The sequence below is a fragment of the Desulfuromonadaceae bacterium genome, from assembly GCA_019429445.1.
Lineage (GTDB): Bacteria > Desulfobacterota > Desulfuromonadia > Desulfuromonadales > JAHYIW01 > JAHYIW01.
Window position 1 is genome coordinate 1 of record JAHYIW010000023.1, and the last position, 45,653, is coordinate 45,653.

The 45,653-nt window shown below is 55.3% G+C and carries 50 protein-coding genes and 1 tRNA gene; 34 read left to right on the forward strand and 17 right to left on the reverse strand.

The window, feature by feature from the left end; genetic code table 11:
* Positions 1-148: 148 nt before the first annotated feature.
* From K0A93_10170 to K0A93_10225, 12 genes are all read left to right on the forward strand, one after another.
* Complete coding sequence (locus tag K0A93_10170) at positions 149-454, forward strand: hypothetical protein (GenBank protein MBW6512458.1); 306 nt, start codon at positions 149-151, stop codon at positions 452-454.
* Between the two features lie 61 nt (positions 455-515).
* Positions 516-1,166: an SDR family oxidoreductase gene (locus tag K0A93_10175; protein ID MBW6512459.1), complete on the forward strand. Its 651-nt coding sequence runs from the start codon at positions 516-518 to the stop codon at positions 1,164-1,166.
* Complete coding sequence (locus K0A93_10180) at positions 1,160-1,867, forward strand: MBL fold metallo-hydrolase (GenBank protein ID MBW6512460.1); 708 nt, start codon at positions 1,160-1,162, stop codon at positions 1,865-1,867. The genes K0A93_10175 and K0A93_10180 overlap by 7 nt, the downstream gene beginning before the upstream one ends.
* Before the next feature lie 30 nt (positions 1,868-1,897).
* A complete protein-coding gene (locus K0A93_10185; GenBank protein MBW6512461.1) occupies positions 1,898-2,905 on the forward strand; it encodes a ketoacyl-ACP synthase III in 1,008 nt (335 codons plus the stop codon).
* A 16-nt stretch (positions 2,906-2,921) separates the two neighbouring features.
* Positions 2,922-4,286: a long-chain fatty acid--CoA ligase gene (locus tag K0A93_10190; protein MBW6512462.1), complete on the forward strand. Its 1,365-nt coding sequence runs from the start codon at positions 2,922-2,924 to the stop codon at positions 4,284-4,286.
* A 74-nt stretch (positions 4,287-4,360) separates the two neighbouring features.
* Positions 4,361-4,930: a GNAT family N-acetyltransferase gene (locus K0A93_10195; protein MBW6512463.1), complete on the forward strand. Its 570-nt coding sequence runs from the start codon at positions 4,361-4,363 to the stop codon at positions 4,928-4,930.
* 28 nt (positions 4,931-4,958) lie between these two features.
* Complete coding sequence (locus K0A93_10200) at positions 4,959-5,372, forward strand: FdtA/QdtA family cupin domain-containing protein (protein ID MBW6512464.1); 414 nt, start codon at positions 4,959-4,961, stop codon at positions 5,370-5,372.
* Positions 5,369-6,466 (forward strand): DegT/DnrJ/EryC1/StrS family aminotransferase, encoded by a 1,098-nt coding sequence (locus K0A93_10205; protein MBW6512465.1) that lies wholly within the window; start codon positions 5,369-5,371, stop codon positions 6,464-6,466. Before K0A93_10200 ends, K0A93_10205 begins: the two co-directional genes overlap by 4 nt.
* A gap of 8 nt (positions 6,467-6,474) precedes the next feature.
* Positions 6,475-7,908, forward strand: coding sequence for an oligosaccharide flippase family protein (locus tag K0A93_10210; GenBank protein MBW6512466.1), 1,434 nt, complete (start codon positions 6,475-6,477; stop codon positions 7,906-7,908).
* Positions 7,901-8,827, forward strand: coding sequence for a glycosyltransferase (locus K0A93_10215; GenBank protein ID MBW6512467.1), 927 nt, complete (start codon positions 7,901-7,903; stop codon positions 8,825-8,827). The genes K0A93_10210 and K0A93_10215 overlap by 8 nt, the downstream gene beginning before the upstream one ends.
* 515 nt (positions 8,828-9,342) lie before the next feature.
* Positions 9,343-9,864, forward strand: coding sequence for an ORF6N domain-containing protein (locus K0A93_10220; protein ID MBW6512468.1), 522 nt, complete (start codon positions 9,343-9,345; stop codon positions 9,862-9,864).
* 11 nt (positions 9,865-9,875) lie between these two features.
* A complete protein-coding gene (locus K0A93_10225; protein ID MBW6512469.1) occupies positions 9,876-10,076 on the forward strand; it encodes a type II toxin-antitoxin system VapB family antitoxin in 201 nt (66 codons plus the stop codon).
* A gap of 75 nt (positions 10,077-10,151) precedes the next feature.
* Here the strand turns inward: K0A93_10225 and K0A93_10230 are convergent, their stop codons facing one another.
* Entirely contained in the window at positions 10,152-10,424 is a 273-nt protein-coding gene (locus K0A93_10230; protein MBW6512470.1) for a type II toxin-antitoxin system RelE/ParE family toxin, read from the reverse strand.
* Complete coding sequence (locus tag K0A93_10235; protein ID MBW6512471.1) at positions 10,408-10,632, reverse strand: TraY domain-containing protein; 225 nt, start codon at positions 10,630-10,632, stop codon at positions 10,408-10,410. Before K0A93_10235 ends, K0A93_10230 begins: the two co-directional genes overlap by 17 nt.
* A 332-nt stretch (positions 10,633-10,964) precedes the next feature.
* On the opposite strand from K0A93_10235, the gene K0A93_10240 reads away from it, so the two are divergent.
* On the forward strand, positions 10,965-12,437 hold the full coding sequence (locus K0A93_10240) for a hypothetical protein (GenBank protein MBW6512472.1): 1,473 nt from the start codon (positions 10,965-10,967) through the stop codon (positions 12,435-12,437).
* A 33-nt stretch (positions 12,438-12,470) separates the two neighbouring features.
* Here the strand turns inward: K0A93_10240 and K0A93_10245 are convergent, their stop codons facing one another.
* Together K0A93_10245 and K0A93_10250 are read right to left on the reverse strand one after the other, a co-directional pair.
* A complete protein-coding gene (locus K0A93_10245) occupies positions 12,471-12,896 on the reverse strand; it encodes a HEPN domain-containing protein (protein MBW6512473.1) in 426 nt (141 codons plus the stop codon).
* Positions 12,883-13,167 (reverse strand): nucleotidyltransferase domain-containing protein, encoded by a 285-nt coding sequence (locus tag K0A93_10250; protein MBW6512474.1) that lies wholly within the window; start codon positions 13,165-13,167, stop codon positions 12,883-12,885. Before K0A93_10250 ends, K0A93_10245 begins: the two co-directional genes overlap by 14 nt.
* Positions 13,168-13,176: 9 nt before the next feature.
* On the opposite strand from K0A93_10250, the gene K0A93_10255 reads away from it, so the two are divergent.
* Complete coding sequence (locus tag K0A93_10255) at positions 13,177-13,374, forward strand: hypothetical protein (protein ID MBW6512475.1); 198 nt, start codon at positions 13,177-13,179, stop codon at positions 13,372-13,374.
* A gap of 77 nt (positions 13,375-13,451) precedes the next feature.
* On the opposite strand, the gene K0A93_10260 is transcribed toward K0A93_10255, so the two are convergent.
* Positions 13,452-13,958: a DUF721 domain-containing protein gene (locus tag K0A93_10260; protein MBW6512476.1), complete on the reverse strand. Its 507-nt coding sequence runs from the start codon at positions 13,956-13,958 to the stop codon at positions 13,452-13,454.
* Positions 13,955-14,185 carry a hypothetical protein gene (locus K0A93_10265; GenBank protein ID MBW6512477.1) on the reverse strand — a complete coding sequence of 77 codons (231 nt, stop codon included), beginning with the start codon at positions 14,183-14,185 and terminating at the stop codon, positions 13,955-13,957. The genes K0A93_10260 and K0A93_10265 overlap by 4 nt, the downstream gene beginning before the upstream one ends.
* A 161-nt stretch (positions 14,186-14,346) precedes the next feature.
* Here K0A93_10265 and K0A93_10270 point away from each other — a divergent pair, with 161 nt between their 5' ends.
* From K0A93_10270 to rplS, 8 genes are all read left to right on the forward strand, one after another.
* Entirely contained in the window at positions 14,347-14,607 is a 261-nt protein-coding gene (locus tag K0A93_10270) for a DUF3343 domain-containing protein (protein ID MBW6512478.1), read from the forward strand.
* Positions 14,608-14,696: 89 nt separating this feature from the next.
* Positions 14,697-16,049, forward strand: a complete 1,353-nt coding sequence (ffh, locus tag K0A93_10275) for a signal recognition particle protein (GenBank protein ID MBW6512479.1) — start codon at positions 14,697-14,699, stop codon at positions 16,047-16,049.
* Between the two features lie 149 nt (positions 16,050-16,198).
* Positions 16,199-16,465, forward strand: coding sequence for a 30S ribosomal protein S16 (gene rpsP, locus K0A93_10280; protein ID MBW6512480.1), 267 nt, complete (start codon positions 16,199-16,201; stop codon positions 16,463-16,465).
* Positions 16,466-16,506: 41 nt separating this feature from the next.
* Positions 16,507-16,740 (forward strand): KH domain-containing protein, encoded by a 234-nt coding sequence (locus tag K0A93_10285; protein MBW6512481.1) that lies wholly within the window; start codon positions 16,507-16,509, stop codon positions 16,738-16,740.
* Positions 16,737-17,276, forward strand: a complete 540-nt coding sequence (rimM, locus tag K0A93_10290; protein MBW6512482.1) for a ribosome maturation factor RimM — start codon at positions 16,737-16,739, stop codon at positions 17,274-17,276. Before K0A93_10285 ends, rimM begins: the two co-directional genes overlap by 4 nt.
* Positions 17,266-18,003, forward strand: coding sequence for a tRNA (guanosine(37)-N1)-methyltransferase TrmD (gene trmD, locus K0A93_10295; protein MBW6512483.1), 738 nt, complete (start codon positions 17,266-17,268; stop codon positions 18,001-18,003). The genes rimM and trmD overlap by 11 nt, the downstream gene beginning before the upstream one ends.
* Positions 18,003-18,572: an RNA methyltransferase gene (locus K0A93_10300; protein ID MBW6512484.1), complete on the forward strand. Its 570-nt coding sequence runs from the start codon at positions 18,003-18,005 to the stop codon at positions 18,570-18,572. Before trmD ends, K0A93_10300 begins: the two co-directional genes overlap by 1 nt.
* A 55-nt stretch (positions 18,573-18,627) precedes the next feature.
* On the forward strand, positions 18,628-18,975 hold the full coding sequence (rplS, locus tag K0A93_10305; protein MBW6512485.1) for a 50S ribosomal protein L19: 348 nt from the start codon (positions 18,628-18,630) through the stop codon (positions 18,973-18,975).
* A gap of 344 nt (positions 18,976-19,319) precedes the next feature.
* On the opposite strand, the gene K0A93_10310 is transcribed toward rplS, so the two are convergent.
* Positions 19,320-19,520 carry a hypothetical protein gene (locus tag K0A93_10310; GenBank protein ID MBW6512486.1) on the reverse strand — a complete coding sequence of 67 codons (201 nt, stop codon included), beginning with the start codon at positions 19,518-19,520 and terminating at the stop codon, positions 19,320-19,322.
* Between the two features lie 97 nt (positions 19,521-19,617).
* On the opposite strand from K0A93_10310, the gene K0A93_10315 reads away from it, so the two are divergent.
* The 4 genes from K0A93_10315 to rsmI all read left to right on the forward strand — a co-directional run bounded on the left by K0A93_10315 (position 19,618) and on the right by rsmI (position 23,479).
* Positions 19,618-20,259 carry a ribonuclease HII gene (locus tag K0A93_10315; protein ID MBW6512487.1) on the forward strand — a complete coding sequence of 214 codons (642 nt, stop codon included), beginning with the start codon at positions 19,618-19,620 and terminating at the stop codon, positions 20,257-20,259.
* Entirely contained in the window at positions 20,256-20,618 is a 363-nt protein-coding gene (locus K0A93_10320; GenBank protein ID MBW6512488.1) for a YraN family protein, read from the forward strand. Before K0A93_10315 ends, K0A93_10320 begins: the two co-directional genes overlap by 4 nt.
* Positions 20,619-20,696: 78 nt before the next feature.
* On the forward strand, positions 20,697-22,646 hold the full coding sequence (locus tag K0A93_10325; GenBank protein MBW6512489.1) for an NAD(+) synthase: 1,950 nt from the start codon (positions 20,697-20,699) through the stop codon (positions 22,644-22,646).
* Positions 22,643-23,479, forward strand: a complete 837-nt coding sequence (gene rsmI / locus K0A93_10330) for a 16S rRNA (cytidine(1402)-2'-O)-methyltransferase (GenBank protein ID MBW6512490.1) — start codon at positions 22,643-22,645, stop codon at positions 23,477-23,479. Before K0A93_10325 ends, rsmI begins: the two co-directional genes overlap by 4 nt.
* 58 nt (positions 23,480-23,537) lie before the next feature.
* On the opposite strand, the gene K0A93_10335 is transcribed toward rsmI, so the two are convergent.
* Together K0A93_10335 and K0A93_10340 are read right to left on the reverse strand one after the other, a co-directional pair.
* On the reverse strand, positions 23,538-24,803 hold the full coding sequence (locus K0A93_10335) for a ParA family protein (protein ID MBW6512491.1): 1,266 nt from the start codon (positions 24,801-24,803) through the stop codon (positions 23,538-23,540).
* Between the two features lie 29 nt (positions 24,804-24,832).
* Positions 24,833-26,764, reverse strand: coding sequence for an ATP-binding cassette domain-containing protein (locus tag K0A93_10340; protein MBW6512492.1), 1,932 nt, complete (start codon positions 26,762-26,764; stop codon positions 24,833-24,835).
* 276 nt (positions 26,765-27,040) lie between these two features.
* On the opposite strand from K0A93_10340, the gene K0A93_10345 reads away from it, so the two are divergent.
* The 7 genes from K0A93_10345 (at position 27,041) to K0A93_10375 (ending at position 32,615) form a co-directional block, all read left to right on the forward strand.
* Positions 27,041-27,349, forward strand: coding sequence for a helix-hairpin-helix domain-containing protein (locus K0A93_10345; GenBank protein ID MBW6512493.1), 309 nt, complete (start codon positions 27,041-27,043; stop codon positions 27,347-27,349).
* Positions 27,350-27,414: 65 nt separating this feature from the next.
* On the forward strand, positions 27,415-27,735 hold the full coding sequence (locus K0A93_10350; GenBank protein MBW6512494.1) for a septum formation initiator family protein: 321 nt from the start codon (positions 27,415-27,417) through the stop codon (positions 27,733-27,735).
* A 202-nt stretch (positions 27,736-27,937) separates the two neighbouring features.
* On the forward strand, positions 27,938-29,602 hold the full coding sequence (argS, locus tag K0A93_10355; protein MBW6512495.1) for an arginine--tRNA ligase: 1,665 nt from the start codon (positions 27,938-27,940) through the stop codon (positions 29,600-29,602).
* An 8-nt stretch (positions 29,603-29,610) separates the two neighbouring features.
* Positions 29,611-30,276, forward strand: a complete 666-nt coding sequence (locus tag K0A93_10360) for an SPOR domain-containing protein (GenBank protein ID MBW6512496.1) — start codon at positions 29,611-29,613, stop codon at positions 30,274-30,276.
* Entirely contained in the window at positions 30,273-31,295 is a 1,023-nt protein-coding gene (locus K0A93_10365; GenBank protein MBW6512497.1) for a GDP-mannose 4,6-dehydratase, read from the forward strand. Before K0A93_10360 ends, K0A93_10365 begins: the two co-directional genes overlap by 4 nt.
* A gap of 35 nt (positions 31,296-31,330) precedes the next feature.
* On the forward strand, positions 31,331-32,473 hold the full coding sequence (locus K0A93_10370) for a general secretion pathway protein GspE (protein MBW6512498.1): 1,143 nt from the start codon (positions 31,331-31,333) through the stop codon (positions 32,471-32,473).
* A gap of 65 nt (positions 32,474-32,538) precedes the next feature.
* Positions 32,539-32,615: transfer RNA gene (locus K0A93_10375), tRNA-Met, on the forward strand.
* Positions 32,616-32,868: 253 nt separating this feature from the next.
* On the opposite strand, the gene K0A93_10380 is transcribed toward K0A93_10375, so the two are convergent.
* From K0A93_10380 to K0A93_10415, 8 genes are all read right to left on the reverse strand, one after another.
* Positions 32,869-33,990 (reverse strand): ABC transporter permease, encoded by a 1,122-nt coding sequence (locus K0A93_10380; protein MBW6512499.1) that lies wholly within the window; start codon positions 33,988-33,990, stop codon positions 32,869-32,871.
* A 2-nt stretch (positions 33,991-33,992) separates the two neighbouring features.
* Entirely contained in the window at positions 33,993-36,806 is a 2,814-nt protein-coding gene (gene rbbA / locus K0A93_10385; protein MBW6512500.1) for a ribosome-associated ATPase/putative transporter RbbA, read from the reverse strand.
* The gene (locus K0A93_10390) at positions 36,806-37,849 is read right to left on the reverse strand and encodes an HlyD family efflux transporter periplasmic adaptor subunit (protein ID MBW6512501.1); all 1,044 of its coding nucleotides are present in this window, start codon (positions 37,847-37,849) and stop codon (positions 36,806-36,808) included. Before K0A93_10390 ends, rbbA begins: the two co-directional genes overlap by 1 nt.
* A gap of 80 nt (positions 37,850-37,929) precedes the next feature.
* Positions 37,930-38,214 (reverse strand): MarR family transcriptional regulator, encoded by a 285-nt coding sequence (locus K0A93_10395; GenBank protein MBW6512502.1) that lies wholly within the window; start codon positions 38,212-38,214, stop codon positions 37,930-37,932.
* Between the two features lie 25 nt (positions 38,215-38,239).
* Positions 38,240-38,848 (reverse strand): TetR/AcrR family transcriptional regulator, encoded by a 609-nt coding sequence (locus tag K0A93_10400; protein ID MBW6512503.1) that lies wholly within the window; start codon positions 38,846-38,848, stop codon positions 38,240-38,242.
* Positions 38,849-38,927: 79 nt separating this feature from the next.
* Positions 38,928-40,379: an efflux transporter outer membrane subunit gene (locus K0A93_10405; GenBank protein ID MBW6512504.1), complete on the reverse strand. Its 1,452-nt coding sequence runs from the start codon at positions 40,377-40,379 to the stop codon at positions 38,928-38,930.
* Positions 40,376-43,552, reverse strand: coding sequence for an efflux RND transporter permease subunit (locus tag K0A93_10410; GenBank protein MBW6512505.1), 3,177 nt, complete (start codon positions 43,550-43,552; stop codon positions 40,376-40,378). The genes K0A93_10405 and K0A93_10410 overlap by 4 nt, the downstream gene beginning before the upstream one ends.
* A 2-nt stretch (positions 43,553-43,554) precedes the next feature.
* Entirely contained in the window at positions 43,555-44,847 is a 1,293-nt protein-coding gene (locus tag K0A93_10415; protein ID MBW6512506.1) for an efflux RND transporter periplasmic adaptor subunit, read from the reverse strand.
* A gap of 101 nt (positions 44,848-44,948) precedes the next feature.
* Between K0A93_10415 and K0A93_10420 the strand changes: the two genes are divergently transcribed.
* Positions 44,949-45,113 carry a hypothetical protein gene (locus tag K0A93_10420; protein ID MBW6512507.1) on the forward strand — a complete coding sequence of 55 codons (165 nt, stop codon included), beginning with the start codon at positions 44,949-44,951 and terminating at the stop codon, positions 45,111-45,113.
* The last annotated feature ends 540 nt before the right edge of the window (positions 45,114-45,653 follow it).

Genomic DNA, 45,653 nt, shown 5'->3' on the forward strand with positions numbered 1-45,653 from the left:
GACTGGATGACGAGTACATGTGCAAGCTGGGATAACTGACGCATTTGATGCTTTAAATCAAGAGGCGGCTGTCAATATACAGATACCTACCGTACTTTTTTGAACGAAAGCGTACGAGATAAACTAAATTCAATTAAAGGATGGATTTATGACCTACGGAAATACCTACGAGCTGATTAGTGACTCTTTGAAAAGTTTGCAACGTTCTGGTGTTATCCCTGATTCAATGGATCTTGTTGCCGAAGCCGTTATTTTGGGGATGGGATCCGAGCTTGATTCTCTCGGTTTCGTTAGTTTTATTTCAGAGTTGGAGGAACGTTTGTCGGCTGCGATCGGCAAAGAAATATATCTCATTCTCGATGATATTCATTCGTTTAACGAAGATAAATCGTTTCTTAATGTCGAAACTTTGGCTAGGTTCATTGTTACATTGACGCAAGAAACGGAACAATAAGGTGCAAACAGAGCGTCCAGTTATGGTAATAACGGGCACACGTAAAGGTATTGGTCATGGAATGGCCAAGTACTTTCTTGCGCACGGCTTTAATGTGGCCGGTTGCAGTCGTGGTAACGCTACGATTGAGGATGAAAATTATTTTCATTCCCTTGTTGACATTGGTGAAGAAGGACAGACGCGGAGTTGGGTCAGGGCTGTAAAAAATAGATTTAAGCGAGTTGATGTGTTGGTGTGTAACGCTGGCCATGCACCGGCAAATCTTTTAATGACGATGACTTCTGGTACGGTTCTTATGGATTTGTTGAAGGTTAATCTTGCTGGTAGCTACTATGTTTGTCGTGAAGTATCAAAAGTCATGTTGCTTCAGCGCTCAGGTAGAATTATTACGACATCTTCTATGGCTGTTGGCCTCCATGAAGAAGGTACTTCTGCCTATTCTGCATCAAAATCAGCAATAGTAGAGATGACAAAAATTATGGCAAAAGAGTTGGCACCTGCTGGAATTACATGCAATGTTATAGCGCCATCTATTTTAATGACTGATGCGGTTGATGCACTCGGCGATGAAATAGTCCAGAGGGTCTTAAATAAGTTGACTATTAGGCGCGCTGTAACAGTTGAAGAAGTATGCAATATTGTATCTTTTTTCTCTGCACCTGAGAGTCGTTGCATAACCGGACAGGTTATTCATATGGGATTGGTATGCTAATCGTTCCACCATTTTTCGTAGAACATGAATATGGCGGCTGTCGTATTTCCTGTCTTGTCACCGGAGAGCATTGGAAACAGAACGCCTATATCGTCACCGATAAAGCATCGACCAACACGATAGTTATCGATCCGGGCGATAGGGCTGATCTTATTATCGAGCACATTTCAGCCGTTAATGGGACATTGACGCATATTCTGTTGACTCACCCTCATCATGATCATGTTGGTGCGGTGTCGCAACTTTCGGATCACTATGGTCTGGCATGTGAGCTGCACAAACAGGACATTCGACTTTTAATGCAGGCCCCTATGTATGCAATGTCTTTTGCAAAGAAAAAAATGGGGGCTATCTCTCGTTTTCAGGCGTTTGAAGAGCTTATCATAAGCCATAAAGGTTTAAATCTACGGTCACTTCACACCCCTGGTCACACAAAAGGGAGTACCTGTTATTTTTTTGAGGAATCTGGTTTTGTTTTTACAGGTGACACAATAATTTATCAATATATTGGGCGGACTGATTTGCCGGGCAGCAGTTTGCCAGCGCTAAATGACTCCATTAATAGTCTGTTTGCTGAACTCCCTGACAAGACAGTAATTTTCCCTGGTCACGGTAAGCCATGGAGAGTGAAGGACGCTAAAGAATGGTGGAATCAAGTGTTCATATCTCCCCCTCAGCATAACCAGTTTATCCATATGTAACGCCGAAAAACAGAAGGAGTTGTTTCAGTGATGAATGTAAAAATTCTTGACATTGAATATGTACTGCCAGAAAACGTTGTTACGAATAACGATCTACATAATGAAAATCCAAATTGGGATATGCGGAATGTAGAAATAAAGTCAGGTGTGTTACAGAGGCATATTGCAAAAGAGGGTGAAACTTCTTTTGACCTAGCTGCACGGGCCTGTAACAAACTATTTCAGGATGGACGTCATGACAAAACGGAGATAGATGCAATCATATTTTGTACCCAAACTCCCGATTATGTCATGCCGTCCAATGCCTTTCTGTTGCATGAATACTTGAATCTGAATGAAAATGTGTTGGCATTCGATTACAACTTAGCATGTTCCGGTTACGTTTATGGATTGGCAATAGCACGGGCGCTTATTTTGGCAGGAACCGCCACAAAGGTCTTGCTGGCCACAGGGGACACCTATTCGCGTTATATCAATTCTGGAGATCGTTCAGCACGGGTGCTCTTTGGCGACGGGGCTGCTGTCTCACTCATTACTGCCAGCGATGCAGAAGATGGAATTGTCGATGTAATGCTAGCGACCTCTGGCAAGAACCACCGCAAGTTTTATATCCCCGCGGGAGGGTGCCGACTTTCGAAGGTCGTTAATCCAGCTGTTGAAATCGATGGAAGCGGCAACATCCGCACTGCCAACGATATTCACATGGACGGCATGGCGGTTTGGAGTTTCATTCAGTCCACGGTGCCTAAGCAAATTCGGAGTTTGATGGAAAAGCATGGTCTCTCTGCTGAGGATATTGATCAATTTGTTTTCCATCAGGCGAGCAAAATGACCCTTGAGGCTTTAACCAAATCCTTGCGGTTGAATGAAAGCAAAGTGTATATGAACCTTTCCCAAACCGGAAATCTCGTTTCTGCGTCATTACCGGTCGCACTCAAGAACGCAATGGCCGAGGGGCGAATTCAACCAGGGAATTTGATTCTTATGTCCGGTTTTGGTGTTGGGCTCTCTTGGGGATCGCTGTTGATGAAGGTTTAACTTCTGGGGATGATGCATGGCTGCAATTGAAACAATAATCAACCGGATGAGCGCTAAGGTTGCTTCCCCTGCTCTTCATTGGCAAGGACGAGAATACACTTATCACGAATTTTCGGCGATGATCGAAATGTGGGATACCCGGCTTCGCGAGTATGGTGTGTCAGCTGGTGTTGTCTGCGGGTTTCTTGGAGAGTATTCTCCGCAGGTGTGTGCCCTTATTTTTTCACTTATGAAGGCTAAAGCCATCCTTGTGCCTTTTACATCTGCTATTGAACATGAATTGCCTGAGTTTATTAAACTTGCTGGAGTCACGTGTTTATTCCGGTTCGGAACGGATGACACCTGGACGTTTGAGACCTGCCCTAACCCTGCTCAGAATAATCTGGTAAAAACTTTTAGTGAGAGGGAAGTGCCCGGTTTGATCGTATTCACCTCAGGTTCCACCGGCAAACCTAAAGGTATATTGCAGGATTGCGAACGGGTCATGCACAAGTTTGTTGACGAACGACGTGGATGGCGAACCCTGCTCTTCTTGATGATGGATCATTTCGGCGGATTCAATACTCTGCTCTCCACCTTTGCCTACAGCGGAACCGGTATCTGTTTGCCGGATCGAAATCCGGAAACGGTCTGCCGCGTTATTGAACAATCTCGTGCCACCCTCCTCCCTGTGACCCCTACTTTTATCAATCTCTTGATCGCCTCGCGCTGTTACAGGCAATACGACCTGTCTTCGATCAAGCTGATTACCTACGGTACTGAAGTTATGCCGGCAACCACGCTTAATCTGGCGAAAGAGATCTTCCCTAACGCTCAGATCAAACAGACCTACGGATTGTCGGAACTCGGTGTGTTGCGATCAAAATCTGAAGGGGATGACTCTGTCTGGGTGCAAATCGGCGGCACCGGGTTTGAAACGAAGATTGTGGACGATATCCTCTGGATCAGATCTGAAGCCAATATGGTCGGTTATCTGAACGCGCCAACCCCCTTCGATGCTGATGGATGGATGTGTACCGGAGATCACGTCGAGGTGCGTGGTGATTACATGCGCATTCTTGGCCGTAAATCGGAGATGATCAATGTTGGAGGGCAAAAGGTCTTCCCCTCCGAGATAGAGAATGTCCTGCTACAGGCTGACAATATTCAAGATGTCACGGTTTTTGGTGTTCCTCATCCGGTTATGGGGTATGTCGTTAAAGCCAGGATCTCCCTGTATGAACCCGAGGAACAATTTTCATTGGTCGAGCGGCTGCGTAAGTTTTGTATGGAAAGAATGGCAAGGTACAAAGTCCCGGTTAAATATGAAATAGTGAATGATTCTGAGCACCGCAATCAAAGATTCAAGAAAATACGTAAAGAGACATTACAACAAGAATAACAGGCGATTAGGCGATGGTTGGCAGAGATCAGACCCCGCACATTTTTTGAGTCACTATATCTGAGGACACTATTATGATACTCAAGGGGAAACTAGTAACTCTTCGGCCAATAACTGAAAATGATGCCAATATGACTTTCGCCTGGAGGCACAGTGATCGTGCGAAATTACTGCAGCGGGGCTCAAATACTATTGATGAACAGCGAGCATGGATTAATGCAAAGCTTAAAACCGATGAGCTTAACTTCATAATAGAATATAAAGATAAACCTGTCGGTATGATTGCTTTGCTCGACATAAATGATACCCATAAGTCTGTCCAGATGGGGAGACTGCTCATTGGCGATGAAGGGTGGGTCGCGAATGCACCTGTCGCTTTTGAGGCGGATCTTCTCCTTTGTGATTATGCTTTTGATATTTTGAAAATGCATAAAATATATGGCGATGTCATGGAAGAGAATGATGGCATGTTAAGAACTCGTTACTATCTTGGTTATAAAAAAGATGGTTTGTTACGTGACCATTATAATTATGACGGCGTCTACAAAAATACAGTTGCAGTGTCGTTGCTCGAAGATGAATACAGGAAAACATGCCGACCAAGGCTTATGCAGTTAATATCAGTATTCTCAAAATATTGTTAGTTAATGAGAGAACGATTAGGAGCTAGTTGTGGGTATAGAAAAATGCAAAGCTATAGAGCTTCCGAAAATTACCGATCCACGCGGCAACCTGACCTTCATTGAGGCCGGTCGACATGTCCCCTTTGCCATTCAGCGGGTTTACTATCTTTATGACGTCCCCGGCGGTGCCGAACGCGGCGGTCATGCCCATAAAGATCTACATCAACTCATCATCGCCATGTCAGGGAGCTTTGATGTGGTACTGGATGACGGGAACAATAAAAAACGTTTTCACCTGAACCGCTCCTACTATGGACTCTATGTCTGCCCGATGATCTGGCGCGAACTCGATAACTTCTCTTCTGGCTCCGTCAGCATGGTCCTGGCCTCAAATTATTACGAAGAGTCCGACTATTTACGGGATTATCAGGAATTTCTGACAGCTGTCGAGGTGAAACGATGAACGTCCCCTTCCTCGACTTGAAGGGCACCTACGCGGAACTGCAGACAGAACTCGATGCCGCGCACCAACGGGTGATGGAGTCGGGCTGGTATGTTCTTGGCCAGGAAGTCGAGGCTTTTGAGGACGAATTTGCTGCCTACTGCGGCACGAAATTCTGCATCGGGGTCGGTAATGGCCTCGATGCACTGCATCTGATCTTGCGCGGGTACGATATCGGTCGTGGTGATGAGGTGATCGTTCCGACCAATACCTACATTGCAACTTGGCTGGCTGTGAGTTACGCGGGGGCCACTCCGGTACCGGTAGAACCAGACCTTACGACTTGCAATCTTGATCCGCGTTTCCTGGAAGCAGCAATTACCCCTCAGACCAAGGCGATCATCGCAGTACACCTATATGGTCAGCCAGCAGCGATGGATGCAATCAATGCGATTGCGTCCCATCATCGTCTCAAAGTGATTGAGGATGCGGCCCAGGCCCATGGTGCACGGTATAATGGCTGTCGCACCGGCAACCTCGGCGACGCGGCGGGGTTCAGCTTCTATCCTGGTAAGAACCTCGGGGCGTTCGGCGATGGAGGGGCAATCACCACCAATGATGACACGCTGGCTGAACGGGTTCGCACCCTACGCAATTACGGCTCGAAAGTGAAGTACTATAACGAAATCAAGGGTTACAATTCGCGACTTGATGAGCTACAGGCAGCATTCCTCCGGGTGAAGTTGAACCACCTTGACGAATGGAATCAACGGCGAGGTGAAATCGCGAGGCGCTATTTGACAGAGCTGGAAGGGCTCCCAGGCCTGTCCCTTCCGCATGTTACGACTGCGACCAAGCCTGTTTGGCATCTCTTTGTTGTGCAGAGTTGCAAGCGGGATGCTCTTCAAAAATACCTTAACTCTAATGGCATCCAGACGATGATCCATTATCCGATCCCACCACACTTGAGTGAAGCTTATGCTAAAGAGTTTCGCCCCGATCAATTCCCTGTGGCGGAACAATTGGCTGCCACAGTCCTGAGTTTGCCAATGGGCCCCCACCTCTCACTTGCCGTTGCCGACCGAGTCATCGAAGTGGTCAAAGCGGGCGCCTGATGAGTAGAATGCTGAAGTCGATCGGTAAATCCAGCGTCGGTATGGTGGCGAATCTGATCTTCGGAGCCGTGGCCATGAAGATCATTGCCGTCATGCTGGGCCCATCTGGAGTCGGCTTGTTCTCTTTACTGAGGCAGGCGCAAAAGACAGCTACGACCTTGGTCAGTTTCGGGGGAGAGACGGCGCTGATCCAGGGGTTGGCCAGCCGGAATGAGGAGGAGCGGGGGCTTTATGCCTTTAACGCGCTGATCTTCTTTATCGTGGGCGCGGTGGCGGTCTCCGCGATCTTTGTCTGCTTTGCCCCGCAACTGGCAGTCCTGATCATCGGTACCCAGGAACAACAGACGGTCACGATGGTGCGCTGGCTGGCTGTTCCGGCAGTTATTGGTGGAGCGGTCGTCTTTTTGAAGGGGATCCTTAACGGTTTTCGGGCCATCGGCAGGTTGGCCGTCGTTGATGTGACCATTGTCGCAGTAACGCTGGCGTTGGTATTTCCGGCAGCCAGGTTGGTGGCTGCTGGCCACGGAGTCGCATTTGTTGCCTTGTTGAGCGCAGGGTTGGCTGCTGGTGCCGTGTACGCACTTTTGATGGTCTGGCACGGGCGTTGGCTGCACCTGTTCGGCGGTGAATCCTGCCGCTACGATCCTGCTTCAAAACGCCATTTCTTCCGGATCGGCAGCGTGACCCTGATCACGGGACTGGCCGGAGCTGGATCAATCTTGGCCGTGCGTGCGGTAATCGTCCATCATGTCGGCCTGTCCGGCGCTGGGATATTCGATGTCGCATGGACAATCAGCACGATGTACTTGATGGTCATACTTACCTCTTTCAACGCCTATTATCTCCCAAACCTGAGCGCTTTGTCCGATACGGGCGGTCGGAATGACCTGATCCGGAAAATGATGCTGGTATCGATCGGCTTGTCGGTGCCGCTGATTGTCTCCGTGGTCGCGCTCAGACCGTTTATAGTTTCCCTGCTCTATACGAATGAATTTTCCCCTGCTCTGAAGATGTTGCGGTGGATGCTAATCGGTGATTATTTTAAGGTGACAAGCTGGGTGCTGTCGACTTCGATGGTGGCTTACGCCGATATGAAGACTTTCTTCCTGTCGGAGGTTGTGTGGAGCCTGCTCTTTTTTGTGCTGTCTTTCGTCATAGTTCTTCATTTCAGTGAGATAGAACTGCTTGGGCTAATTTTTTCGGTGCTTTATTTTGCTTATTTTATATTCAATATTTATTACGTCAGGATCAGATTTGATGTGGTCTTGTCGCCAAGCATTTATGTTACTTTGTCGCTCGGTTTGCTGCTGGTTCTGATCGCTTCCGTTGTTTGCTGGGATGACACAACCGTCGATTTGACAAAAACCGCGATGCTGATAACGGTTTCCACGGCTCCGGTGTTGTGGACGCTTATCAGGAGAATGCGAGGTGCTCATGTCTGATAAAGTGGGAAGGCGGATTGTGACGTGCCCACTGGTTTCGATCCTGATTGTCACATACAATCAGGCAGAGTACATTGGCGAAACCTTGGAAAGTGCGATTGCCCAAGATGATGGCAATCTTGAAATCGTCGTAGCCGACGATGCCTCGCGCGACGGTACGGCGCAAATCATTCACGACTATGCACAGAAATATCCTGAACTGATCGTACCGGTTCTCGGAGGCGTCAACTTGGGGATAACTGGGAATTGCAACTGCGGACTGGCCGTTTGCCAAGGAAAGTATATCGCTTTTCTCGGCGGCGATGATCTTGTCCTTCCTGGAAAAATCACGAAGCAGGTCGAGTGGCTGGAAGAGAACGATAGGCGGGTTTTATGTTACCACGACACAGAAGTGTTTGATGTTTTTTCCGGGGTATTGTACAAGACCTCCGATCGGTATCGTTTCCATGCTGGCACTGCGGAGCTTATACTGCGGTACGGGTGCTTTTTCGACGCTGTTTCTGTAATGATTCGCCGACCGTCTCTACCTGTAGTTTTTGACGGAAGAATCCCGCTGGCTTCAGACTGGCTCTATTGGTTTGAGATCGTAGAAAATCAAAATGGTATTATTGGCCATATCGATGGTGTGTTCGGCCGTCACCGCATGACTAGAAGCAATATAACTAAAGACCGTCAAAGAATGCTGAAAGACAAGATCATGACTTTGAACATAATTGCAGAAACCTATAGCAATTTCAGGCATCTTGCTCTCGACAAAATTGCTGAAGTTTATTTTTCGGAATCATATCGAGCACTCAGTCATTATGAGATATTAAATGGATTGCGTTTTCTGGGGGAGGGTGTTCGTCGCGTGATACACGGGAACTGGAAAATTCCAATGCAATCGATTGCTAGGCGCCTTCTGGGGCTGAAATACTGAGTGAGTAGGTGGTGTGGTCACGGGCTGTTGCTCAAACTACATATGGACAATTACGAAATCAATTTATTTGCCGTCAGCCGCGTTAGTACGAGAGCCCCCTCCAGTTTTGCCGGGGGTCTCTTAAATCTTTTTTGGCACGCATCGTGCCAAAACTCACCGCCTGCGCCTTGAAAAAGATGGTGACTGTGACGCTATTGATGCACGAAACAGCACCGCGCTTGTCACCCGAAATGATTTGTCTCCACTGCTTCAGCTGAAGAGGGTTTTGCCGCTATGACTGAGCTGGCTAATGGGGAACAGGGGCGCGACTGGTGCTGGTCCCCAACGTGTAAGAGGCGCTGAATTTGCCAATGGGGCGGCATCTGGATAATGATCAGTTTCAGGCGATTCCTGGCGCGAGTGTAAAAGGCGAGTCGCCCGACAGTTTGTCCTGCTGAAAACTGAACAGCTATTTTAAAACCCAATCGGAGGGAGATGAAATGTCACATTTTATCAAGTCTGAAGAAGTCGAGAGTATGGTTCTTGAAATCCGTGGGCAACGAGTTCTTCTGGACTGCGATCTTGCAAAAATCTACGGAGTCGAGACCAAGAGAGTGAACGAAGCTGTTAAAAATAACCCCGAAAAGTTTCAGCCCGGCTACCTGTTTGAATTGAGTGAGAAGGAGTTTGAGGATTTGCGGTCGAAACTTTCGACCGCAAATTTCGCCAAAACCAGAACGATTCCCAAGGCCTTCACCGAAAAGGGGCTCTACATGCTGGCCACCGTTCTCAAGGGGCCGGTGGCAACGCAGGCAACCGTCGCCATTATTGAAACTTATGCAAAGCTTCGCGAACTTTCGCGCAATATCAAACAACTCTCGGAGTCTCCGGCAAAAAACAGGCAGCAATCGTTGATGCAAAGAAGCGGTGAACTGATTGCCGAGATTCTCGACGATGACCTGCAGAGCAATGAAGCCGAAACTTCGATAGAACTGAACTTCGCGGTTCTGAAATTCAAGCACACGGTCAAGAAAAAGCGTGGGAAAGGCGCGTCGTAATCAGCTCGCTGCTGACCGCCATCGACCTCATCGATGACAAATTGATTGAACGAGCCTGGCAGATCGGGCGGCACAAGACTAAAAAAGCGGTGGTAACGGAGGCCCTGGAGGAATATATTCTGCGTCGCCAGCAGCTGGACATGGTCGGGCTGTTTCATCGGGTCGAGTTTGACCCCGATTACGACTATAAAGAGCAGCGTCGGCGCTCATGATGGTTCTGGTTGACACCGGTGTGTGGTCGGTTGCTTTGCGCAGACAGTGTAGAGTAGCGGATGTTTCCGCTTGGCTTATGCTTTACCATAAGCCTTGCTACGGTGTCCAACCATCAGAACCAGAACGAGAATGTTTTTGTCTTGAATCTCGCAGATCAGGCGATAGGCACCGACGCGATACTTCCAGCGGCCTGTCAGTTCTTTCCTTAGGGGCGCACCATAACGGCGCGGATCGTCCTCGGTGCTGATTCTCTCTCGCAAGTAGCGGACAATTTCTGTCTGGATTTGATGGTCAAGCTTGGTTAACTGCTTTTTGGCAGTATTGGTAATTTCAATCCGCCAAACCAAGCTCTCGCTCCAGGTCTTCAAGGGTGTGGGTTCGTTCCTTCCCCGATTCGACGCGTTTCAGGATCTCGTCGGAGAGGTAGGCTGCTTCCAGATCATCCAGATGTTCAAGAATGGCTTCGCGGGCATAAAATGATTTTGAGCGGCCTGATCGTTTTGCCAGTGCTTCCAGACGACGTTCGATATCTTCAGGTAATCGAAGGGCAAGCATGAGAGCCTCCTTTGCTATACATGTAAATCAACATCATACTAGCTCAATACTTGTTGTCTGACAACGTGTATTTAATTTTGTGTATTTAATTTGTTGAAATGCGGGACACTGCTCAGATAGATCAAATGCTTTAACAAAACGCTGGTTTTCATGATTTGCGCTGATTAAGGCAGGAACACAGGAGCATAAAAAATTGTCAGGGGTGCTCAGACACCTGATGCGTTTTTTCAGTGTTTATCCGCATCCTGTAAAATATGCGTAATTTGAATTGACAATTCTTTACTACGAAAAGAATACGCACTCACAGGAAGTGCTGAGGATTTATCGAATGAATGAAGCGGTTGCCGGGGTGCCGGGAGCAGAAGGGGGCGGTCATGGATGACGGGAGGCGCGGGAAAAAATTTCTGAGCTGGTGCGCACGGCATTCAATCCTGAGCGCCGCGGTGCTGTTGCTGCTGGGCGGTTTTGTTTTGTATGCCCGCTCTTTTGGTCACCAGTGGACCTATGACGATATCGTGGTGCTGGTGCAGAACCCCGATATTCGCTCGTGGCCGGAGTTTTTCACAGACAGCTATCCTGGTCGGCCGCTACGCGAGTTGAGCTTTATGCTCGACTATCAGTTTTTTGGACTGAACCCGGCGGGGTATCATGTGCAGAGTATCTTCTGGCATGGTCTGAACGCCGTGCTGCTTTTTATCCTGACCTTGCGCCTGGGGGGCAACCGCTTTGCCGCCTGGTGTGCGGCCCTGCTTTTTCTGGCGCATCCGCTGGCGGTGGAGGTGGTGGCCAATATTTCGCATCGCAAGGACAGCCTGGCGCTGGCTTGTGCCTTGCTGGCGCTGCTCGCCTACGTTGAGGTCTTTCGGGATCGGGATCGGTGGCGGCGCTGGGGATGGTTTGGCTGTGCGGTGGCGTTGGCCGTCACGGCGTATTACGGCAAACAGAACACGGTGATGATCTGGCCGTTGTTCCTCGCCTACGAGGCGCTTTTTGTCCCGCGGGAGGCCCGTTTGCTGTTACGTTTTCCGCGCTTGCTGGGTGTGGCGACGGTGACGGCGATCGCTGTTGCGGGGGTGCTGCGCTGGCCGCTGATCGAGCGTTTGCTGCAGCAGCGCCAGTGGGAGATCCGGGGTATCTTGGCTAAGTTGGGGTACCTTGGGGATGGGGGGGAGCCGGTTTATCTGGCGACAATTTTCAAGGCGCTGCTGTTGATGCTGCAAAAAATGGTGATTCCGACCGGGCTGGCGGTGGAGTATGATCTTGCTGTGCCTGACGGGTGGACCGTTGGGCTGATTGGCGCGGCGCTGGTCTTTTTTGCCGGGTATGCCACCGCCCTGTGGTGGACTTTTCGCCATCTGCGCGGTGCATGTTTCGGGTTGCTGTGGTTCGGGCTGCTGTGGTTGCCCACCTCGGGGTTGTGGCCGCTGAGTTATCTGCTGGCGGATCGTTATCTGTATGCGCCACTGGCCGGGGTGTTCATCGTGGTCGGGATCTCCGTGGGGATGCTGTGGAAGCGGTGGTCGCGTCCGTTGACGATACTGCTGTCGGCAGTTGTCCTGCTTCTGGCAACGCTGACCTGGCAGCAGAATATGGTCTGGCGTTCCCCGTTGACGCTCTGGAGTCAGGCGGTCAAGGTCAGTCCGGAATCATCGTATGCCCTCGGCTTTCTCGGTATGGTTTATATCGAACAGCGGCAGCCGCGACTGGCGCTGCCGTTGTTGCGCAAGGCGGCGCAAAACCGGTTTAATCCGGAAGCGAAACGCGCGCTGGATTATGTCGAGAGGCAGTTGCGCTTTTCACGGTAGATGACAGCAAGGACCTTGAATGGATCGGGCACCCTATGGTGAAGGCGTGAAGCCCTCCTCGGTTAAAGCCTGTTTTACAAGCTCGCGAGTTTGCTCGGCAATGGCAATGGCGTGACGTGCTTCAGTAGCGCTGACTGGTTCGTCTACTCCCGGATAACGCGTTGTGATGGCATAGGGGGTGAGTGTTTCGGCTTCTGTCAGGGTGTCCGCCCAGCCTCTTTTTTGCTGGGCAAGTTCAATGAGACGACCAAGATTGTGGGTGAAGGGAAAATCTATTGAGTGCAGGACCAGATAGGCTTTCAGATATTTTTCGGCACACTGTTGGGCATGATAGGCAATGAGACGATAGGGGACGGAAGATTCCATGTGGAGACCGTGACGGGCCAGGAGCAGGTCCTCGTCACCGTATTCAATCCATTGACGGACTTTGTTGCAGATGTCGTGGTCAGTGGCGGACATAGAGAATTTTCCCCTCTTGCCACGCTGGTCTGGCGACGGTTCCCGAGATGTCCTTGTCGCGCTCGAATTCTTCAGGAGTAAGAATGACAATGTCGCGTGCAAAACCGCTGCCGCGAAGTGCGCGATCCATTTTTACCATCAGGTCACGGCGACTTCCATGTACTTCGGTGATAATCAAAAGGTCGACATCGCTGTGCTGGTCAGCATCGTTGCGGGCCTGAGAACCGAAAAGAATGATTTTTTCGGGTTGGAATGATTCAGCGAGTGTCAAGATGGCTGATTGCAAGGCTTGCTGAGTGACCATAAATTTCTCTTGCCGGTTGAAAAGGTTTTTAAAGCTGTCGAATTTGGCGACAGGAGCAAAGAGCAAAGAGCAAAGAGCAAAGAGCAAAGAGCAAAGAGCAAAGAGCAAAGAGCAAAGAGCAAAGAGCAAAGAGCAAAGAGCAAAGAGCAAAGAGCAAAGAGCAAAGAGCTGTAAATATCTTGTACGATGTTAACAATAAGACAAATGAACAGCGCTGACAACTGGAAAACATTATCCGCGCGTTTGCCTGGTCAGTCTGAAGTTTTACGACTTTTTGCGAGTCTCATCTGCAGTTCCAGCAGCTTGCCAAGCTCTTCGCGCAGGTCATCGTCTGCCAGGGCGGCCACGGTGTCTGTAACGTGTTCGCGTTCGGTGGCGGTTAATTGCGCCAGCGGCGGTTTGGGCGGTGGCGGGCTGACGGGGGGGGTAACCTGCCCGCGGCGGAAGAACAGGTCGTCAATCAGTTGTTCGCCGAGGCGGTCGTTGAGACGCTTGAGAATTTGCGGTTTGAGCAGTTGCAGCTGCTGCATCCATACCGGCTGGTCAACCCGGACCTCAAGAATGGCGTCGCGGATGCGCAGCGGGTGGGCATGGGTGGCGATCTGCGGGCCGACAACGTCATGCCAGAATTGCCACAGGCGGTAAGCGCGCAGTTTTTTCTGTCGCTCAGGGGGAGCGAAAAAATTGTTCAGCACCTCGCTGATGCCGGTAGGGGTATGAGAGCGGCGTGTCTCGCCGTCGTTCGCTGACGTATTCACGGTTTCTTGCAGCGGCTGCCGATAATCTGCCCGGCCACGGCCATGGCCACGGTCACGGGGATGATGTTCCAGGTAAACCCGAAATAAAGGCGCAAGGCAATGATGAAGGGGATCGACAGATGAATATACAGGAACCAGCGCCACGAATATTTTGGGGTGTCGTGGCGCAGATAGCCGAGCGGCAGGTTGGCAATAAATGCGAAGCCGAGTAAGGCGGTCAGGGGCATATAATGTGTAAAATCCAAAAAATACGACCAGTCAGATACGATTTAAATTTATAAAACAGAGCGTCAGGGTACAATGATCATTCGTCATCTGTCAATCTGATATGGCGGATAGTGTGGTCATCGGAAATGCTTTTTCCGGTCGAGTGCCGGGGGGTGGTAATATGGTTCGCGATAAAGATTTTGTCATTATTTTTCATTCGATGCATCGGGTGATGCAGGCGGAAAAGATTCTCAAACGCGCAAAGATCGATATCCTGCTGATTCCGGTGCCGCGTCAACTGTCATCCGATTGCGGGCTGGCCATTCGTTATACGCCGCTTGAGGCCGCGCGTGTCAAGGAGGCGCTGCGCGAAGCCGGGCTGTGCCCTGCTGAGTGTTATCAGTATGCGCAGCGCAAGTATCTTGCAGTGACCGCAGCTTGAGTGTCGTCCCGCGTTTTCCCTTGACAGCTATTTGACCCTCATCTATATTGCGTAATTCGCAAAACCAAGGGAGAGCGTGACGTTTCACCATGTTTGACAATCTTTCTGAAAAGCTCGATGGAGTCTTTAAGAAGCTGCGTGGTCGCGGCCACCTGAGTGAGGAAAATATTCAGGAGGCGCTGCGGGAAGTGCGGCTGGCGCTGCTCGAAGCCGATGTCAATTTCCGGGTGGTCAAGGATTTCATTGCCGCGGTGCGTGAGCGGGCGGTGGGGCAGGAGGTGCTGAAGAGCCTGACCCCGGCGCAACAGGTGGTCAAGGTGGTGCGCGAGGAGCTGGCCCTGCTGATGGGCGAGGGGCTCGACAATCGCCTCGATTTTGCCGCACGACCGCCGGTTGCGGTGATGCTGTGCGGTTTGCAGGGGGCGGGGAAAACCACCACCTGCGGCAAACTGGCGCTTAAGCTGCGCCGCGAGAAGCGCAACCCGTTGATGGTTCCGGCGGATGTTTATCGCCCGGCGGCGATTGAACAGCTCAACACCCTTGGCCGTCAGCTCGATATTGCGGTCTATGATGCCGGGGGTGAAAGCGACCCGGTGCGGATCTGTACCGCTGCGGCGCGTTATGCCGGGTTGCACGGTTTCGATACATTATTGCTCGATACTGCCGGTCGGCTGCACATCGACGATGCGTTGATGGGGGAGCTCGGGCGCATCAAGGCGGCGCTCGACCCGCGCGAGATCCTGCTGGTTGCAGATGCCATGACCGGGCAGGATGCGGTGAATGTGGCGCAGAGCTTCGACGAGCGGCTGTCGTTGACCGGGGTGGTGCTGACCAAGCTCGACGGCGATGCGCGTGGCGGTGCGGCGTTGTCGATTCGCGCGGTGACCGGCAAGCCGATCAAGCTGATCGGCATGGGAGAGAAGCTCGACGCTCTTGAAACCTTCCATGCGGATCGCATGGCCCAGCGGATTCTCGGCATGGGCGATGTCCTGTCGCTGATCGAGAAGGCGGAGGCCGCGTTTGATCAGGGCGAAGCAGCGGCGCTGGAACAACGCTTGCGCAAGGAGGGGTTGACCCTCGAAATGTTTCGTGATCAGCTGCGCACGGTGAAAAAAATGGGTTCGATGGAATCGCTGTTGAAAATGATTCCGGGGGCGGGAAAAGCCCTCAAGCAGGCCGGTGATATGCAGTTGCCTGACCAGGAGCTCAAAAAAATTGAAGCGATTATCAATTCGATGACGGTTCGCGAACGTCGCGACCACCGGATTCTCAACGGCTCACGGCGGCTGCGCATCGCCAACGGCAGCGGGACCCGGGTGCAGGACGTCAATCAATTGTTGAAAAAATTTACTGAAGCGCAAAAGATGATGAAAAAATTACAGAAGATGGGGCCCAAAGGGATACGCGGCATGTTCGGCTCGGGCGGCTCCCTCCCCTTTTAGTCAGGATGACCGGTTCGGGCACTTTATTTCTTTACCCCGGACAGGTGATATGGTAACAATCATATCTTTGTTTAACCATTTAATTACGAATGCATGAAAGTATTTCGCAGTATAGAGCGTGAGGCTCTCAGATCAGGAGGCACGAAAAGATGTCAGTTAAAATCAGACTCGCCCGTGGCGGCGCCAAGAAAAGACCGTTCTATCAGGTTGTGGTTGCCGACGAGCGGTTTCCCCGCGACGGTCGTTTTATTGAAAACCTGGGGCAGTACGACCCCAAACCCGAACCCCCGATGGTGACCCTGAACGAGGAACGGACACTTGACTGGCTGCAAAAAGGTGCTCAGCCGACCGATACGGTGCGGCGTTTGTTGCGCGCTAACGGGATTTGGGCGAAATTCAAGCAGCCGCAAGCATAAGGTTCGTTCCCTTCATTGTTTGACTTTGAAGGACGGTCCAGATGAAAGAGATGATTGGCTTCATTGCCAGATCACTGGTGGAAAACCCTGCTGCAGTTGTTGTTGATCAGGAGCAGGGTGCCGATGGTTCGGTGCTGGTCAAGCTCGGCGCAGCACGCGAAGACATGGGGCGCATTATCGGCAAACAGGGGCGCACGGCCAAGGCGATGCGCACCTTGCTGAACGCCAAAGCCACCCGTGAAAGCAAACGCGCTTCTCTGCAGATCATGGAATGATGGGCGAATCAAAACAGGAATTATTTCAGGTCGGTGTCGTAGTCGGAGTTCATGGACTGCGCGGCGACCTGAAAGTGCGTCCGCAGAGTGATGGTTCGACCATGATGCTCTCGGCACCAGCGCTCTGGTTGGCGCACCCCGGCGCAAAGCAGGAACGTTTTGTGCCGTTGCGTGCGTTGTTGCATAAAAAATATATTCTGTTGCGTTTCAAGGAAGCCGCGCAACCGGAAGAGGCGCAGCGCCTGGTTGGTTGCGAGATTTTCATGCCTTATGCCGATCTGCCGCCAGCGGGCGAGGATGAAGATTACTGGTTCGATCTTGAGGGGTTGACCGTTATCGACCGCCGTCGCGGTACAATCGGGCGTCTCGACGCGCTTTTTTCGACTGCGGCGCATGATGTCTATGTCGTGAACGGGCCATTTGGTGAAGTCATGATCCCGGCGGTGAAACAATTTGTGCGTGATATCGACCGCCAGGCAAAGACCATGCGGGTCGATTTGCCCGACGGGCTGGTGCCGGACGTTGCTGCGCTTTGATGTCCTGAGCCTCTTCCCGGCGATGTTTGTTTCCCCCTTTGCTGACAGTATTCTCGGCAAAGCACTTGAGCGTCGCTTGATCGCGCTGGTGACCCACAATCTGCGTGACTGGGCCACCGGGAAACATAAAACGACCGATGACACGCCCTACGGTGGCGGCGCCGGAATGGTGATCAAGCCGGAGCCGGTTGCCCGGGCGTTGTCTGATTTGCGCCAACTGAATCGATCGGCGCCGGTGTTGCTGATGACCCCCCAGGGGCGTCCGTTTGACCAGCGTGCAGCTGAACGACTTGCTGATGAGCCAGGTTTGATCTTTGTCTGCGGTCGCTATGAGGGGTTTGACGAACGCGTCCGGGGGATGGTCGATGCCGAATATTCACTCGGTGATTTTGTCCTGACTGGCGGTGAACTGGCGGCGATGACAATGATCGACGCGGTGGCCAGGCTGGCACCAGGGGTGCTGGGCAGCACCGGGAGTGCGGCGGATGATTCGTTCAGTGACGGCCTGCTGGAGTTCCCGCACTATACGCGCCCGGTCGAATTTGCCGGTCAGCGGGTGCCGGATATTTTGCTCTCGGGAAATCATGGCGAGATTGCCCGCTGGCGGCGTCGGGAGCAGCTGCGCCGGACATTGCAACGGCGTCCGGAACTGCTCGACAGCGCGGTCTTGAGTGCCAGCGACGCACAGCTGCTGGCTGAAGTGCGGCGCGAAGGCGAGGATGGCTGATGGCCGCTCCGCTGGCGCTGGCATTGATCCATTATCCGGTGCTCGATAAGCACGGGGATGTGATCACCTCGGCGGTGACCAATCTGGATATCCATGATATCGCGCGCACCGCCCGCACTTATGGCGTCGCCCGTTATTATCTGGTGACCCCGGCAGCGGAGCAGGTACGTGTTGTCGAGCGTATTTTGGCGCATTGGCAAACCGGGTACGGGGCAAGCTATAATCCGGATCGGGCCGAGGCGTTGGCGCTGGTTCGGGTGGTTGCCGATGTTGCCGCGGCGCTGGCTGATTTTGCCGCGTTGACACACGCCGCACCGCTGCCCGTTTTGACCGGGGCGCGGCGTACCGACGGTCTCTCCGTTCAGGCCTGTCGGGCATTGCGTGAACAGCAGCCGTTGCTCCTGTTGTTCGGCACCGGCTGGGGGTTGGCCGACAGCTTTTTCGCACACAACTGGCCGGTGCTGGAACCGGTACAGGGGGGTGGAGATTATAATCATTTACCGGTGCGCTCTGCCGTGGCAATCATCCTTGATCGCTTGCTGGCAGCGCCCGCGGCAGAGACAGTGTAAATATCACCAACGCGTTAGCGAGTCATCGAAACGGATCGCAATAGAGGAGGATATGATGAATATCATCAACAGTTTGGAACTGGAGCAGATGAAAAAAGGGATCACGGCATTCAAAGCTGGTGATACCTTGCGGGTTCATGTGCGGATTGTGGAAGGCGATAAAGAGCGGATTCAGGTTTTTCAGGGGGTTTGCATCAAGCGGGTCAACGCCGGCGTCGGCTCGTCCTTCACGGTCCGGAAGATTTCCGGCGGGGTTGGCGTCGAACGGATCTTCCCCCTGCATGGACCGGCGATCGACAAGATTGAGCGGGTGACGATTGGTCGCGTACGCCGCGCCAAGCTCTATTACTTGCGCAAGTTGCAGGGCAAGGCCGCGCGGATTCGCGAGAAGCGTTACGCGTGATAGTGCGTGTCTGTTGATAGAAAAGCCCCGGCGGTTGACGTCGGGGCTTTTCTTGTATCAGCTGGAGAAATTTTCAATCTTTAATCAGTGATGATGCTCTCGCAAAAACTCAAAGGATGGCTAAGCAAAAATTTCGTCCTCCAAGGCTTGGTGGCTTTTCAGGGGCGAAGGCCTACATCAGGTAGGTCGAGGTCCTGAAAAACCAGCGTAACACAGTAGGGCGGACTTTTTGCGACGCCATTAAGGCTTGGTGGTTTTTCAGGGGTGAAGGCCTGCATCAGGTAGGTCGAGGTCCTGAAAAACCAGCGTAACGCAGTAGGGCGGACTTTTTGCGACGCCATCAATCAGTGATGCGGGGCCATGTTTGCGGCGTGGGTTCCCGACTCGGGACAGGCGATAATATAGACAATGGCCGTACCAAGCAGCAGAAAGATACAGATCGTCCCCCATCCACCCTGTTTCATCACGGCGCGAAACTCGTTCCAGTCAATCATGAAAATCAGATAAAAGACGACCAGCAGTACAGAAAAAAATCCGGATAACATAGACTGTTTCCTCCTTTTAAAATTGGATTATGACAAAAAATCCGTCATTATATAACATTAACCGGCAGTTAAATCCAGTTGAAAGTTTTTTTACGCGATGACTTTACCTCTCTTCCCAACCGAATCGCCCTCGATGCTGCACTTTGAAAGCCAGGCACTGCGCCAGGGGTATCGCTGTGTTGCGGGGATCGATGAGGCCGGGCGGGGCCCGCTGGCCGGGCCGGTGGCCGTGGCGGCGGTTATTCTGCCTGCCCGGTTCGAACTGCCGGGGTTGACCGATTCGAAACAATTGAGTGAACGGGAACGGGAACGCCTGTTTGTGGAGATTCGTCGTCAGGCGCGCGCGGTTGGGGTGGCGCTGGGGTGGCCCGACGAGATTGAGCGCATCAATATCCTGCAAGCGACCTTGCGCACGATGGTCAGGGCGGTCGGGCGGCTGCGCTGCACACCGGATTATCTGCTCGTCGACGGGATATCACGGCTGCCGACGGCAATCCCGCAGCTGCCGTTAAAAAAAGGGGATGCACGATCCGTGTCGATCGCGGCGGCTTCGGTGATTGCCAAAGTGGTGCGCGATCGACTGATGGTCAACTACGACCGGCGTTTTCCCGGCTATGGTTTTGCTCAGCATAAAGGGTACGGCAGTCAGCAGCACCTGGCGGCGATTGCCGAACTTGGCCCCTGCCCGATTCACCGCAAAACGTTTCGCGGGGTGCGCGAGCATCTGGCTGGCTCATGACAGAGGCACGTCTGGCCCTCGGGCAGTGGGGGGAAGATCAGGCTGCACAGTGGTTGCAGGCACAGGGATTGCGCATCGTGGTGCGCAATTATCGCACCCCGGTGGGGGAAGTTGATATTATTGCGCGCGACAAAGCCACGTTGATTTTTGTCGAGGTCAAGACCCGTCGCGGGAATTATTTCGGCACCCCGCAGGAAGCGGTCGGACCACGCAAACAGCGGCAGATCATCCGCGCCGCGCAGTGGTATCTGGTGGCGGAAAAGGTGCGTGGCCTGCCTCTGCGTTTTGATGTTATCGCCATCCGCTATGGCACGTCGCCGGTTATCGAGCACATCCCCGACGCGTTTGCCATGCCCTGATGATCTCCGGTGCTTTTATTCTGGGTACGCTGATGCGCATATCCCATCCGCATCTTTTTTTGACAAGGACTGAGTCGTATGTTGACCTCGCTGAATTCTTTGGGCTTTTGTCGCGTTGCTGTTGCAACCCCCCCCCTGCGCGTCGCCGATGTTGCGTTTAATGTCGCCGCGTTAAAGACCCTGGCTGCCCAGGCCGGCGCGCACGGTTGCCGTCTGGTGGTCTTCCCCGAGTTGTGCCTGACCGGCTACACCTGTGCCGATCTCTTTTATCAGACCGCGCTGCTGGCGGCGGTTCACCCGGCACTGACTGAATTGGCGGCAGTGACTGCTGACGGCGGCCCGGCGCTGGCGGTCGGTGCGCCGCTGGTGCAGGACGGGCGGCTGTTCAACTGCGCGGTGGTGCTGGCGGGGGGGCGAGTGCTGGGCGCGGTACCGAAAACGTATCTTCCGAATACCCAGGAGTTTTACGAAGAACGCTGGTTTTCCTCGGCGCGCGAGCTGCACAACAGGACCATCCTGGCCGGTGATTGCGCGGTTCCCTGCGGCACCGACCTGCTCTTTACTGCCGCTGAACTCCCCGGTTGCACCGTCGGGGTAGAAATCTGTGAAGATCTCTGGGCGGTGACTCCGCCCAGCGCCGCGCAGGCGGCCGCTGGAGCGACCGTGCTGATCAACCTTTCCGCCAGCCCCGAAACCCTTGGCAAAGAGGCCTATCGCCGCGAATTGGTGCGTTCTCAATCAGGGCGCTGTCTGGCGGCCTATCTCTATGCTTCGGCCGGAGCGGGGGAATCGACGACCGATCTGGTCTACGCCGGACATTCACTGATTGCCGAGAACGGGGTGCTGCTCAACGAAAGCGCGCGTTTCGAATTCTCCGCCCAGTTAACGGTTGCCGATATCGATGTCGAGCGGCTCAACAACGAACGCCGCCGCAATAACAGTTTTGCCGATGCCGCGACCAGCGACACGGTTTTTCGCCGTCTGCCACTGCACTTGGGGGGCGATTCTGCCCGACAACTGGAACGCGCTGTGGCGCGCACCCCGTTCGTTCCAGCGGGGGTGACCGAGCGTGCGCAACGTTGTCGCGATGTCTTTGCTATCCAGACGACGGCGCTTTCCCGGCGGCTCGACCATACGGCGGCGCGCAGTGCGGTCATCGGAATTTCGGGAGGGCTTGATTCGACCCTGGCGCTGCTGGTGACGGTCAAATCGTTTGCCCGACTGGGCAAGGATCTGCACGATATTGTCGCGGTGACGATGCCCGGTCCGGGGACGACACAACGGACCCGGAACAACGCTGAACAGTTGGCTGAACTGCTCGGTGTCACCCTGCGCACCGTGCCGATCGGCCCGGCGGTCAGCCAGCATTTTGCTGATATTGGCCACGATCCCAACAAGCATGATGTTGTTTTTGAAAATGCCCAGGCGCGCGAGCGCACCCAGATTCTGATGGATATCGCCAACCAGAGTGGCGGGATTGTCATCGGCACCGGTGACCTGTCGGAACTGGCGCTTGGCTGGTGTACCTACAATGCCGACCATATGTCGATGTACGGGGTCAACGCCGGGGTCCCGAAAACACTGGTTCGCTATCTGATCGACTGGTGTGCCGAGGCGGAATTTTCCGCCGCGATTGCCGCGATTCTGTACGATATCGCGGCGACGCCGGTGTCTCCCGAATTGCTCCCCCCGAACGCGTCTGGTGAGATTTCCCAGAAGACTGAAGAGACGGTCGGGCCTTACGAACTGCACGATTTTTTCCTTTTTCAGGTGGTGCGCATGCAGTTTGCGCCGCGCAAGGTGCTGTTCCTCGCGGCGCAGGCGTTCGGCGATGATTATCCGCCGGCGGTGCTCAAGCACTGGTTAGGCATCTTCTACCAGCGTTTTTTCAGCCAGCAGTTCAAACGCTCCTGCCTCCCCGACGGGCCGAAGATCGGTAGTGTGGCGTTGTCGCCGCGCGGCGACTGGCGCATGCCGAGTGACGCCGTTGCGGACTTGTGGCTCCGGGAATTGAACGAACTGTCATGAGCGGCACCCTCTACGTTGTTGCCACGCCGATCGGCAATCTTGAAGATATCACCCTGCGTGCCCTGCGGATCCTCAAGGAGGTCGATCTGATTGCCGCCGAAGATACCCGTCACAGCCGCAAGCTGCTGAACCACTTCGCGATCACTACAACCATGGTCGCTTTCCACGAACACAACGAACGCGACAAAACCGCCAACCTTATCGATCAACTCACTGCGGGAAAATCGATCGCGTTGATTTCCGATGCCGGTACGCCGACGATTGCCGATCCCGGCTACCGTCTGATCAGCGCCGTACGCGCGGCGGGGTTGCCTGTTGCTGCGGTGCCCGGCCCGTCCGCGATCATTGCTGCATTGTCGGTTGCCGGTTTGCCGACCGACAGTTTTCAGTTCCTCGGCTTTTTGCCTGCCAAGGCATCTGCCCGCAGCAAGGTGCTGGAGGGGCTACGTGGCGAACAACGCACCACCGTCTGCTATGAGACTCCCCATCGTCTGCTCAAGGCTTTGACCGACCTTCACGACATTCTCGGTCCGGAGTGCGAGGTAGTGGTGGTGCGCGAACTGACCAAAATTCATGAGGAAGTGGTACGTGGCCCGGTGCGGGAGGTGCTGACAGAGTTTTCCGCACGGGAAAAGGTCCGCGGCGAGATTGTTCTGTTGCTTGGCGCCGCGCCCGTGGTGGTCTCTGCCGATAACTGGCGGGAAAGCTTGCGAGAGCGGTTGGCCGCTGGCGCTGAAACCCCGAAGCAGAGTGTGAAGTTTATTGCCAAAGAATTCGGTGTGCCGAGCGATGAAGTCTATCGCTATGTATTGGCCTTGCGTAATGATGAATAATTTTCCAAAGGACCGCTGGTCTGCTTGCGTGGCAGGTCGCGTGGGCAGGACGGGGCGATTATTTTTCTCGTTCCAGAACCGATCGTGTCAATTGTCGCCGCAGCGTGCCGAGTCGGCGGTATTCCAGGTCGTGCAGTCCGTTGCGTGGGGGGTTGCCGGTGAGATGGAAGATAACTACTTCGCGGTAGAATTCTGTGGGCACGCGCCCGGTGACACTGCGCAGCACCGCGAGCAGACGGTCCTTTTCCGGCAGTTGGCTGCGGCTTAATTCCTCCCCTGCGGCGGAGAACAGGTGCAGATGATATTCCGTTGCACCACCGAACAGTCCCGCCCCTTCGACGCGGATAACCAGATGCATTTCGGGGGTCATCTCGATTTCCATTGTGCTTTCGAAAAAAAGTGACCAGAAGCAGTCGGGGTGAATGAATCCGCGTTGACGACTGCGCAGGTCGTGCCAGAAAATTCCTTCATCTCCGGCGGCCTGTCGGGCACAGCCGGGGCATTCGAGTAGCAGGCGGCGCTGGCGTCCCGAGAGGTCGGGGGGTGGCGCGCATTTTGCCGGAGCAGCATCGAAGCGCTCAAGAACAAAATCTGCCAATGCTTTGAATTGCAGATGGGCGCTGGTGGACCGGGCGTGGGTCAGGACCGGGTAAATCCGGCTGGCGAAGTTGGTGGTCAGGCTCTCGACCTTGGGACTCTTCGGAATGAAGGCGTCGATCACCTGATACTCCCGTTCGCGGGCGGAATCGACAAGGAATTCGTGCATGCCGATGTTTTCACGTAATTTGAGCCGCGCATCGATCAGGCTCGGGATGATCCAGAGCGCCGCCGGATCGCCGCCGTCGGCGCTCAGCAGCGCCCGTAACGACGCCGCGTTGACCAGTGAGGGACGATCCTTGATCGGCACCAGGGCAAGGTCGGCAGCGAGCAGGGCACTGCGGGTGAAGTAGTCGAGAATCGGACGGGTGTCGAGGATCAGAATGCCGTCAAGTTCCGAGCAAAGGAGGGCGCGATCGAGGGTGCGGTGATCATCGTCAGGAGGCGTCAGGTTGCGCTCGGAGGTGAAGTATTGCACGCCGTATTCGCCGAGGGTGACCAGCTCTTCGGCGGGTTCGGCTCCAAAAAACGCGGCCACCGAATGCCCTGGATGGCGACCGATGGCGAACATGTTGTCAACGCTGAAATGGTTGTCGAACGATGCGATGGTGACCGGCAGATCCTCGCGCAAGGCTTTGATGTAGACGGCGAGATTGGTGGCGATGGTGGTTTTGCCGACGCCCCCTTTTTCGCTGGCGACGGTGATGACGAACGGGGCGTTGCGCATCGGTATTCCCCTTTGTCGAACGGGTGCGATTATCCGGTTGCGGCGAGCTGTAAATCTTCCCAGCGGGTGTAAAGTGCTGTCAACTCATCCTTGAGCGTTTCGTAAGCCGCCGAGGTGGTGCGCCAGCGCACGGCGTCCTGATAGAGTGCCGGGTCGGCCATCTGCTGTTCCAGCGCTGCTTGTTCACCTTCCTTGCGCTCGATTGTCGCTTCCAACTGTTCAAGTTCCTTCTGCCGTTTTTTCTCGGCGCGCTGGGCATCTTTGCGAACGGCGTGGTCGCGACGCCGCTCGTCCTTGTCGGCGGCGGGTTCATTCTCGCGCGAGTCACCGTCACGCTGTTCCACGCGCTGCCGTGAGTGGCTGAGGTCGCCACCGCGTTCCTTGGTACGCAAAAAATCGGCATAGTTGCCGAGGTGCGCGGTCGCGCGGCCATCACCGACCTCGATGACCCGCGTCGCCAGTTTGTCGACGAAATAACGATCGTGGGAAACAAAAACCAGTGTGCCTTTGAAGTGCTTGAGGGAGTCGAGCAGGACCGCTTTTGATTGCAGGTCGAGGTGGTTGGTTGGTTCGTCAAGGAGCAGCAGGTTGGCCGGACGCAGCAGCAGCATCGCCAGGGCCAGCCGGTTACGTTCCCCGCCGGAGAGAACCTTGACACGTTTATGCACATCGTCGCCGGAGAAGAGGAAGGTGCCGAGGATGTCGCGCAGTCGGGGCACCATGTCGAATGGCGCCGCCGCGCTGATCTGCTCCAGCACACTTTTGTCTCCGTCGAGGGTGCGGGCCTGATCCTGGGCAAAGTAGGCCAGCTGCAGGTTATGTCCTTCAACGCGCTTGCCGTGTAGCGGAAGTTCGACCCCCGACAACATCCGCATCAAGGTTGATTTGCCTGCACCGTTGGCACCAACCAGGGCGATGCGTTCCCCTTTTTCAACGCTCAGATTGATCTCGTCAAGGACCTTCAGCTCGCCGTAGTGCTGGGCTGCGGCGTGTAGCTCAACGGCGGTACGACCGCCCTTGGGCGGATCGGGAAAACGAAAATAGATGCGTTTGCGGGCCGGGGGGGCAATGATCCGCTCCACTTTTTCCAGTTGCTTGACGCGGCTCTGCACCAGCGCGGCTTTGTTGGCATTGAAGCGAAATTTGTTGATGAACGCCTCGGTTTTGGCGATTTCTTCATCCTGACGTGCTTTGGCCGCTTGCAGCTCCGCGACCCGCCGTTCGCGTTCGATCAGATATCGACTGTAATTTCCGGGGTACTCGGTCAGCTTGCCGTTCCAGATTTCAACGATCCGGCTGACCACCCGGTCGAGAAAGTAGCGGTCATGGGAAACCAGGATGACGGCGTGCGGGTAGCTGATCAGATAGGCTTCGAGCCACTCGCGAGCGGGGAGGTCGAGATGGTTGGTCGGTTCGTCGAGGAGGAGCAGGGTGGGGCGTTGCAGGAGCAGTTTGGCAAGGGCGATACGCATCTGCCAGCCGCCGGAAAAGTGCGCGCACGGCTTCCCCCAATCATCTTCACTGAAGCCGAGCCCTTTGAGGATCTTGCCGATTTCCGCTTCTATCTCATAGCCGCCGCGCTGCTTGAAAAGCTCTTGCGCCTCGGCGTAGCGATCCATGTCGGCTTGCCGGTGGTCGGTCGATATTCGCTTTTCAAGGCAACCGAGTTCCTGCTCCAATGCGAGCAGCTCGGCGAGCGCCGAACGTACTTCCTCAAAGAGCGAGCTGCCGGTGTGGTTAAGCCCTTCCTGCGGCAGATATCCGAAGGTTGTCCCCTTCGCCGCCTGCACCGCACCGCCGTCGTATTCGTAGCGCCCGGCAAGAAGTTTGAGCAGGGTCGTTTTCCCCGCGCCGTTCTCGCCGCACAGGCCGATTTTATCGGTCGGACGAACATGCCAGTCGATGTTGTCGAAGATTGCCCGGTCGGCAAAATGTTTGGTAATATTTCTCAATTGCAGCATGGCGCTGTTATAGCACAGTCGCCGCCAGGGGGGAAGTCGGGAATGATGCGTCTGGTTGCAGTGACGGCATGATTATGGTGACGCCCCTGACCGCAAGTGGCTTTTGGCAGAGGTGGGAATTTTGTTGACCTGTTGCCGCTCACTGTGATTAAATTGCCCTTATCTCCGGGGCTTAACCGCCCCGATACGTCGCGTCCGCGACGAAAGGAGGTCAGTGAGGGGACGACGGGTCGGGTCGCTTAGGTCACCAATAACCTAACCTCGATGGAGGGTAAAATGAAAAGACTATTTGTTGGTTTGTTACTGAGTGTGTTGCTGGTCGGCTTGCCGTCGCTGGGAGTGTCGGCCGATAAGCCTTTGGCCGAGAATCAACTGGCCGCAGCCAAAGTGGCAACAGTTAACCTGAATACCGCGACCGTGCAGGAGCTTAAAGCCCTGCCGGGGGTCGGTAAGGTGACTGCGGAGCAAATTTTTTCCTACCGTGAAGAACACGGCAAATTCAGCTCTGTTGATGAATTATTGAGAGTCAAAGGGATTGGCAAAAAGTCGCTGGAGAAATTTCGCGATCTGGTGAGTCTGGAATAGCAGCAGGGGCCCCGGCATCTTCAAAGCTTTGGGGATGCCGGGTTTTTCTTCATGACGGGATGTGCATGGTTAACGCACCGCAACAAGCGCAACGGGGACGGTTTGGCTGGTCACGCTGGCAGTATGTGTTGCTGGCGATGATCGTTGTTCAGGCTCTCTCTGGAGATCGTGGTCTGGTTGCTGCGTACAAGACCGGTCTTTATCGCACCGAGCTGGCGCACAAGGTCACCGCGTTACGGGCTGAAAATGACCGCCAGCGCCAGGAAATCCAGTCACTGCTGCATGATTGTAATTACCTCGAATCGATTGCCCGGAAAGAACTCGGGATGGTGCGTGAGGATGAAATCGTTTACCAGTTTGCCCGCGACGAGGTGCCGCGTAAATAGTATTTTCGGCGGTGTCAGCGAATCAAGCAGTATATTTTGTGCCCCGGCCAGCGTCGGGGTTTTTTGTTGTGTGCGTTTACACGGCTTGACAGTTTTGTTGCGGAAGAGCTAGCATGCACCGTTGTTGTTATTTAAGATAATGGCTGAAAAAGAACTCATCAACAATCGATCAAAATCGATCTTAGCAAAGAAGAAGTGACCCATGAAGGAACGGCTTAGAACCTGTGTAAATAACGCGCTCAAGCGCTGCTATGCCGAAGGCTCCCTGAACTCCGGCGAATACCCTCATTTTGTTGTCGAAATTCCGGCACATTCGGAACACGGTGATTTTGCCGTGAACGTCGCGCTGGCGCTGGCCCGCGCTGAAAAACAGGCACCGCGCAAGATTGCGGAGATTCTGGTCGCGGCGCTGGACAGGGGTGACGGTCTGTGGGACCGGCTGGACATTGCCGGGCCAGGCTTTATCAACTTCCATCTTGCGCAAAACTGCTGGTATGCCGTTCTCGATGAGATCATCACCCAGGGGGAGCGTTACGGGTGCAGTGAGGTTGGTGGCGGGGCGAAGGTACAGATCGAATTTGTCAGTGCCAACCCGACCGGGCCGCTCCACATCGGCCATGGCCGTGGCGCGGCCACGGGGGATGCCGCCGCCCGGATGCTGGCGGCTGCCGGTTACGCTGTGCAACGCGAATACTATATCAACGATGCGGGGAATCAGGTGGTGATTCTCGGGCGTTCGATCTGGATGCGGTTGCGTGAGTTGTGCGGCGCGACGATCGAGTTCCCCGAGGACGGCTATCATGGCGATTATATTCGCGATATCGCAGTCAAATTGCGCGCCGCACAGGGGGATGCCGCGCTCCGCCTGGCGGAGGCTGAGGCGATTGAGGTGTGTGGTCGCTTCGGTATGGAGTACGTGATTGCCTGGATCAAGCGCGATCTTCAGACATTCGGGGTTCGATTTGACAACTGGTACAGCGAAAAAAGCCTTTACGATCGCGACCTGGTGCAGACCGAGTTGAATACGCTGCGCGACAAGGGGCTGACCTTTGAGCAGGACGGGGCGCTCTGGTTTCGCACCACCACCTACGGTGACGATAAGGATCGGGTGCTGATCCGTTCTGACGGGATGCCGACCTATTTTGCTTCCGATGTTGCCTATCACATGGAAAAGTTTGAGCGCGGCTTCAGCCGGGTGATCGACGTTTGGGGTGCTGACCACCATGGCTATGTACCGCGAATGAAAGCGGTACTGGAGGGACTTGGCCACGAACCGGACGACCTGCGGGTGTTGCTGATTCAGATGGTCAACCTGCTGCGTGACGGGCAGCCGGTGGCGATGGGCAAACGTTCGGGTGAATTTGTGACGCTGCGTGATGTTATCGATGAGGTTGGTAGCGATGCCTGCCGTTATTTCTTTCTGATGCGGCGTTCCGACAGCCCGCTTGATTTTGATCTGGAGTTGGCGAAGCAGCAGAGCAATGACAATCCGGTCTACTATGTCCAGTATGCCCATGCGCGCGTTTGTAGTATCAATCGCACTGCGGCAGAGCTGGGGATGACCGTGCCGACTGCCGCGCAGGTCGATTTTACCCACTTGCAACTTCCCGAAGAGGTGAGCCTGGCAAAGTTGTTGGCGCGTTTTCCTGAAACGGTTGCGGGGGCGGCCGAAAGTCTCGAACCGCACCGGGTGGTTTACTATCTTCAGGAGTTGGGAACGCTCTTCCACAGTTACTACAACAAGTGCCGGATCATCGGTGATGATCCGGCAACCAGCCATGCCCGCCTCTATCTGGTCAACAGTGTGAGAATTGTGCTGGCCAACGCTCTCGGCCTGCTCGGCGTCTCCGCGCCGGAACGGATGTAGGGGGCAGCATGGCGCGACGTGTTGTGGTTACCCGTGCAGGGGGGCGTGAAAAACGCCGGGGGTTGCTGGCGCTGGCGTTTGTTGCCGTTGCGGCGCTCAGTTTTGTGTTTGGTGTGATGGTTGGAAGCAACGACAGTGAACCGGAAATCACGGCACCACCGCGGGTGGCGATTTTGCCGCCGACGGGGAACCCGGCCGATCCGGTCGGTGATCAGCTGACATTTTACAACAATCTGCCGCGCGGCGAGCAGACCCCTCTGGGTAGCGGCATCAACCCGCCACCGCCGGGGACTGAACCGGCGGCACTCAAGGCGCCCACGCCCGCTGTGGTGAAACCAGCAGTAGTCGTCGCTGAAGTGAACAAAACAACCGCACCGGCAGTTGTGCCGGTGGCCACATCGACGGTGAAAGAGGGGGTAACTTCAGCGCCGGACACCACTCTCTATCTGGTGCAGGCCGCTTCGTTCCGTGAGCGGGTCGGGGCCGAGGCCCTGGCAAAAAAGATGCATAAATTGCAGATTGCAACCTTCGTACAGGCCGCTGACCTGGGTGATAAAGGGCAATGGTTCCGGGTCTATTCGGGGCCCTTCGTCGGCAAAGCGGCAGCCGACCAGGCGGTAAAAATCATGCGCAAAGAGTTCAAGCTCAGTCCGGTGGTCAGGAAACAGTCATGATCGATAGCGCCGCACTACTGGTCACCGGCGGGGCCGGGTTCATCGGCTCTCACCTCTGTGAAGCCTTGCTCAAGCAGGGGAAACGCGTGGTGATTCTTGACAACTTCAACGACTTTTATGCTCCGCAGCAAAAGCGCGCCAATCTTGCTGCGATTGAACGTTGCGCTGCGGCGAGCAGTGGCGAGCTGGTGACGGTCGAGGGCGATATCCGGGTGATGACCGATGTCGACCAGGCGTTTACTGCCTTGAACATGTCCCCCGAATGCTGCACCGTGGTCCATCTCGCGGCGATGGCCGGCGTACGGCCATCGATCGACAACCCGCGTCTCTACAACGAGGTCAATATCGGCGGCACCCTGAATATTCTTGAAGCGTGCCGCACCTGGCGGGTCAAGCGTATCGCCTTTGCGTCATCTTCGTCGGTTTACGGCAATAATAAAAAGGTGCCGTTTGCCGAAGTCGACCCGGTTGATCGACCGATCTCTCCTTACGCGGTCACCAAAAAAGCCGGGGAATTGTTCTGTCACAACTATCATCATCTTTATCAGTTGTCGGTTGCCTGCCTGCGTTTCTTTACCGTTTACGGACCGCGCCAGCGTCCCGATCTGGCGATTCACAAATTTACCCGGCTGCTGGCGGCTGATCAGCCGTTACCATTCTTCGGTGATGGCAGCAGCCGCCGCGATTACACCTACGTTAGCGATACCTTGCTGGGGATTCTCGGTGCATTGCGCTGGCTGGAGCAGGATCTGCCGTGCTACGATATCTTCAACCTCGGCGAGGCGCAGACGGTCACTCTGGCACGGTTGGTTGGATTGCTGGAGCAGGCACTCGACAAACCGGCGGTCTTGAACCGGCTACCGCTGCAACCGGGGGATGTGGACTGTACCTATGCCGATATCACCAAGGCGCAAGCGGTGCTGGGGTATGTGCCGCAGGTCAAGGTGGAAGAGGGGATACCACTCTTTATTGAATGGTTCAACCGTACCAGTAAAGGGCATCTTCCGCCTTTGACTTGAGCCCGGACAACCACAGTTGACAACGGGGAAGATTTATGGCCGTAACCCTTCTTGACATGCTCCTTAACGCCGGCATGATCACGCCGAACCAGTGTGATGAAGCGCTGCAGAACCGGGTCTTTTTTGGCGGTCGCATCGGCACCAATCTGATCGAACTCGGTTTTATCGACGAAGTTGTACTGGCGCGTTTTTTGAGCAAAAAACTCGCAGTTCCTTGCGTTGACCCAGGCGATCTGCTGGATATCGCGCAGCAGGTTGTTGCTCTGATCCCGGCCGAGTTGGCGATTCAACATCAGATTGTACCGATCCGGGTTGAAAATCGGCGCCTGTTCATGGCCATGGCCGATCCGCTGGCGCTGGCGGTCATCGATGAGCTTGCTTTTATCACCGGTCATGTTGTCAAGCCACTGATCGCTCCGGAGGTGCGCCTGATTCAGGCGCTTGGCCACTACTATGGTTTCGCTATCAGCGAGCGTTATCAGCGTATTTTTGAGCGGCTCGAAACCGAGCGCCGCGAACGCGAACAGGAAGAGCTGACGCGCGAGGAAGAACGGCAGGCGCGCGAAGCGGAGCAACGCAAAAATGAGCAGGCACAACGGGCGCGTGAAGCAGAGAAACAGGCCCATGCAGCGGAGTTGCGGGCTTTGGCAGAAGCCGAGGCGGAAGAGCTCTGGCGCGAACGAATGCAGCGTTACTCGATCAGCGAGTTTTCCAAGTCACTGGCAAATGCCACGCACCGGCGCCAGATTGCCGACACATTGATGCGCTTTCTCGGGCAGGAATTTCGTTTCGGAGCCCTTTTCCTTATCAAGGAACACCTCGCTGATGGCTGGCGGGCGGCTTGCCTTGGTGAACCATTGCCCGCTTTCGACCATGTCAAATTGTCACTGTTGCCATCCTCGGTGTTGGGACAAGTGGTGGCAAGCGGGAAATCCTGGGTCGGTGCTGTGCCTGCAACGGCGGATAATGCCGATTTCAAAAGATTGTTTGATCAGGATAACGACGATGATGTGTTGGTGGTGCCGGTCGTTGTCGACCAGCGCACGGTGATTCTGCTGGTCGCCGCAGGGAGCCGCGATGCGAGCGCTCAGTGTCACACAATCGTCGAGAAACTGGCGCACAAGGCGGCCCTGGCTTTTGGTATTCTCATTTTCAGAGATCGGATACTCCTCAATTAACTTTACTCTTTCGAATAATTATTCTTGACAAGAAACGCGATCCGGATTACTTTAGTCAACTCTGACGCGGGGTAGAGCAGTCTGGTAGCTCGTCGGGCTCATAACCCGGAGGTCGCAGGTTCAAATCCTGCCCCCGCAACCAAAAAAATCAAGGGACTTGCATTCAGTTGCAAGTCCCTTTTTATTTGGTTGGTATTCCACATTTTTTTCGGAGCTTTCGTCAACCCTCCAGAAAAAAGCTATATAGAACCGCAAAAGATCTCCAGTTTTTGTGATAAGCATAACGGAGAACAGCTTCATGCAGCAAATCATAGAGTCATTGACCGATAATTACAGTCTCACCAAACCCGAAGTGATTACGGAGATTGAAACAGCTTTTTCCGCCATGCTCTTGTTCATCCAACGGTTCCGATAGTTTTACGGAACCGTGCCAGAGAAAGGGAAAATAAGCCGGCGCCGATCAGCAAAAGAGCAAGAAATTGCGCCCAGACAACCTCAAAACCAGCTCCACGGTAGAGGATGGCTTGGGCCAGCATGACGAAATGGGTGTTCGGCGCGGCCAGCATGATGTGCTGGATAAACTCCGGCATGCTTTCCCTGGGTGTTGTGGAGCCGGAGAGGATCTGCAGCGGCAACAGCACCAGCATCAACAGCAGACCAAGCTGCGGCATGGAACGGACCAGGGTGCCGAGAAAGATCCCCAGGGAGGTGGAGGCAAAGAGATGCAGGGCGGTGCCAACCAGAAAAAGGGTGATCGAGCCTGCGATGGGAACGGAGAGGATCCCCTTAATGACAAATATCAGAGAGCAGGCCGAGATGCTCAGCACCACCAGCGCCATGGACCACACCTTGCCGGCCATGATCTCGAAGGGAGTAATCGGCATCACCAACAGATGCTCCACCGTACCATGCTCCCGTTCTCGGATCAATGCAGCTCCGGTGAGCACTATAGAGAGCATGGTGATGTTGTTGATGAGTTCCATCACCGCGCTGAACCAGAATTTGTTCAGCTGGGAATTGAAGCGTATCCGTAGGGCAAGATCAATTTGAGGAGCCTCATCCGGCCGATATCCCAGAACAAATTCCCTTATTTCGCTGTCGGTGATTGTCTGGATATAGCCGCTCCCGACAAGGGCCTGACTCATTCGGGTGGCGTCCACATTGAGCTGAATGGTGGGCTCTCGTCCGGCTAACACATCCTGCTGGAAGTTGGGCGGGATGTTGAGGGCGAAGATGTCGAGACCGGCGTTCATGCGGGCATCCATCTCAGTCTGGGAAATCAACACCGGCTCGGTAAAGAGCGGAGGGAAAAAAGCGTCGGTGATGCGGGCGGACAGTTGGGAACGGTCCTCGTCGACGACGGCAATGGGCGCCTTGTGCAAAGTATCGGGAATGGCCTTGGCAAAGGCGTAAATGCCAAAGGTAAACGCATAGACAATGATCACGATCATCATGGGGTCGCGCAGCAGGCTGCGCAGCTCCTTGATGCCGAGATGCAGAATGTTGGCGGCGCGCATGGTCAGTGCTCCTGTTTTCTGAGCAGAATTGCCCCAAGGCCGATCAGTACCGGGCCGGCAATCAATAGAGGGACAAAAGCTGCGTGAAGATCAGCAAAACCGAGCCCTTTGGAAAAGGTGCCGCGGGCAATGGTCATAAAATGGGTGGTTGGGTAGCCTTTGCCGATCATTGCACCCAGTCCTTCAAGCGAGGAGACCGGATCAATCATACCGGAGAAGTGTACGGCCGGCAGAATTGACAGTACAAAGGTCCCGAACATGGCGGCGACCTGGCTGCGGGTAAATGTCGACATTACCAGCCCAAAGGCAGTCGATGCAATCACGTACAGTAGTGCTGCGCATAACAAGGTCATGAAACTACCTTTGACCGGTACCCCGAGAAAGGTGACAGCCAGGACGGTGAGGAGCAGAAAGTTGATCATCGACAAAGCCACGTAGGGAATCTGTTTGCCGAGCAGAAACTCCAGCCGGGTTACCGGGGTGACGTAGAGATTGACGATGGAGCCCAGTTCCTTTTCCCGCACCACCGACAGCGCAGCCAATATGGCCGGAATCAGCATCAACAGCAGGGGAATAATTGCCGGCACCATCGCCACCATACTTTTGATATCCGGGTTGTAGCGAAAGCGGGTCTCGATGTTCACCAGGCTGCTCAGCGCCCCGCCGCGCCCGGCCTCACGCGCCTTTCGCGTCAGCCACTGCGCATGCATGCCCCGCACATACCCTTGGATGGTTTCTGCCCGCATGGGCATGGCGCCGTCAACCCAGGCGCCTATCGAAACCGGCCGGCCACGGGAAAGATCGCGGGCAAATCCAGGGGGGATCTCTATGGCCAGGGCGAGCTTGCCGGCGCGCATCCGCCAATCCAGGTCTTGATAATCACGGATTGGGGCTTTTTCGCTGAAATAGCGGGAGCCGGCGATATTCAGGGTGTAATCGCGGCTGACGGTGGTCTGGTCCCGATCCAACACGGCGACGGTAATATTTTCTACATCCAGGGTGATGCCGTAGCTAATCACCAGCATCAGAATGACGCTGCCCAAGAGGGAGAGCGTCAGGCGAATGGGATCGCGCATCAGTTCCAGGGTTTCACGCCGGGCGTAACTCGCCATGCGCCGGGGATCGAAGAAACGCGAGAAACCGGCAAGTTCGTTGCCGGAGTGCGAGGATTCCCCCTCTTGCATGATCGGCCTTTTTTCCCTGGCCGGAATCCCGCCGTCTTCCCCGGCATTTGTCTCGCCCACGGCAGCTTTCAGGTAGGCGACGAAGGCGTCTTCCAGGGTGCCGGTTCCATGCCGGCCGGCAAGCTCGGCGGGGGCGCCGACGGCGAGCACCCGGCCTGCGTGCATCAACGAAATACGGTCACAACGCTCCGCCTCGTTCATGAAGTGCGTCGAGATGAAGATAGTCACCCCGTCACGCCGCGAGAGCTCTCCCAGGGACTCCCAGAAAGCGTCACGCATTACCGGGTCCACTCCCGAGGTGGGCTCGTCCAGGATCAGCATCTCCGGCTTGTGAATCATGGCCACGGCCAGCGACAGACGCTGACGCACACCCAGCGGCAAGGCGTCGGGCAGTTTGTCCAACACCTCGAGCAGACCGAAACGGGCGGCGATTTCTTCGCTGCGTTGGTCGATCTCTTGCGGGGGCACTTCGAACAGACGCGCATGCAACCGAAGGTTCTGCTCAACCGAAAGCTCGGAATAGAGGGAAAACGACTGGGACATGTAGCCGACCCGCCGGCGGGTATCCAGGTCACGCGGGTCCAGCTCCCGGCCGAACAGCCAGGCACGCCCTTCGGTAGGTGGCAGAAGGCCGGTCAGCATTTTCATGGTGGTGGTCTTGCCGCAGCCGTTGGAACCCAGAAAACCGAAAATTTCGCCCCGGCGGATGCGGAAACTCACATGATCCACCGCCGTGAAGTCGCCGAAGCGCATGGTCAGGTCCTTGGCCTCGATCGCCGTTTCGTCGCCGGCTTCGGCGTCCAGCGGCGGGATCGCCTTCCCGCGGTGCCTGCGGCGCTTCTCCTCCGGCAGCAGGGCGATGAAGGCGGCTTCCAGCGATTCGGTTCCGGTTCGCCGGAGCAGCTCCTCCGGCCGTCCGGTGGCCAGTATGCTGCCCGCGTCCATGGCCGCCAACGTGTCGAAACGCGCCGCTTCCTCCATGTAGGCGGTGGCCACCAGCACGCTCATCGTGGGGAGCGCTGCACGGATACCGCCGATCAACTCCCAGAATTGGCGTCTTGACAGCGGATCGACGCCGGTGGTCGGTTCATCCAGGATCAACAGGTCCGGATCATGAATCAACGCGCAACAAAGTCCGAGCTTCTGCTTCATGCCGCCCGAAAGTTTGCCGACCGGGCGATCAACGAAGGGCGCGAGTCCCGTTGCCTGAGTCAGCTCCGTGATCCGCCGTCGCCGCTCCGGCCGGTCATGGCCGAAAAGACGGGCGAAGAAGTCGAGGTTTTCAAACACAGACAGGGTCGGGTAGAGGTTTTTACCCAGGCCCTGGGGCATGAAAGCGATACGCGGCAGGATCCTCCGGCGGCTGCGCGCATTGGCCATGTCGACGCCGAACACCTCGACCCGGCCGCTCTGAATCTGGCGCGCTCCGGCGATCAGCGCCAGAAGGCTGGACTTACCCACCCCGTCCGGTCCGATGAGACCGACCATGCAGCCCGCCGGGATATCGAGACTGACATCGATGAGCGCCCGCACCTTGCCATAACGCAGGCCGACACCTTCAAGGCGTGCGACCGTGGCGCCAGGGGCGGTCGCCTGCCCTTTTGCGGCAACCTCGACAGGATCCTCGCTCATTAAGGCACCCTTACCTGCAGTTCCGGCGGCCAGTCCACCGTGGCATCAAGTCGCACATAGGCCATGCCCGGCAGGCCGGTCTTGACCTGACGCAGGTGCCGGCGCAGCAGCGCCGGATCGATCCGCGCCTTGACCCGGAACATCAGCTTCAGGCGTTCTTCCGTTGTCTCCACCGTTTTCGGGGTGAACTGGGCCTCGGCGGCGACGAACGAGATCTCGGCCGGGATGACGTATTGCGCGGCGGCATCGAGCACGAGACGCGCTTCGGTACCCAGTGCGACCCGTCCGGCCGCTTTCGTCGGCAGGAAGAAGGTCATGTAGACATCGGTGAGGTCGATCATGTTCAGGACAGTGCCGCCGGAGGCCAGCACCTCGCCGGGCTGGGCCACCCGGTATTGCACCCGTCCTTCCCGCGGCGCCTTCAGCACGCTGTCGTCAAGGTCAGCCTGGATTCGCTCAAGCATCGCCCGGGTCGCCTCCACATCGGCTTGGGCGCCAAGCACCTGCGATCTGGCCGTGGCAATGGCCGCATCCGTCGTTGCGACATCAGCCTCGGCAGCACGCAACGCGGCTTCGGCGCTGAGAAAAGCGGCACGATCGTCGTCGAATTTCTGCTGGGAAACGGCCTTGTCGGCGACCAGCGATCGCGACCGCTCCAACCGTATCCGGGCCACCTCGACTTCGGCCACGCGTTGCGAGACCACTGCCTGCGCTGCCGTTTTCTCGCTTTGGCGCTGCACGACCTGGCTGTTGGCGATCCGCACCGAGTTCTCAGCCTGGCGCAAGCGGGCCAATGTCTCTCTTTTCTGAGCCTCTACAACGGCGGTGTCCATTTTGGCCAGAATCTTCCCGGCCGGAACGTTATCGCCTTCGTCCGCAAAAATCTCCTTGACCCGTCCGGCTCTCGGCGTGGCGATATTAATTTCCACCGCCTCAATGCGTCCGTTGCCACTGGCGATACTCCCTTCCAGTCCGTCACTCTGGAAATAACGCCAAAGCAACAGAGCCGCTACCGCTGCCACGCCAAGAAGCAGCGCCCTCATCCCCCATTTTTGAAATGTTACGTTTATCACATCTTTCTCCATGCCAAAGCTCAGGGGTCTTCAAGCGCCTTCTTTGAGCTTCATGGCGATTCGCGCCACATGACTATATAAACCCGGCGGTCCAGGGGACTCGTCTTCCTGGAAACCAGGGGCTTACTTTCAAGACGATCCACGATTCTGGTGACATTCGCCGGTTTCTTCTTGGTTCGGCGGCAGATTTCCCGTTGGGGATACCAGGTATCTCCCTCCGCCAAGCATTGCATCACATACAGTTGTTCCGAGGTCACGTCATAGGACCTGAGAATTCGATCCGCGACATTCTGGATGTCCCGGGCCAACAAACAAATCGCCCGGTTTAACGGCATCTCCCTGCTTCTTTTTTTTATGCGGTCATTCGAGTTGCAATTCTCCACCTTTAACCCCTCCCAGCAACAGGCGCACCACATGCGTAGCGACCTTTTCCGGGAAATCATGGTCCGGCGATCTACCCAATAGATGCTGCCGCAGGGGAGTAATCTGGTAGTGGTAAACCACCAGGCCGACGATGGAAATGGCCAGCATATGTGAGTCAAAGCCGGGGGCGAGCTCACCGCAAAGGGAAAGGAGCGAGGTGGAAAATTCATGAAAAACCTGGCGCGCCAGCAGTTGCAGGCGCTTGTTATCCCCCGCCAATATTTCCCGCTGGATCAATTTGTTGAAATCCGGGTCGTCATGAATGAGCCGGCAAAAAGCCTCGACAAACTTTTTTAGCCGCTCCTCGGGGGGTGCCTCCGCGCTGAGAGCCACCGATAATGTCTCGGCTCTCCTGGCAAACGCAAAAGACATGGCTGCCATGTAGAGAGTATGCTTGTCCTGAAAATGATGATAGAGGGTTGCCGGATTCAAACCGACTTCGGTGGCCAGGCTGCGCATGGAAACGCCATTGAAGCCGGCTTCGGCAAAAAGAGGGATAGCGGCTTTCAGGATTTTGGCTTTGCTTTCCGGAATGATTGATTGCATGTTGTTGTCGCCTATTATTTTTTTCCTTTATGCCGCTTGACATAACCCAGATAAAAACAGGGAGTACAGTCTGCCCGGTTCATTCGGGTTGCTTGTCGCTTTTTCGATATACATCAGGTTCGTAACTTTTTTCGGATAGTCCGCCCCCCATCACAGTGTAAAGCCGCACCCGGTTGGCGAGTTTGGCCAGGCGCAACGCCACCAGCACCTGCCGGGCGGCAAAGTGAGAGCGTTGCGCGTCAAGGACCCCGAGGTAACTGTCAATTCCTGCCGTATAGCGTATGTCGGCGAGACGATAGGTTGCCGCGGTCGCGGTAACCAGGGAGAGCTGGGCTGCGATCCGCCGGTCTATCGTCTCCTGCACGGCAAGGGCATCGGCTACTTCCCGGAAAGCATTCTGGATGGCATTTTCGTACCGGGTGAGGATAATTTCCCGATCGGACTGGCTGACCCTGAACGCCGACCAGACACGGGCGTCGAAAATAGGCGCCACGACCTGTGGCGTGAAACTCCAGGTACCCGTTCCGGAACCGAAAAGACCGGAGAGGCCGTCACTGGCCGTCCCCACCGTGGTTGTCAGTGCAATCCGGGGGAAAAAGGCGGCCCGGGCCGCGCCGACAAAGGCATATGCTCCCTTGAGTCGATGCTCCGCGGCCATGATGTCAGGCCTCCGCAAGAGGGTTTCGGAAGACAATCCCGCGGAAATTTCCGCGGGCGGGGCGACACTTTCGAGGTCAACCGGCAACAGTTCATCCGGGACCGGAATGCCGGCGAGGAGGTTTAAAGCGTTTTGGCCCAGGGCCACCAGTTGCGTGTAAAGGGCGACGCTTCCCCGCGCCGTCTCCACCGGTATCTGTGCCCGCCGCAGATCCAGTTCGTTGGCAAGGCCCGTGTCATACTGTTTCTGCACCAAACGGTAAGCTGCCTGCTGTGTTTCCAGGGTGGACCGGACCAGTTGCAGATTCTCCCGGTCCGCGGCAAGGGTCAGATACACGCGGGCGACCTCGGCCACCAATGCAATCTCGGCGCTCCGTCCGGCCTCTGCGGTTGCCAGATACTCCTCCAGGGCCTGATCTTTCAAGCTGCGGATCCGTCCGAAAAAATCAATCTCCCAGGAAGCTATCCCCAGCTTAAGGTTGTACTGCTCGCGTGTCCGGGAATCCCCTGGTTTGACAAAATCCGCTGACAGGCCTTGTTTGCCCCCCTCGCCGGTCGCCTGAAGCGCGGGCAACAGCTCGGCCCGTTGCACGCCATAGAGAGCCCGTGCCCGTAACACGTTCTGGGCGGCCAGCCGCAGTTCCCGGTTATTTTCCAGGGCGATGCCGATGACTTTTTGCAGCTTTCCGTCGGTAAAAAACGCCTGACGGCTGAGGTCCGAGGCAACCGGCGATTCGGGTATGGTCTGGTATGCCTCGCCCCGCGGCCACTCAGCCGGGATCGGCGCTTCCGGCCGCAGGTATTCGGGGGCCAGGGAACAGCCCCCGGCGACAAGACCGATGCCGGTCAGCAAAATTGCTAATCGTCTGTTCATTTTTCTCCCTCCGCCGTTGCGCTTTCTTCATGATAGCTCATAGTTACTTCTTTTCGATGTTTGCCAAGCGCTTTGTAGATCATGACGTAAAAGAGAGGCGCGAACAGAGTAACCAGAAAGGTTGAGGTAACCGTGCCGCCGATTACGCCGATGCCGATCGCCCGTTGCGCGCCCGATCCCGCACCGGTTGCCAAAGCGAGAGGCAGTACTCCAAAACCGAAGGCCAGCGATGTCATGATGATCGGCCTGAGCCGCAGTTTGGCGCCCTGGAGTGTCGCCTCGATCAAGCCCATGCCTTCATCGACTTTTGCCCTGGCGAATTGGACGATCAGGATGGCGTTCTTGGTGGTGAGTCCCAGCGTGATCAACAGGCCGATCTGGAAATAGACGTCATTGGGCATCCCTGCAGTGCTTGTGGCGATCACGCCGCCGATGGCCCCAAGGGGCATGGTTAGCAGGATAGCGAGGGGAATGGGCCAGCTTTCGTAAAGAGCCGCGAGGCAGAGGAAGATAGCAAAAGCTGAAAAGGCATAGAGCAGAAGGGCCATGGAACCGCCCTGCCTTTCCTGGTAGGAAAGTCCGGCCCAGTCGGCGGCGATTCCGGTAGGCAGTTTGGCTACAATCTCCTCGATGGCGGCCATGGCCTCGCCGGTGCTGTGTCCTGGAGCCGGCTCTCCCCAGATATTGATCGAGGGAAAGGCGTTGAAACGCTCCAGCTTCGGCGAGCCGGTCGCCCAGCGCCCCGCGGCAAAGGATGAGACCGGGACCATTTTGCCGGCGGTGTTGCGCACATAGAGTTTTTCCAGATCCTGTGGCAGCATGCGGTATGGGGCTTCTACCTGGGCATAGACCTTTTTGACCCGGCCGGCCTGGATAAAATCGTTGACATAGGCGCTGCCGAAGGCGGCCGAGATGGTGTAATGAATGGCATCGATGGGAATCCCCAGGGCGCCGGCCTTGTCCCAGTCAACATCGATGTGGTATTCGGCCACATCATTCATGCCGTTGGGCCGGACCCTGATCAAGCGGGGATCTTGGGCCGCCATGCCGAGGAGTTGGTTACGCGCCTCCATGAGTTTATCGTGGCCCAGGCCCCCGCGGTCCACCAGTTGCAGGTCAAAACCGGTGCCGATCCCCAGTTCGACGACCGGGGGGGGCGGAAAAGCGAAGACCATGGCTTCCTTTATCTGTGAAAACGCCCCCATGGCGCGCCCGGCAATGGCCTGGACTTTTAAATCGGGCCGCCGGCGAAGCTCCCAGTCCTTGAGCTTGGCAAACCCCAGTGCCATGTTCTGTCCCTGGCCGCCGAAACTTACGCCCGCTACCGTAATGAGTGAATCCACACCTTCCTTCTCGTTTGTAAGGAAATGATCCGTGACTTTGGCCATGACCGCTTCGGTCTGCTCAAGAGTTGAGCCGGGGGGGAGCATGGCCTGGACCAGAATGATGCCTTGATCTTCGTCGGGAATATAGGATGTGGGCATGCGCTGGAACAGATATCCCATGGCGGCGACAATGAGAACAAAAACAAAGAGATAGCGGATTTTTTTCGCTAAAATACGTCCTACCAGCCGCACATAAAGATCCCTGGCCCGGAAGAAAACCCGGTCGAACCAGCGGAAAAAAGGGCGCAGGAACCAGACGGCGCCGTCCGAAGGTTCATGCCCCTTGGGGACCGCTTTGAGTAAGGTCGCGCAGAGCACGGGTGTCAGGACCAGGGCCACGACAACCGACAAGAGCATCGACGAAATGACGGTCACGGAAAACTGACGATAGATGACTCCGGTGGAACCTGGAAAAAAGGCCATGGGGCCGAATACCGCCGAAAGGACGAGACCGATGCCGATCAGGGCGCTGGTGATCTCATCCATCGATTTGGCGGTGGCTTCGCGGGGGGAGAGCCCTTCCTCGGCCATGATCCGCTCGACGTTCTCCACCACCACAATGGCGTCGTCGACCAGGAGGCCGATGGCCAGCACCATGGCAAACATGGTCAGCATGTTGATGGAAAATCCGAAAAGTCCCAGGATGCCAAATGTGCCCAGCAGAACCACGGGCACCGCGATGATGGGAATAAGAGTGGCGCGGAAGGTCCCCATGAAGAGGTACATAATGACGAAGACCAGAAAGACTGCCTCAAAAAGGGTCTTTACCACCTCGTCGATCGCCACCTTGGTGAAAGGGGTCGTGTCATAGGGGTAAACAACTTTCATTCCAGGGGGGAAATATCCGCTCATTTCCTCCATTTTCTGTTTGACGGCGTCGGCCGTTTCCAAGGCATTGGCGCCGGCGGCCTGCCGGATCGCCATGGCGGTCGAAGGTTTGCCATTGTATTTTGCAATGCTGTCGTAACGCTCACTTCCCAACTCGGTGTAACCAATGTCACTGACGCGCACCACCGATCCGTCGGCATTGGTGCGGATGGGAATTGTCGCGAATTCCTCCGGAGTCTGGAGCAGATGCTGCACGATGATGGATGCGTTCAAGCGCTGCCCGTCAACCGCCGGCGCCCCACCCAGTTGACCGGCGGACACTTCGACGTTATAGCCCCTGAGGGCCTGGATTACATCTCCCATGGTCAGACTGTAACTGACCAGCTTGTCCGGATTGATCCAGACCCGCATGGCGTACTGGGATCCGAAGTTCATGGTTTCGCCAACGCCGGGCACCCGGGAGAGCACTTTTTCCAGGTTGGATTGGGCATAATCCTGCAAATCACTGCTGTCCATACTGCCGTCTTCGGAAGTAAGACCAACAATTATCAGGTAGTTCCGGGTGGATTTGCTGACCTTGAGGCCCTGGCGCTGCACGACGTCCGGCAGGCTGGCCATGGCAAGCTGGAGCTTGTTCTGCACTTTGGACCAGGCGACATCCGGATCGGTGCCTGGTCCAAAGGTCAGCTCGATTCTGGCGGCCCCTGACGATGAACTGGTGCCTGCAAGATAGAGCATGTCATCCAGACCGGTCATCTTCTGCTCGATGATCTGGGTGACGGTGTTTTCCACCGTCTCGGCAGAGGCGCCGGGAAAGAAGGCGTCTATGGCGATGGACGGCGGGGCGATCGGCGGATACTGCGCCACGGGCAGACCGTAGATCGCCAGCCCGCCGGCCGTCATCATCACGATGGCGATAACCCAGGCGAAGACCGGTCGGTCAAGGAAGAATTTTGACAGCATCACTTTCCTCCTTCACCGCGATTTTGCAATTGGCTCCCGGGCCTGTCGGCTGAGGCGTTACCGGCAGCAAGGGGCTTTTCGGCGTTGGAAGGGGCGAAGGGGGCTGCATTGACCGACGTATCCGGACGCAGCATCGTCAATCCCTCGACGATCACCTTGTCGCCCGGAGAAAGACCGGCCGAAACCAGCCATTTATCGCCGATGGCCCGATCAAGCGTCAGCGGCCGGAAGGCGGCCTTGCTCTCCGCGTCCACGACCAGGGCATAGGGATTGCCCTTGGGATCGCGGGACACGCCTTGCTGCGGGACGAGGAGAGCCCGCTCGTTGACGCCTTCCCTGACAATCGCCCTGACGAACATGCCGGGGAGAAGTGTGCTGTTCGGATTGGGGACAACCGTCCGCAGGATGACCGAGCCCGTGGTTGGATCAACAGTGACATCGCTGAATTCAAGGATTCCTGCCTCAGGGTATGGGGTGTCGTCCTCAAGGATAATTTTGACTGAATTATGATCCGTTTCGTATCGCGCGAGGCGGCCGTCCTCAAGACGCCGCTTCAGACGCAACAGCTCTGTAGTAGACTGGGGTATATCGACAAAGATTGGGTCGAGCTGCTGAATGGTCGCCAGCGCCATGGGCTGGTACGCCGTGACAATGGCGCCGTCAGTCACGTTGGATTTGCCGATGCGGCCGGAGATGGGCGCGACTATTTTGGTGTAATTCAGGTTGATGCGCGCTGTTTCTAATACCGCCTTGTAAAATTTAATATCAGCCTCGACCTGGGCCAAGCCGGCGACCGCTTCATCGTAGGCCTGCTGGCTGACGGCTTTTTCGGCCAGTGCATTTCTGTAACGCTCCGCTTTCGACCTGATTGCTGCCAGATTTGCGTCGGATCGTTCAAGGGCGGCCTGTGCGTTGGCGAACGCGGCCTGAAACGGTGCGGGATCCATTTGGTAAAGCACCTGCCCGGCTTTGACCATGGAGCCTTCATCAAACAACCGCTTCAGGATCAGACCGCTGATCTGGGGGCGGATTTCCGCGACCCGGAAGGCCGAGGTGCGACCGGGCAATTCTGTTGACAGCATGATTTTTTCCGGCTGCATCACCACAAAGGAGACTTGCGGAGTCGGACGAGGCGGCGGACCCTGCGACGCGCGGTCGCAACCGATAAGCATCAACCCCGGGAGCAGCAGCAATAACAGCAGGCCCCGCAAAGAATTACGTGGACCAGGGTTTGTAACTCCTCTCCAGACCGCCTTCGTTAAAAATTCATCTTTTCTCGAACTCTGCTTCATGTATACAAACCTCCCTGCTTTTGCCGTTACCAACAAGTGAAATCCCGTAAAACCAAACGAACGTTTGTTTATAGCGCAATGAAAAAAGAAATTCAAGAAAAATGGCAAGCGCTCAATGCTACAACGCCAGCCACTGTAGGTCAGGCAATCTCCCGGAATTTTTAGTCGCGGAGACTGTCATGCTGAGCAAACCCCTGGAAATCGTCATCGTCCTCACTGTGCGCAAGAGCAGCGCCATGTTGCGCACCTTTCTGGAGCGGCAGTGATGAAGGTGATGATGACCGGGCCCGGAGGTAACCCTTTGGGGAGGACGATTCTGATTTTTTTCTACACCTATTTTCTTCTCCACCAGACGGACTGAGCGGAAGGGGATAACCAGAAAGATTTATTGTGCAACCTGTGGTGGAGGATTGGCGGGGCAGATGGGAGTATAATAAATCTTTCAAGTGTATGTAATTAAAAGAAGATTTGTTTTAATAAAACTACTGTCACCCCTAAAGTTACCCCTAAGATGTGTGATTGACACTGATTTAGATCATGTTGCATAAGGGGGGCAGGGGGTGGCTTCCATTTATTGGAGCGCAGCAGAAATTGCGTTCGACAATACTGCTATAATATGCATGACTTTTCTCAGAAGTTATTAGATCATACTATTCCCCCCACGCCTTTAAATTTCTCTACAAACGCGGCGATCTTTTGAAACACGCTCTGCTTTTTGGTCAGATACTGCGGATTCAGCGGGCTCATTTTAGGCAGAATAGCATTGAGTTCCGTGCCATTCTCACTGGCGAATTCACGTTTGAGTG

Coding starts and splice junctions, on each gene's coding strand:
- K0A93_10170 (MBW6512458.1), top strand. CDS start 149: ATGACCTACGGAAATACCTACGAGCTGATTAGTGACTCTTTGAAAAGT.
- K0A93_10175 (MBW6512459.1), top strand. CDS start 516: ATGGCCAAGTACTTTCTTGCGCACGGCTTTAATGTGGCCGGTTGCAGT.
- K0A93_10180 (MBW6512460.1), top strand. CDS start 1,160: ATGCTAATCGTTCCACCATTTTTCGTAGAACATGAATATGGCGGCTGT.
- K0A93_10185 (MBW6512461.1), top strand. CDS start 1,898: ATGAATGTAAAAATTCTTGACATTGAATATGTACTGCCAGAAAACGTT.
- K0A93_10190 (MBW6512462.1), top strand. CDS start 2,922: ATGGCTGCAATTGAAACAATAATCAACCGGATGAGCGCTAAGGTTGCT.
- K0A93_10195 (MBW6512463.1), top strand. CDS start 4,361: ATGATACTCAAGGGGAAACTAGTAACTCTTCGGCCAATAACTGAAAAT.
- K0A93_10205 (MBW6512465.1), top strand. CDS start 5,369: ATGAACGTCCCCTTCCTCGACTTGAAGGGCACCTACGCGGAACTGCAG.
- K0A93_10210 (MBW6512466.1), top strand. CDS start 6,475: ATGCTGAAGTCGATCGGTAAATCCAGCGTCGGTATGGTGGCGAATCTG.
- K0A93_10215 (MBW6512467.1), top strand. CDS start 7,901: ATGTCTGATAAAGTGGGAAGGCGGATTGTGACGTGCCCACTGGTTTCG.
- K0A93_10220 (MBW6512468.1), top strand. CDS start 9,343: ATGGTTCTTGAAATCCGTGGGCAACGAGTTCTTCTGGACTGCGATCTT.
- K0A93_10235 (MBW6512471.1), bottom strand. CDS start 10,632: ATGCTTGCCCTTCGATTACCTGAAGATATCGAACGTCGTCTGGAAGCA.
- K0A93_10240 (MBW6512472.1), top strand. CDS start 10,965: ATGAAGCGGTTGCCGGGGTGCCGGGAGCAGAAGGGGGCGGTCATGGAT.
- K0A93_10245 (MBW6512473.1), bottom strand. CDS start 12,896: ATGTCCGCCACTGACCACGACATCTGCAACAAAGTCCGTCAATGGATT.
- K0A93_10265 (MBW6512477.1), bottom strand. CDS start 14,185: ATGCCCCTGACCGCCTTACTCGGCTTCGCATTTATTGCCAACCTGCCG.
- K0A93_10270 (MBW6512478.1), top strand. CDS start 14,347: ATGGTTCGCGATAAAGATTTTGTCATTATTTTTCATTCGATGCATCGG.
- ffh (MBW6512479.1), top strand. CDS start 14,697: ATGTTTGACAATCTTTCTGAAAAGCTCGATGGAGTCTTTAAGAAGCTG.
- rpsP (MBW6512480.1), top strand. CDS start 16,199: ATGTCAGTTAAAATCAGACTCGCCCGTGGCGGCGCCAAGAAAAGACCG.
- K0A93_10285 (MBW6512481.1), top strand. CDS start 16,507: ATGAAAGAGATGATTGGCTTCATTGCCAGATCACTGGTGGAAAACCCT.
- rimM (MBW6512482.1), top strand. CDS start 16,737: ATGATGGGCGAATCAAAACAGGAATTATTTCAGGTCGGTGTCGTAGTC.
- K0A93_10300 (MBW6512484.1), top strand. CDS start 18,003: ATGGCCGCTCCGCTGGCGCTGGCATTGATCCATTATCCGGTGCTCGAT.
- rplS (MBW6512485.1), top strand. CDS start 18,628: ATGAATATCATCAACAGTTTGGAACTGGAGCAGATGAAAAAAGGGATC.
- K0A93_10310 (MBW6512486.1), bottom strand. CDS start 19,520: ATGTTATCCGGATTTTTTTCTGTACTGCTGGTCGTCTTTTATCTGATT.
- K0A93_10315 (MBW6512487.1), top strand. CDS start 19,618: ATGACTTTACCTCTCTTCCCAACCGAATCGCCCTCGATGCTGCACTTT.
- K0A93_10320 (MBW6512488.1), top strand. CDS start 20,256: ATGACAGAGGCACGTCTGGCCCTCGGGCAGTGGGGGGAAGATCAGGCT.
- K0A93_10325 (MBW6512489.1), top strand. CDS start 20,697: ATGTTGACCTCGCTGAATTCTTTGGGCTTTTGTCGCGTTGCTGTTGCA.
- rsmI (MBW6512490.1), top strand. CDS start 22,643: ATGAGCGGCACCCTCTACGTTGTTGCCACGCCGATCGGCAATCTTGAA.
- K0A93_10335 (MBW6512491.1), bottom strand. CDS start 24,803: ATGCGCAACGCCCCGTTCGTCATCACCGTCGCCAGCGAAAAAGGGGGC.
- K0A93_10340 (MBW6512492.1), bottom strand. CDS start 26,764: ATGCTGCAATTGAGAAATATTACCAAACATTTTGCCGACCGGGCAATC.
- K0A93_10345 (MBW6512493.1), top strand. CDS start 27,041: ATGAAAAGACTATTTGTTGGTTTGTTACTGAGTGTGTTGCTGGTCGGC.
- K0A93_10350 (MBW6512494.1), top strand. CDS start 27,415: ATGGTTAACGCACCGCAACAAGCGCAACGGGGACGGTTTGGCTGGTCA.
- argS (MBW6512495.1), top strand. CDS start 27,938: ATGAAGGAACGGCTTAGAACCTGTGTAAATAACGCGCTCAAGCGCTGC.
- K0A93_10360 (MBW6512496.1), top strand. CDS start 29,611: ATGGCGCGACGTGTTGTGGTTACCCGTGCAGGGGGGCGTGAAAAACGC.
- K0A93_10365 (MBW6512497.1), top strand. CDS start 30,273: ATGATCGATAGCGCCGCACTACTGGTCACCGGCGGGGCCGGGTTCATC.
- K0A93_10370 (MBW6512498.1), top strand. CDS start 31,331: ATGGCCGTAACCCTTCTTGACATGCTCCTTAACGCCGGCATGATCACG.
- K0A93_10380 (MBW6512499.1), bottom strand. CDS start 33,990: ATGCGCGCCGCCAACATTCTGCATCTCGGCATCAAGGAGCTGCGCAGC.
- rbbA (MBW6512500.1), bottom strand. CDS start 36,806: ATGAGCGAGGATCCTGTCGAGGTTGCCGCAAAAGGGCAGGCGACCGCC.
- K0A93_10390 (MBW6512501.1), bottom strand. CDS start 37,849: ATGAGGGCGCTGCTTCTTGGCGTGGCAGCGGTAGCGGCTCTGTTGCTT.
- K0A93_10395 (MBW6512502.1), bottom strand. CDS start 38,214: ATGCCGTTAAACCGGGCGATTTGTTTGTTGGCCCGGGACATCCAGAAT.
- K0A93_10400 (MBW6512503.1), bottom strand. CDS start 38,848: ATGCAATCAATCATTCCGGAAAGCAAAGCCAAAATCCTGAAAGCCGCT.
- K0A93_10405 (MBW6512504.1), bottom strand. CDS start 40,379: ATGAACAGACGATTAGCAATTTTGCTGACCGGCATCGGTCTTGTCGCC.
- K0A93_10415 (MBW6512506.1), bottom strand. CDS start 44,847: ATGAAGCAGAGTTCGAGAAAAGATGAATTTTTAACGAAGGCGGTCTGG.
- K0A93_10420 (MBW6512507.1), top strand. CDS start 44,949: ATGGCAAGCGCTCAATGCTACAACGCCAGCCACTGTAGGTCAGGCAAT.